At 72.2% G+C, this 44,240-nt stretch carries 32 protein-coding genes and 1 pseudogene; 17 read left to right on the top strand and 16 right to left on the bottom strand.

Annotation, left to right across the window (positions count from 1 at the left end; genetic code table 11):
* The 4 genes and pseudogenes from ACFZAX_RS16630 to ACFZAX_RS16645 form a co-directional block, all read right to left on the bottom strand.
* A pseudogene (locus ACFZAX_RS16630) lies at nt 1-190 on the bottom strand (hypothetical protein); the annotation flags it as partial.
* A 367-nt stretch (nt 191-557) separates the two neighbouring features.
* On the bottom strand, nt 558-1,664 hold the full coding sequence (gene prfB, locus ACFZAX_RS16635; protein WP_390962254.1) for a peptide chain release factor 2: 1,107 nt from the start codon (nt 1,662-1,664) through the stop codon (nt 558-560).
* A gap of 149 nt (nt 1,665-1,813) precedes the next feature.
* On the bottom strand, nt 1,814-3,055 hold the full coding sequence (locus ACFZAX_RS16640) for a protein kinase (RefSeq protein ID WP_390962256.1): 1,242 nt from the start codon (nt 3,053-3,055) through the stop codon (nt 1,814-1,816).
* 310 nt (nt 3,056-3,365) lie between these two features.
* On the bottom strand, nt 3,366-5,072 hold the full coding sequence (locus ACFZAX_RS16645) for a protein kinase (RefSeq protein WP_390962306.1): 1,707 nt from the start codon (nt 5,070-5,072) through the stop codon (nt 3,366-3,368).
* A 557-nt stretch (nt 5,073-5,629) separates the two neighbouring features.
* Here ACFZAX_RS16645 and ACFZAX_RS16650 point away from each other — a divergent pair.
* From ACFZAX_RS16650 to ACFZAX_RS16675, 6 genes are all read left to right on the top strand, one after another.
* The gene (locus ACFZAX_RS16650) at nt 5,630-8,974 is read left to right on the top strand and encodes an FHA domain-containing protein (RefSeq protein WP_390962257.1); all 3,345 of its coding nucleotides are present in this window, start codon (nt 5,630-5,632) and stop codon (nt 8,972-8,974) included.
* Nucleotides 8,975-9,227: 253 nt separating this feature from the next.
* A complete protein-coding gene (locus ACFZAX_RS16655) occupies nt 9,228-10,571 on the top strand; it encodes an ABC transporter substrate-binding protein (RefSeq protein ID WP_390962307.1) in 1,344 nt (447 codons plus the stop codon).
* 4 nt (nt 10,572-10,575) lie between these two features.
* Nucleotides 10,576-11,964, top strand: coding sequence for an ABC transporter permease subunit (locus ACFZAX_RS16660; protein ID WP_390962259.1), 1,389 nt, complete (start codon nt 10,576-10,578; stop codon nt 11,962-11,964).
* On the top strand, nt 11,961-12,848 hold the full coding sequence (locus ACFZAX_RS16665; protein ID WP_390962260.1) for an ABC transporter permease subunit: 888 nt from the start codon (nt 11,961-11,963) through the stop codon (nt 12,846-12,848). Before ACFZAX_RS16660 ends, ACFZAX_RS16665 begins: the two co-directional genes overlap by 4 nt.
* A gap of 109 nt (nt 12,849-12,957) precedes the next feature.
* A complete protein-coding gene (locus ACFZAX_RS16670; RefSeq protein WP_390962261.1) occupies nt 12,958-13,152 on the top strand; it encodes a hypothetical protein in 195 nt (64 codons plus the stop codon).
* Nucleotides 13,149-13,538 carry a type II toxin-antitoxin system death-on-curing family toxin gene (locus ACFZAX_RS16675; protein WP_390962262.1) on the top strand — a complete coding sequence of 130 codons (390 nt, stop codon included), beginning with the start codon at nt 13,149-13,151 and terminating at the stop codon, nt 13,536-13,538. Before ACFZAX_RS16670 ends, ACFZAX_RS16675 begins: the two co-directional genes overlap by 4 nt.
* Nucleotides 13,539-13,585: 47 nt before the next feature.
* Here the strand turns inward: ACFZAX_RS16675 and ACFZAX_RS16680 are convergent, their stop codons facing one another.
* Entirely contained in the window at nt 13,586-14,200 is a 615-nt protein-coding gene (locus ACFZAX_RS16680) for a TetR/AcrR family transcriptional regulator C-terminal ligand-binding domain-containing protein (RefSeq protein WP_390962264.1), read from the bottom strand.
* Between the two features lie 196 nt (nt 14,201-14,396).
* Between ACFZAX_RS16680 and ACFZAX_RS16685 the strand changes: the two genes are divergently transcribed.
* Together ACFZAX_RS16685 and ACFZAX_RS16690 are read left to right on the top strand one after the other, a co-directional pair.
* Complete coding sequence (locus tag ACFZAX_RS16685) at nt 14,397-15,344, top strand: ABC transporter permease (protein ID WP_390962265.1); 948 nt, start codon at nt 14,397-14,399, stop codon at nt 15,342-15,344.
* Nucleotides 15,337-16,113: an ATP-binding cassette domain-containing protein gene (locus ACFZAX_RS16690; RefSeq protein ID WP_390962266.1), complete on the top strand. Its 777-nt coding sequence runs from the start codon at nt 15,337-15,339 to the stop codon at nt 16,111-16,113. The genes ACFZAX_RS16685 and ACFZAX_RS16690 overlap by 8 nt, the downstream gene beginning before the upstream one ends.
* An 83-nt stretch (nt 16,114-16,196) precedes the next feature.
* On the opposite strand, the gene ACFZAX_RS16695 is transcribed toward ACFZAX_RS16690, so the two are convergent.
* Nucleotides 16,197-21,203, bottom strand: a complete 5,007-nt coding sequence (locus ACFZAX_RS16695) for an NAD-glutamate dehydrogenase domain-containing protein (RefSeq protein WP_390962268.1) — start codon at nt 21,201-21,203, stop codon at nt 16,197-16,199.
* 476 nt (nt 21,204-21,679) lie between these two features.
* Here ACFZAX_RS16695 and ACFZAX_RS16700 point away from each other — a divergent pair, with 476 nt between their 5' ends.
* A complete protein-coding gene (locus ACFZAX_RS16700) occupies nt 21,680-22,246 on the top strand; it encodes a DJ-1/PfpI/YhbO family deglycase/protease (RefSeq protein ID WP_390962269.1) in 567 nt (188 codons plus the stop codon).
* A 53-nt stretch (nt 22,247-22,299) separates the two neighbouring features.
* Here ACFZAX_RS16700 and ACFZAX_RS16705 read toward each other — a convergent pair whose 3' ends face one another.
* Both ACFZAX_RS16705 and ACFZAX_RS16710 read right to left on the bottom strand, forming a co-directional pair.
* Nucleotides 22,300-22,971, bottom strand: coding sequence for an HAD hydrolase-like protein (locus tag ACFZAX_RS16705; protein WP_390962270.1), 672 nt, complete (start codon nt 22,969-22,971; stop codon nt 22,300-22,302).
* 74 nt (nt 22,972-23,045) lie between these two features.
* Nucleotides 23,046-23,552, bottom strand: coding sequence for a DUF6912 family protein (locus ACFZAX_RS16710; protein WP_390962271.1), 507 nt, complete (start codon nt 23,550-23,552; stop codon nt 23,046-23,048).
* 277 nt (nt 23,553-23,829) lie between these two features.
* On the opposite strand from ACFZAX_RS16710, the gene ACFZAX_RS16715 reads away from it, so the two are divergent.
* The gene (locus ACFZAX_RS16715) at nt 23,830-24,321 is read left to right on the top strand and encodes an Rv3235 family protein (RefSeq protein WP_390962272.1); all 492 of its coding nucleotides are present in this window, start codon (nt 23,830-23,832) and stop codon (nt 24,319-24,321) included.
* A gap of 134 nt (nt 24,322-24,455) precedes the next feature.
* Here the strand turns inward: ACFZAX_RS16715 and secA are convergent, their stop codons facing one another.
* A complete protein-coding gene (gene secA, locus ACFZAX_RS16720; protein WP_390962273.1) occupies nt 24,456-27,272 on the bottom strand; it encodes a preprotein translocase subunit SecA in 2,817 nt (938 codons plus the stop codon).
* 239 nt (nt 27,273-27,511) lie between these two features.
* Here secA and ACFZAX_RS16725 point away from each other — a divergent pair, with 239 nt between their 5' ends.
* Together ACFZAX_RS16725 and ACFZAX_RS16730 are read left to right on the top strand one after the other, a co-directional pair.
* Entirely contained in the window at nt 27,512-28,207 is a 696-nt protein-coding gene (locus ACFZAX_RS16725) for a GNAT family N-acetyltransferase (RefSeq protein WP_390962275.1), read from the top strand.
* A gap of 94 nt (nt 28,208-28,301) precedes the next feature.
* Nucleotides 28,302-29,498: a DNA glycosylase AlkZ-like family protein gene (locus tag ACFZAX_RS16730; protein ID WP_390962276.1), complete on the top strand. Its 1,197-nt coding sequence runs from the start codon at nt 28,302-28,304 to the stop codon at nt 29,496-29,498.
* 55 nt (nt 29,499-29,553) lie between these two features.
* On the opposite strand, the gene ACFZAX_RS16735 is transcribed toward ACFZAX_RS16730, so the two are convergent.
* The 7 genes from ACFZAX_RS16735 to mtnA all read right to left on the bottom strand — a co-directional run bounded on the left by ACFZAX_RS16735 (nt 29,554) and on the right by mtnA (nt 38,104).
* Nucleotides 29,554-30,309, bottom strand: a complete 756-nt coding sequence (locus ACFZAX_RS16735; RefSeq protein ID WP_390962277.1) for a response regulator — start codon at nt 30,307-30,309, stop codon at nt 29,554-29,556.
* Nucleotides 30,310-30,492: 183 nt separating this feature from the next.
* Nucleotides 30,493-31,182, bottom strand: a complete 690-nt coding sequence (gene hpf, locus ACFZAX_RS16740; RefSeq protein WP_390962278.1) for a ribosome hibernation-promoting factor, HPF/YfiA family — start codon at nt 31,180-31,182, stop codon at nt 30,493-30,495.
* Nucleotides 31,183-31,511: 329 nt separating this feature from the next.
* Nucleotides 31,512-32,216, bottom strand: coding sequence for a ComF family protein (locus tag ACFZAX_RS16745; RefSeq protein WP_390962280.1), 705 nt, complete (start codon nt 32,214-32,216; stop codon nt 31,512-31,514).
* 137 nt (nt 32,217-32,353) lie between these two features.
* Nucleotides 32,354-34,222, bottom strand: coding sequence for an LpqB family beta-propeller domain-containing protein (locus tag ACFZAX_RS16750; RefSeq protein WP_390962281.1), 1,869 nt, complete (start codon nt 34,220-34,222; stop codon nt 32,354-32,356).
* Nucleotides 34,212-36,263, bottom strand: a complete 2,052-nt coding sequence (mtrB, locus tag ACFZAX_RS16755) for an MtrAB system histidine kinase MtrB (RefSeq protein ID WP_390962283.1) — start codon at nt 36,261-36,263, stop codon at nt 34,212-34,214. The genes ACFZAX_RS16750 and mtrB overlap by 11 nt, the downstream gene beginning before the upstream one ends.
* Before the next feature lies 1 nt (nt 36,264).
* Complete coding sequence (gene mtrA / locus ACFZAX_RS16760; protein ID WP_007448372.1) at nt 36,265-36,954, bottom strand: two-component system response regulator MtrA; 690 nt, start codon at nt 36,952-36,954, stop codon at nt 36,265-36,267.
* Between the two features lie 4 nt (nt 36,955-36,958).
* Nucleotides 36,959-38,104, bottom strand: coding sequence for an S-methyl-5-thioribose-1-phosphate isomerase (gene mtnA, locus ACFZAX_RS16765; RefSeq protein ID WP_390962285.1), 1,146 nt, complete (start codon nt 38,102-38,104; stop codon nt 36,959-36,961).
* A 137-nt stretch (nt 38,105-38,241) separates the two neighbouring features.
* On the opposite strand from mtnA, the gene ACFZAX_RS16770 reads away from it, so the two are divergent.
* Genes ACFZAX_RS16770 through ACFZAX_RS16790 form a run of 5 tightly spaced genes read left to right on the top strand, consistent with a single transcriptional unit; the run spans nt 38,242 to nt 44,037 of the window.
* Nucleotides 38,242-39,630 (top strand): hypothetical protein, encoded by a 1,389-nt coding sequence (locus tag ACFZAX_RS16770; protein WP_390962286.1) that lies wholly within the window; start codon nt 38,242-38,244, stop codon nt 39,628-39,630.
* A 4-nt stretch (nt 39,631-39,634) separates the two neighbouring features.
* On the top strand, nt 39,635-40,333 hold the full coding sequence (locus tag ACFZAX_RS16775) for a DUF4129 domain-containing protein (RefSeq protein WP_390962288.1): 699 nt from the start codon (nt 39,635-39,637) through the stop codon (nt 40,331-40,333).
* Nucleotides 40,330-41,715, top strand: a complete 1,386-nt coding sequence (locus tag ACFZAX_RS16780; RefSeq protein WP_390962289.1) for a DUF4350 domain-containing protein — start codon at nt 40,330-40,332, stop codon at nt 41,713-41,715. Before ACFZAX_RS16775 ends, ACFZAX_RS16780 begins: the two co-directional genes overlap by 4 nt.
* A complete protein-coding gene (locus ACFZAX_RS16785) occupies nt 41,712-42,713 on the top strand; it encodes an AAA family ATPase (protein WP_390962291.1) in 1,002 nt (333 codons plus the stop codon). The genes ACFZAX_RS16780 and ACFZAX_RS16785 overlap by 4 nt, the downstream gene beginning before the upstream one ends.
* Nucleotides 42,714-42,723: 10 nt before the next feature.
* Nucleotides 42,724-44,037 carry a DUF58 domain-containing protein gene (locus ACFZAX_RS16790; protein ID WP_390962309.1) on the top strand — a complete coding sequence of 438 codons (1,314 nt, stop codon included), beginning with the start codon at nt 42,724-42,726 and terminating at the stop codon, nt 44,035-44,037.
* The last annotated feature ends 203 nt before the right edge of the window (nt 44,038-44,240 follow it).

Below are 44,240 nucleotides of genomic sequence, written 5' to 3' on the forward strand. Positions count from 1 at the left end.
CCGAAGACTCGTTGCCCGTACCGCCGTCGTCGACGCCGCCCGGGCCCTCCTCCAGGCCCTCGACGCCGATGGAGGGCGCCTGGTCGGGCGCGAAGGCCTGCGCCGCACCCGCGGCGGTCAAGGAAGCGCCGGCGGCGATGATCGCGCCGGCCGCTATGCGCGCGATACGTACGCGCGTCTTCTTCGTCATCTGCTGCTACCCCCAGTAGCCGATCTCGTCAATGGAGCAGCACCGTGCGGGACCCGGCTCTGCGGGGTTCGCTCCGAACCGGGCCGCGTACTCCGCGGTCATCCGGTCCGCCCCCACTCCCACCTGTCCCAGTCAGCGCATGCTGCTCCAGCACCCTGACCAGAGTTAAGGATTACGTCAAGAGCGTTCCGGGCGATTGGTGACCCGGTGGGGCTTCTGACGGTTATTCACTCCCCCGACTGTGACGCAATCACTACGCCCGCGCCCCGCATCACACGCGCCCAAAGCCCCCGTCCCGCCTGGCCCGAGACACGGAAGGGCCCGGGCGGGAGATCCCTGCCCGGGCCCAACTGCCGTACGCGTGCGGTTACTTCTCGCCCTGCTTCCGCCAGCGGATGCCCGCCTCGATGAAGCCGTCGATCTCACCGTTGAAGACCGCTTCGGGGTTGCCCATCTCGAACTCCGTACGCAGGTCCTTGACCATCTGGTAAGGGTGCAGGACGTACGAACGCATCTGGTTGCCCCAGGAGTTGCCGCCGTCGCCCTTGAGCGCGTTCATCCGCGCCTGCTCCTCCTGGCGGCGCCGCTCCAGCAGCTTGGCCTGGAGGACGTTCATCGCGGAGGCCTTGTTCTGGATCTGCGAGCGCTCGTTCTGGCAGGAGACGACGATGCCGGTCGGCAGGTGGGTCAGTCGCACCGCGGAGTCGGTGGTGTTGACGCCCTGGCCGCCGGGGCCGGAGGAGCGGTACACGTCCACGCGCAGCTCGGACTCGTCGATCTCGATGTGGTCGGTCTGCTCGACCACGGGCAGCACCTCGACACCCGCGAAGGACGTCTGGCGGCGGCCCTGGTTGTCGAAGGGCGAGATCCGGACGAGCCGGTGGGTGCCCTGCTCGACGGAGAGCGTGCCGTAGGCGTACGGGACCTCGATCGCGAAGGTGGTCGACTTGATGCCGGCCTCCTCGGCGTACGCCGTCTCGTAGATCTCGGTCTTGTAGTTGTGCCGCTCGGCCCAGCGGAGGTACATGCGCTGGAGCTTCTCGGCGAAGTCGGCGGCGTCCACGCCACCGGCCTCGGCACGGATGGTGACCAGGGCCTCACGGGCGTCGTACTCGCCGGACAGGAGGGTGCGGACCTCCATCTCGTCGAGGGCCTTGCGGACCGATTCCAGCTCGGTCTCGGCCTCGGCGAGGGTCTCCGCGTCGCCCTCGTCCTGGGCGAGCTCGAAGAGCACCGCGAGGTCGTCGATGCGCCCGCGCAGCGTCTCGGTCTTGCGGACCTCGGCCTGGAGGTGGGAAAGCTTGCTGGTGATCTTCTGGGCCGCCTCCGGGTCGTCCCAGAGGGACGGCGCCGCCGCCTGCTCCTCGAGCACGGCGATGTCCGCCCTCAGGGAGTCCAGGTCCAGGACGGCCTCGATCGACCCCATGGTGGACGAGAGGGACTTCAGCTCTTCGGAAATATCGACGACTGCCACGGGTCCAGCGTAACGGCTGGACGGGTGAAGCTCGCCCTCCCCCGGCTCCCGGGGCCGTATCCCCTGCTCCGGTCCCTGCTCGGGCCGCCGCCCCGGTCCCTGCTCCGGCCGCGCGCTCCGGCCCGCCGCGGTGGGCCGGAGCACGGCTCTCAGGGCGTGTCGGGGGCGGAGCTGCCGCTGTCCTGCGGGGTGGCGCCGGCGTCGTCGCCACCGGTGGCCAGCCAGCCGCCCACCGCGACCGCCGCGACGAGCACCACGGTGGCCGCGCCCAGGGTGAGGCGGCGCTTGCGGACGGCTACGGACTTGTTCCGGGCCGACCCGGGGCGCGGGCCGGGGGCCCGGGGGGCGCGGGCGGTGCCGAGGGGGCCGCCGGCCAGCTCGTCCGGGGCGGGGACCCGCATGCTGGTGTGGGTGTCCCGGTTGGAGTCGGGCGACGCGCCGGGGACCAGCGGTACGGCGCCCCTGCGGCGGGGCTCGTCGTCGGCGGGGGTGTACTGCTGCTCGTCGTACGCCGGACGAAGTTCCGTTTCTTCTTCGCCGGGCTCGTCCACCTCCAGCGGTCCGATACCCGCCAGGAGAGGCAGCAGCTCCCGCAACCGGCCGCCCAGCTCGCCGGCGCGCAGCCGGGAGGCCGGGGCCTTCGCCAGGCACTGGACGAGCAGCTGCCAGAGCTCCTCAGGAATCCCGGGGAGCGGGACGACGGTCTCCGTGACGTGCCGGCGCAGCACCGCGCCCGGGTGGCCGCCGCCGAACGGCGTGAACCCTGCGAGCAGCTCGTAGAGGACGGTGGCGAGGGCGTAGATGTCGACGGCGGCGCGCGGCGGGAGTCCCTCGACGATCTCGGGCGCCAGGTAGTCCGGCGTGCCGATGATCCGGGTCGTGCGGGTGCGCAACGGGGTGTCGATGAGCTTGGCGACGCCGAAGTCGGTGAGGAGGGCGGGGTGCGAGCCGCCGGGGCCGAGCGGGCCCTCCATGTCGAGCAGGATGTTCTCCGGTTTGACGTCCCGGTGGACCACTCCGGCGGCGTGCGCGGCGGCGAGTCCGTCGGCGACGTCCGCGACGATCGCGACGGCGGCCTCGGGGGCGAGGCGGCGCTCGCGGTCCAGCCGGGTGCGCAGGTCGGTGCCGCGCACCAGGCGCATGACCAGGGCGAGGTCGTTGCCGTCGACGACGAGGTCGTGGACGGCCACCACGTGCGGATGGTCGAGCCCGAGCAGCGCGGTGCGTTCCTGCACGAAGCGGCCCACGAGCTCCTGGTCGGACGCGAGGTCCTCGCGGAGGAGCTTGATGGCGACGGGCCCCTCGGGCCCTTCGCCGAGCCACACCGTTCCGGCGCTGCCGCGCCCCAGGATCTGGTGGGCGGTGTACCGGCTGCCGATATTCCGTGCCAAGACTGCTCCCTCAGCGGCTGGCGGTGAACCCCGGTCGACAAAGTTACGCGGCGACCGGGGGGTTGCGTGCCCCGGACGGCGCCAACCTCCCCTCCAGGGGCGAAATGCGGCGGTTAGGACCCCGAAGGAGTCGACAAAGGTACAGAGTTGATGCGGTGCGGAGACGCGGCCGAGACGGCGCGGAGACCTGCGGGGACGTACGGAGACCTGGACCGGCGGGTCCGGGACGCCTCACGCGGCCTCGCGGACCCGCCGGCACGACGCGTACGACGCGTACGACGCGTACGGCTGCCGGTGGCGGAGTGCCGGTTCAGCCGCTGCCGCCCCCGAGGCCGGAGACCCAGTCGGTCACCGAGCCGATCGCGTCGCCGATCGCCTCCCAGTACCCCTTGCCCTGGTCGACCCAGTCCTGAAGCGGCGTCAACTCCCAGATGAGCCAGCCCGCGACGACGAGCAGGACCACGGTGAACAGGCAGCCCTTGAGGCAGCCGAGCCCGGGGATCTTCATCGGGTTGGCGCTGCGCTGCCGGGGCCGGCGCGGTTCGCGCGGGGCCGGTTCCTGCGGCTGCTGCGGCGGTGCGTACTGCCGGCGCTGGGGCTGCTGCTGCGGGGCCTGCTGCTGGGGCGCGTACCCCTGCTGCGGCTGCTGCTGCGGGTAGTCCTGTCGCTGGGGCTGCTGCTGGTAGCGCTGCGGCTGTTGCTGCTGCGGCGGGTACTGCTGGTGCTGGGGGCGCTGCTGGGGCTGCCGGTGCTGCGGGGGCTGCTGCGGCGGCTGCTGGCGCTGGGGACGGCGGCGCAGCGGGTCCTCGGCCGGGTCGAGGTACTGGACCTGGGTCTGCTCGTTGCGGTCGCGCGCGGCCTGGAGCTGGGACTGCCAGGGGTGCGCGGGGTCCGGCTGCGGCGGCCCGTCCGGGCGCTGCGGTACGGGCGGCAGCACGGCGGTGGGGTCGGCCGCGCCGCCCGGGCCGCCGGGGAACTGACCGTGCTGGAGGACGCTGGTGGCGGCGTTCGGGTCGTTCCCGCCCGCGCCGAAGGGGCCGCCGGAGGTGTTCGGCAGCACTTGGGTCGGGTCGGCCGCTCCGGGCGTCTCCGGTACGGCCGCGGGTGCCGGGTCGGGGGCGAGCAGCGCGCCGACACCGTCGGCGGCGGCGATCTGGGTGGAGTTGGCGTGCACGCCGATGCCCGCGGCGACGGTCCGGAGCGCGCGGGCCAGGTTCTCGGCGCTGGGCCGCCGGTCGGGGTCCTTGCTGAGGCAGCGTTCGATGACCGTCCACAGGGGTTCGGGGACGGTGGAGGGGCGGCGGGGCTCCTCGCTGAGGTGGCGGTGGAGCACTTCGAGCGCGGTGCCCCCGGCGAACGGCGGGCGGCCGGTGACCAGCTCGTACAGCAGGATTCCGGCGCCGTAGATGTCGACGGCGGAGGTCTGCGGGCGGCCCTCGGCGGACTCGGGGGCCACGTACGCGGGCGTGCCGACGAACTCGTGGGTGCGGGTCAGCCCCGGGGAGTCGGCGAGCCGGGCGATGCCGAAGTCGGTGAGCATCGGACGCATGGTGCCGTCGCGCTCGTCGAGCAGGACGTTGGCGGGCTTCAGGTCGCGGTGGACGACTCCGTCGGCGTGGCTGGCCGCGAGCGCGTCGGCGATCTGCGCGGTGAGCAGGGAGGCGGCGACCGGGGTCAGCGGGCCGTTCTCGCGGAGGTAGCGGTGCAGGTCGGGGCCGTCGACCAGGTCCATGACCAGGGCGAGGAGATCCCCTTCGACCACCAGGTCGCGGGTGCGCACGATGTTCTCGTGGGTGAGCCGGAGCAGCACGGAGCGCTCCCGCAGGAACCGCATCACCACATCGGCGTCGTTGGCGAGCTCCTCCTTGAGGACCTTGATCGCCACGGTCTCCCCGGGCTGCCCCGCGACGGCCGCCTCGGCCCCCGCGGTCTCCCGCTGGCGGGCTCGCCAGACGGTGCCCGTGGCGCCGCGTCCGAGGGGCTCTTCGAGCAGGTACTTGCTGCCTACGGGCCGCACGTCATGCGCTCCCTGCTGGTCGTGGTGATGGTGGAGGGTGAGGGCCCGCGCTACCGGGACCGCCGGGTCGCCCCGGATGTTGCGGCCCACTGTAATGGTGCCGAACCGGCCGCCGACGGGTCGCGAACGGGCTGTGTTCGCGCCGTGACCTGTCGCTTTCCGGCCATTTCCCGGGGGCTCCGGAGCTGCCGGAACCGTCACACCTCCTGTACCGGGGAGGACGCCGACGGGGGAGGGCCGGTTGCCCTCCGCGTGCGCGTACCCCTGCCCGCTCCCCCGCTCCGGTAAGCCCCACTCCCTCCCTCCGGTAGGCGGAGTGTCAGAACCCGGGCCAAGCAGGCGCTTTTACGCCCACACCCGACCAATCAAGATCACTTATGCATGACCCGTGGGCGTGTTGCCGGTGGCAGGTGCGAGGATGCCTTCAGCACGGAACTGCGGGAGCGGGAGCCCTGCGGTACGTGACGACCCGTACCGGACGACGCGTCCGCGCCGGGTGGGGGGCATCACAGGGAGGTCCCCTGCCGGGCAACCCGCAGAAGGGACCGCTGACGGCGATGCAGATCCGGCTGACCGTCCTCGCGCCGCGCGCCGGCCACGCACCGGCGCGCGCGTGCGACGTCCTGCTCACGGCCCCGGCGGGCACGGCGCTCGCCGCCGTCGCCCCGGCCCTCGCCTCGGCGGTCCAGGGCCCCGAGGGGTCCCTGGGCGGCGGCGCGGTGATTCTCTTCGCCGGGCGGGAGCGGCTGGACTCCCAGCGCCTCTCCCTCGGCGAGCCGCCGCTGGTCGACGGCGCGGTGCTCTCCCTCCACTCCCCCGGCGAGGACGAACCGTCCACCGACGACTCCGTCCCGGCCCGGCTGCACGTGGTCGCCGGCCCCGACGCGGGCGGTGTCCACCTGCTGCACGGCGGGCAGATCCGCATCGGCCGCTCCGCCGACGCGGACGTGCCGCTCGACGACCCCGACGTCTCCCGGCTGCACTGCTCGGTCACCGTCTCCGGCGACGGCCGGGTGACCGTGGCCGACCTCGGCTCCACCAACGGCACCTCGCTGGACGGCGCCGAGATCGGCACCCGGCCGGTCCCGCTGTCGGCGGGCTCCCTGCTGCGGCTCGGCGAGTCCACCCTCCGCCTCGCCACCGGCCCCCGCCCCCCGGCGCTGGCCACCGCCCCCGACGGCGAGGGCCATCTGCGGGTGGCCCGGCCGGAGCCCGGCGCGGCCGGGAACGACGGCCCGGACCCGGCCCACGGGCACGGTGCGTACGCCGAGGAGACCCGGCCCTCCGGCCACGACTCGCCGTACCGCCGGGAGAGCTCCGGCCCGCCCTCCCGCCCCGGCACGGAGCAGCCCCGCCGCGGCGGCATAGGAGCCTGGGCCCGCAGGCTGGCCGGCGGGCGCGCCGACCACGAGGCCGCGGACGCGGCGGCCGTTCCCGCCCCCCGGTCCGCCACCGGGCCCGGTGGGTTCCTCGCCCCCTCCGCCCCGGCCGGCACCTGGCCGGACCCGGCGGCGGTGCTGCTGACCGCGCTCGACCCGGGCCCCCGGCTCTGGGAGCGCGGCCCCGGCCACCCGGAGGCGCTGGCCGTCCGGCTCGGCACGACCGACCGGGCCGAGCTGCCCTCGGTGCCGGTGACGGTCGGGCTGCGCGAGGCCGGTTCGCTCGGGCTCGCCGGGCCGTGGGAGCGCCTCACCGGGCTGGCCCGCTCGGTGGTCGCCCAGCTCGCCGCCCTGCACTCCCCGACCGACCTGGAGATCGTGCTCATCAGCACGGACCGCAACCGCACGGCGGACGAGCGGCGCAGCGCCTGGTCCTGGCTGGGCTGGCTGCCGCATCTGCGGCCGATGCGCGGCCAGGACTGCCGGCTGCTCCTCGCGTACGACCGCGAGCAGGCGGCGGCCCGTACGGACGAGCTGGTCCGCAGGCTGGACGAGGGCCCGCTGGGTCCCGGCTGGCCGCACGCCGGGCGCGACGCGGTGGCCGAGGCCGCCGGGGTCTGGACCGGCCCGTACACCGTGGTGATCGTCGACGGCGACCCCGGGACGGCCGCGCTGCGGGAGAACACCGCGCGGCTGGCGGGCGCCGGTTCGGCGGCCGGAATCCACCTGATCTGCCTGGCGGAGACCCCGCCCGCCTCGCCGACCTCCCCGGTCGCAGCGACGTACGAGGCCGCCTGCCACGCCTCCCTCGCCTTCCGCGAGTGCGGGGCGGTCGCCCTGCTGAGCGGGGACGTCGCGACGGCGCTCCGGCTGCTGCGCACGGCGGGCGGCCAGGTCGCGGGGCACGGCACGGTGGCGACCGTGGACGCGGTGTCGCCGGCCTGGGCGGAACGCTTCGGCCGGGCGCTGGCCCCGCTGCGGGACGAGGGCCCGGGGGCGGCGGCGGACCTCGCGAAGACCGCCGCGCTGCCGCCCACCTCCCGGCTCCTCGACGAGCTGGGCCTGGCCCGGGCCACCCCGGCGTCGCTGATGGCCCGCTGGGCGTCGACGGCCGAACGCCAGCCCGGCGCTTCGGCCCGGCCGACCCCCACCCCGTCGTCGGGGCGGCTCCGCGACCCTGAGGACACCTCTGGCACCGGCCGCACCCCGAGCACCGGCCCGCTGCGCACCGCCCCCCTGGTCGGCGGTCAGCGCACCGGATCACCCGACTCCGGCCGCACCCCGTACCCGGGCGCCGGGGACTCCCGTACCGACTCCGGGCGCACGCCGTACCCCGGTGCCACCGCGCGCGGTACGGGCGGCACGCCGTACCCCGCTTCCGGGGCGCGTACCGGTTCCGAGCGCACCCCGTATCCGACGCCGGCGTCCGCCGCACCGGGCGGGGGCGGCGAGGGGGCCGGCGGGATGGCCGGGCGGCCGGTGGTGGTGCTGGGGGCCGGGCCCCGGGGGCCGGTCAGCGTGGATCTCGCCGACGAGGGGCCGCACCTGCTGGTCGAGGGCCCGGCGGGCAGCGGGCGTACCGAGCTGCTGCGGGCGGTCGCCGCCTCGCTCGCCTCGGCAGCCCGTCCCGACCGGCTCGGCATCCTGCTGGTGGACGGGGCCGGGGCGGGCGGGGAGAACGGCGAGCCCGGCGAGGGGCTGCGGCCCTGCACCGAGCTGCCGCACGTCTTCTCGTACCTGTCGGCCTCCGACCCGGTCCGGATGCGGGAGTTCGCGCGGGCGCTCGGCGGCGAACTGAAGCGCCGTGCGGAGTTGCTCGGCGGGCTGGACTTCGCCGAGTGGCACACCCGGCACGAGGTCGCGCAGCGGCTCGTCGGCCAGCGCCCGCCGAGCCCCTCGGAGCAGCGGGGAGACCTCGACGCCGCTTCCTCGTCCACCACCGGCACGCTGCGGCTGCGGGCGGCCTCGCGGGCGGTGGACCCGGGTCCGTCGCCGCTGCCCCGGCTCGTGGTGCTCGCCGACGACTTCGACGCGCTGGTCGCCCCGGCGCTCGGCAGTCCGGGGCGGCCGGCCGCCGGGTCGGTGGTGCGGGCGCTGGAGGCGGTGGCCCGGGACGGCGGGCGGCTCGGGGTGCACCTGGTGGCGTCCTCCGGGCGCCCGGACCGCACCGAGGACACCGAGCTGGCGCGGGGTGCCCGGCTGCGGATCGTGCTGGACCCGCCGGTGCTGCCGCCCTCGCCGGACGAGCCGGCACCGGGGCGGGGCCGGCTGGGGCATCCGGACGGGCGGGTCACTCCGTTCCAGGGCGGCCGGGTGACGGGGCGCATCCCGCGCACGGCGACCCTGCGTCCGACGGTGGTGCCGCTGGAGTGGGAGCGGATGGGTGATCCGCCGACCCGTAGGCCGGTCCGCGAGCTGGGCAACGGGCCGACCGATCTGGCGCTCCTCGCCAGTGCGCTGGAGCGCGCGGCACGCTCGGTGAACGCCGAACGGCTGCCTCCGCTGCCGCCGGTCTCCTCGTGATGCCCGGCGGTGTCCCGGCGGACGGACCTGTCCTCCTGACCTCTGTCCGCCGGGTGCTCGATTTCTCCTGAATCGACGTCACGAGCGGGTCACGATCACCCGCCCGGCCCCCACGGCGGTATTGCGGGTCCTTCGCGCCCCGGCGTAGGACTGTGCCCACGAACGACGCGGTACTCGCACAGCGGCGTGCGGACGCACGTCGACGGGAAACGGGGCAGACATGCACAGAACCCGACAACTGAGCCGGGCGGCAATGGCGTTCGCCGCGATAGGCGCGCTCGCGCTGACCGGCTGCTCGGGCGGTTCGGACGACGGCAAGGACGGCAAGGACACCGGGGGCGCCACGGCGGGCGCGAGCGAATCGCCGGCTTCGACCGTCTCGTTACCGCGTCTGGACGGTGAGCAGATCTCCGTGGCCGCCGTGTGGACGGGCGCGGAGCAGCAGAACTTCATCAAGGTCCTGGACGAGTTCGAGAAGCGGACGGGAGCGAAGGTCAGCTTCGTCCCCGCGCAGGACCCGATCGTCAACTTCCTCGGTACGAAGATCGCGGGCGGCCAGCCGCCGGACGTGGCGATGATCCCGCAGGTCGGCGCGATCCAGCAGGCCGTGGCGAAGAAGTGGGCCAAGCCCGTCGGCAACGAGGCGCGGGCCCAGCTCGGCCAGAACTACGCGCAGGTCTGGCAGGACCTCGGCGCGGTGGACGGCACCCAGTACGGCGTCTACTACAAGGCCGCCAACAAGTCGCTGGTCTGGTACAACGCCAAGGCGTTCGAGAACGCGGGCGCGGCCGAGCCGAAGACCTGGAAGGACTTCCTCACCACCGCCGAGACGGTGTCGGCCTCCGGGATCACCCCGGTGTCGGTCGGCGGGGCGGACGGCTGGACCCTCACCGACTGGTTCGAGAACGTCTACCTCTCCCAGGCGGGCCCGGAGAAGTACGACCAGCTGGCGAAGCACGGGATCAAGTGGACGGACCCGTCCGTGAAGGACGCGCTCACCACCCTCGCCCAGCTCTTCGGCAAGCCGGAGCTGATCGCCGGCGGCGCGTCCGGGGCGCTCCAGACGGAGTTCCCGGCGTCGGTGACGCAGACCTTCACCGGCGGCGACCAGCCCAAGGCCGCGATGGTCTTCGAGGGCGACTTCGTCTCCGTCAACATCGCGGAGACCGACGCGAAGATCGGTACGGACGCCAAGGTGTTCCCGTTCCCGGCGGTCGGCGCGGACTCCCCGGTGGTGACCGGCGGGGACGCGGCGGTGGCGCTGAAGGACTCCAAGGGAGCCCAGGCGCTGCTGACCTTCCTGGCGTCCACGGACGCGGCGAAGATCTCGGCCGGGGCGGGCGGGTTCCTCTCGCCGAACAAGTCCCTGGACCCGGCGGTGTACCCGAACGACGTGCAGCGCACCATGGCGCAGGCGCTGATCGCGGCCGGTGACGACGTCCGGTTCGACATGTCGGACCAGGCGCCGCAGTCCTTCGGCGGCACGCCCGGCAAGGGTGAGTGGAAGATCCTCCAGGACTTCCTGAAGAGCCCGAAGGACGTCGCGGGGACCCAGCGGGCGCTGGAGTCCGCCGCCGCCGAGGCGTACAAGAGCTGACGCGGTGACGACAGCGACGACGGGGGGCGCCGGCGCGGTGCCCCCCGTCCACCCGGTCCCCCCCGTCCGTACCCGTACCGGCCGCCCCTCCCGGCGGTCCGGCCGAGGTGTCACCGGCACCCGCAGAGCCGTCGCGGTGGCGTTCCTGCTGCCCGCGCTGGTGCTGCTCGGCGCGCTGGTGGTCTATCCGATCGCCTACTCGGTCTACCGCTCGTTCCTCGACCAGGCGGGCACCGGCTTCGCCGGGCTCGACAACTACCGGAAGCTGTTCACGGACGACTCGATCCGTACGGCGGTCAAGAACAACCTGATCTGGGTGGTCCTCGCGCCCACCGTCTCCACCGCGCTCGGCCTGATCTTCGCGGTGCTGACCGAACGCATCCGCTGGGGCACGGCGTTCAAGCTGGTCGTCTTCATGCCGATGGCGATCTCCATGCTGGCCGCCGGGATCATCTTCCGGCTGGTCTACGACGAAGCCCCGGAGCGCGGGGTCGCCAACGCGGTCTGGGTGGGCGTCCACGACACCTTCGCGGAGTCCGCCGGGTTCCCGAAGGCGCATCCGCTGCCGGTGCACCCGCTGAAGGCGGGCGGCGGCGGCTCGTTCGTCACGAAGACGACGGTACGGGCGGGCGTCCCGGTGCTGCTGCCGCTGGTCGGGGTCGTACCGGAGAAGATGCCGCACGACGCGGTGCCGGCGCGTACCCCCGCTCCGGACGGCGACCGGATCACCGGCACCGCCTGGCTGGACTTCACCAGGGGCGGCGGCGGGAAGCCCAACACGGTCGACGCGAAGGAGCTGGGCCTCAAGGGCATCGAGGTGGAGGCGGTGAAGAACGGCAAGGTCGTCGCCACCGCCACGGCCGGAGCGGACGGGTCCTTCTCGCTGCCCGCCGCCGCCGGGGGCGCGGTGCTCCGGCTGCCCGCCGACAACTTCCGCGAGCCGTACAACGGGGTCTCCTGGCTCGGCCCGAGCCTGGTCACCCCCGGCATCATCGGCAGTTACGTCTGGATGTGGGCGGGCTTCGCGATGGTGCTGATCGCGGCGGGCCTCGCCGGACTCCCCCGCGAGCTCCTGGAGGCGGCGCGGGTCGACGGGGCGAACGAGTGGCAGGTGTTCCGCCGGATCACCGTGCCGATGCTGGCACCGGTCCTCGCGGTGGTGCTGGTCACGCTCATGATCAACGTACTGAAGGTCTTCGACCTGATCTTCATCATCGCGCCGGGCTCCTCCCAGGACGACGCCAACGTCCTCGCCCTCCAGCTGTACCGCTCCTCCTTCGGTACGGACGCGGACCTGGGGGTCGGCAGCGCCATCGCCGTCCTCCTGCTGCTGCTGGTGATCCCGGTGATGGCCTTCAACATCCGTCGGATACGGAAGGAGGGGCGCCGATGACGGCCGCGTCCACCACCACGGCCGGGGCGGGCCGTCCCCCGCTCGCGGCACGGATCCTGGCACGGGCCGGCGGCGGGGTGATGCGGGTCTTCCTCGTCCTGGTCGCCCTGTTCTGGCTGATGCCGACGATCGGGCTGCTGCTCTCCTCGCTGCGGGACGGCAAGGACATCGCGGCGAGCGGGTGGTGGCAGGTCTTCACCGCCCCCTCCCAGCTGACCCTCGACAACTACCAGCACCTGCTCTCCGACTCGGCGATCACCGGCTCGCTGCTCTCCACCGTGATGATCACCGTGCCGTCCACGGTCCTGGTGGTGGTGATCGGCTCGTTCGCCGGCTACGCCTTCGCCTGGATGGACTTCCCCGGCCGCGACTGGTGGTTCCTGCTGGTCGTGGGGCTGCTGGTGGTGCCGGTACAGGTCGCCCTGATCCCGGTCTCCAAGCTCTTCGGCACCCTCGGGATCTTCGAGACCACCCTCGGCGTGGTCCTCTTCCACACGGCCTTCGGCCTGCCGTTCGCGATCTTCCTGCTGCGGAACTTCTTCGCGGAGATCCCCCGCGAGCTCCTGGAGGCCGCCCGGCTCGACGGGGCGGGCGAGATCCGGCTCTTCACCCGGGTCGTGATGCCGCTCGGCGGCCCCGCCATCGCCTCGCTCGGGATCTTCCAGTTCCTCTGGGTCTGGAACGACATGCTGGTCGCCCTGATCTTCGCGGACTCGGACTCCCCGCCGATCACCGTGGCGCTCCAGCAGCAGGTACGCCAGTTCGGCAACAACATCGACGTGCTGGCACCGGGGGCGTTCGTCTCGATGGTGATCCCGCTGGCGGTGTTCTTCGCCTTCCAGCGGCAGTTCGTGTCGGGGGTGATGGCGGGGGCGGTGAAGTAGCCGGCTCTCCGGCGCGGCGCCCCGTCCCGCTCGGTGCGGCCGGGCGGGACGCCGGGCCCGGAGGGTGAAACGCCTCGCCGATTAGATACCAAGCCGGTATCATCGGTGGATGGCCATGACACTCCGACTCCCCGACGACCTCGACGCCAAGCTCACCGACCGAGCCCGCCGCGAGGGTCGCAGCAAGCAGGAACTCGCCATTGAGGCCATCCGCGAAGCCCAGAACCGGGCGGAGCTGAAGGTGGACGACGTCCTGGCGGAGCTGATGGAGAGCGACGCGGAGATCCTGGACTACCTGAAGTGACCGAAGTGCGTCACGTCCAGTTGGACGAGATCCTCGCCATCGCCCGCGCGGTCAACGGCACCGAGCACAGCGTCCGCGATCTGGGACTTCTGGTCTCGGCGATCGAGCGGCCCCGGACCGACGTGTTCGGGGCCGAGCTGTATCCCACGTTGCACGAAAAGGCGGCGGCACTGCTGCACTCCGTGGCCCGCAACCACGCGCTGATCGACGGCAACAAGCGCACCGCGTGGCTGGCCATGCGTGTCTTCCTCCGGCTCAACGGCCTCGGCGCGGATACGGCCCCGCCACACGTCTCCATCGCCGGCCCGTTCGTCGAGGAGGTCGCGCAGGACCACCTCGACGTACCGGTCGTCGCCAAACGTCTGTCGGAGTGGTTCCCCCTCTGACATGACAGGACGAGGACCTACGCCTCCGCGCGCCCAGGCCCTCGCACCTACGCCTCCGGGTACTTGAGCGCGGCGACCGTGGAGGCGGCGAGGTCGTCCAGGTACCCCTTGGGCAGGCCGCCGCGGACCACCACGAGGCGCCAGTACAGCGGGCCCACGATCAGGTCCAGCGCGCGGTCGGGGTCGCTGCCCTCCGGCAGCTCGCCCCGGGCCACCGCCGCCCGGACGACGACGGCCGCGACGCCCTGCTGCGGGTCGAGGAGGGCCGCCTTGATCGTCTCGGCGATCTCCGGGTTCCGGGCCGCCTCGACGAGCAGGTCCGGGATCACCTGGGAGGCGACGGGGTGGCGGAGCGCGTACGAGGCGAGCTGGAGGACCGCGCGCACGTCCCCGTACAGCGAGCCGGTGTCGGGGGTCGGCATGCCCTGCTGGGCGACGGCGGCCACCAGGTCGAGCACCAGGTGCAGTTTGGACTTCCAGCGCCGGTAGACGGCGGTCTTGCCGACGCCCGCGCGGCGCGCGATGCCTTCCATCGACATCCGGGCGAATCCCACCGCGGCCAGCTCCTCGAAGACGGCCCCGCGGATCGCGTCGGTCACGTCCTCGCGCAGCACGGCGGCGCCTGCCGGAGTGCGGCGCCGGGGTCCGGGTTCGGTGCTCATGCTGTGAATGATATCCGTAACGACGAAACGGTTGCGTCCCGACGTCGATACGATTTACGCTCAGCGTGACGACGGAACGGTCCCGTCCCGTCGTTCGCTCGCGGTTCCCCCGCAGTTCAACGCCTGTTCCCCCGCTTCGCAGCCGGTTCCGCTCCAGCCCCGGACCGGCTGTCCCCAGCCTCCGTCGAAAGCGATCGTGGTGAGCCAGACAGCAGCTCCGCCGACCCCAGGGCCGGCCGAAACCGATCCCGCCGCACTCGCCCCGGTCTACGCCCCCGGCGAGCTCGCGGCGCTCGCCGCCCGCCACGGCCTCACCGTCAGCGGCGCCCGCCCCTCCCTCGCGTCGTACGTCGCCCAGCTCTGGGGACGCAGGCACTTCATCGTGGCCTTCGCCACCGCCAAGCTGACCGCGCAGTACAGCCAGGCGAAGCTCGGCCAGATCTGGCAGATCATGACGCCGCTGCTCAACGCGGCGGTGTACTACTTCATCTTCGGCATCCTGATGGGCACCAAGCGCGGGGTCCCCGACTTCGTGCCGTTCCTCGTCACGGGTGTCTTCATCTGGACGTTCACCTCCAGCTCGATCACCGCGGGCACCCGCGCGATCAGCGGCAACATCGGGCTGGTGCGCGCCCTGCACTTCCCGCGGGCCTCGCTGCCGGTCGCGCTCGCCCTCCAGCAGCTCCAGCAGCTGCTGTTCTCGCTCGGCGCGCTGGTCGTGATCCTGTTCGTCTTCGGGGAGTTCCCCAGCCCCAGCTGGGTGCTCGCGGTCCCCGCGCTCTTCCTCCAGGCACTCTTCAACACCGGCGTCTCGATGTTCGTGGCGCGGCTCACCGCGAAGACCCCGGACATCGCCCAGCTGATGCCGTTCCTGCTGCGCACCTGGATGTACGCGTCCGGCGTGATGTGGAGCCTGGACTCGCTCCTCACCGCGGACCGGGTCCCGCACTGGGTCATCGTCGCGCTCGACTGCAACCCGGCGGCCGTCTACATCGACCTGATGAGGTTCGCTCTGATCGAGAGCTTCACCGCCGACCAACTGCCCCCGCACGTATGGGCGGTGGCCGCGGCGTGGGCACTGGTCTGTGGCGTCGGCGGCTTCGTGTTCTTCTGGAAGGCCGAAGAGAGGTACGGACGTGGCTGACACGACCGAGGAGCGGGAGCCCACCGTCGTCGTCGACGACGTGCACATCACCTACAAGGTCAACGGCACCAAGGGCGGCCGGGGCAGCGCGACCTCCGCGCTCAGCCGGATCGTCACCCGGCGCCAGAGCCCGGGCGTGCGCGAGGTGCACGCCGTGAAGGGCGTCAGCTTCGCCGCGTACAAGGGGGAGGCGATCGGCCTCATCGGCTCGAACGGATCCGGCAAGTCCACTCTGCTCAAGGCGATCGCCGGGCTGCTCCCGGCGACGAAGGGCAAGGTCCACACGCAGGGCCAGCCCTCGCTGCTCGGTGTGAACGCGGCGCTGATGAGCGACCTCACCGGCGAGCGGAACGTCGTGCTGGGCGGCCTCGCGATGGGCATGTCCCGTCAGGAGATCCGCGAGCGGTACGACGACATCGTCTCCTTCTCGGGCATCAACGAGAAGGGCGACTTCATCACGCTGCCGATGCGGACGTACTCCTCCGGCATGGGCGCCCGGCTGCGGTTCTCCATCGCGGCGGCCAAGAGCCACGACGTGCTCCTGATCGACGAGGCGCTCTCCACCGGCGACGCCAAGTTCCAGAACCGGAGCAAGGACCGGATCAAGGAGCTCCGCAAGGAGGCCGGCACGGTCTTCCTGGTCAGCCACAGCAACCGGTCGATCCTGGAGACCTGCGACCGGGCGATCTGGCTGGAGGCGGGCGTCCTGCGGATGGACGGCCCGGCGGAGGACGTCGTCGCCGCGTACGAGCAGTTCACGAAGAAGTAGTACGCCCCGCGCGCGGGACGCGAGAGGGGGCTCCGGGCTTCACGGCCCGGAGCCCCCTCTCGCGTGTCACCGCGTCAACGCGGTCAGGCGTGCGTGCGCAGCAGCGTCCGCATGGTCCGCATCGCGACCGACAGGTTCGCCAGGTCGAAGGCGTCGGAGCTCTGGATCTCCTCCAGGGTGGAGCGGGACCGGGAGAGGATCGCCGCGTTCTTCTCCTCCCACGCCTTGAACCGGTCCTCCGGCGACGCGCCCTCGGCCCCCACGGCCAGGACGTCGGCGGTGAGCGCCGCGTGGGCCGCGTACAGGTCCTCGCGGATGGAGGCGCGGGCCATGGACTGCCAGCGGTCGGCGCGCGGCAGCTCGATGATCCGGTCCATCAGCGCGGTGATCCGCAGCCGGTCCGCGAGGTCGTAGTAGACCTCGGCCACGGCCAGCGGGTCCTTGCCCGTACGGTCCGCGATGGCCACGATGTCGAGCGCCGGGAACGCCGAGGAGAATCCGGCGACGCGCTGCGCCAGCTCCTCGGGCACGTCCGCCGAGGTCAGCTCGTCCAGGATCTGCTGGTACCACTCCTGGTCGGTGCCCCGCAGCAGCTTGGGCATCGCGGCCCAGACCTCGGCGACCCGCTCCTCGAAGAAGGCGACGGTGGCCTCGATGTCCACCGGCTGCGGGCGGTTGCCGAGCAGCCAGCGGGTGCCGCGCTCCACCAGGCGGCGGGAGTGCAGCCGGATGCGGGTCTGCACCCCGGCGCCGACCTGGTTGTCGAGCGCCTCCACGGCGTCCCAGACCGCGTTCAGGCCGAAGATCTCGCGGGCCGCTGCCTGCGCCCGCACGATCTCCTCCACCGAGGCGCCGGTCTCCTCGCGGAACCGGTGCAGGAAGGTCGAGCCCCCGGTGTTCACGGTGTCGTTGACCAGCACCGTGGTGATGATCTCGCGACGCAGCGCGTGGCCGTCGATGGCCTCGGGGAAGCGTTCGCGCAGCTGCTTCGGGAAGTAGGCGTGCGCGAGGCGCTGGAGGTGCGGGTCGTCGGGGAGGCTGGTGCGGATCAGCTCGTCGGCGGCGGTGATCTTGGTGTAGGCGAGCAGCACGGCGAGTTCCGGCTGGCTCAGGCCCTTGCCCGCGGTGAGGAGTTCGCGGATCTGCCGGTCGGCGGGGAGGAACTCCAGCGCGCGGTCCAGCTCGCCCGCCGCCTCCAGTCGGCGCATCGAGCGCTGGTGGGCGTGGAGCAGGTCGGTGGCCTGGGCGGAGGCGTTGGTGAGCGCGACGTTCTGCGCGTAGTTGTTGCGCAGCACGAGCGCGCCGACCTCGTCGGTCATCTCGGCGAGCAGCTTGTTGCGCTGCTTGACGGTCATGTCCCCGTCCCGGACCAGCCCGTTGAGCAGGATCTTGATGTTCACCTCGTGGTCGGAGGTGTCCACGCCGGCGCTGTTGTCGATCGCGTCGGTGTTGATCGAGCCGCCGGCCCGGGCGAACTCGATGCGGCCGAGCTGGGTGGCGCCGAGGTTGCCGCCCTCGCCGACGACCTTGGCCCGCAGGTCCTGGCCGTTGACCCGGATCGCGTCGTTGGCCTTGTCGCCGACGTCGGCGTCGGTCTCGGCGGAGGACTTGACGTAGGTGCCGATGCCGCCGTTCCACAGCAGGTCGACCGGGGCCCGCAGGATGGCCTTCATCAGGTCGGCGGGGGTCATCTTGGTGACGCCCGCCTCGATGCCGAGGGCCTCGCGGACGTGCGCGTTGACCGGGATCGACTTCGCGGTGCGGGGGTGGACGCCGCCGCCGGGCGAGAGCAGCTTGGTGTCGTAGTCGGCCCAGGAGCTGCGGGGCAGCTCGAAGATCCGGCGCCGCTCGGCGTAGGAGACGGCGGCGTCGGGGGCCGGGTCGAGGAAGATGTGCCGGTGGTCGAAGGCGGCGACCAGCCGGATGTGCTCGGAGAGCAGCATGCCGTTGCCGAACACGTCGCCGGACATGTCGCCGACGCCGACGACGGTGAAGTCCTCGGTCTGCGTGTCGTGGCCCCGGGCGCGGAAGTGCCGCTTGACGGACTCCCAGGCGCCGCGCGCGGTGATGCCCATGCCCTTGTGGTCGTACCCGGCGGAGCCGCCGGAGGCGAACGCGTCGCCGAGCCAGAAGTTGTACGCGACGGCGACCTCGTTGGCGATGTCCGAGAAGCTCGCGGTGCCCTTGTCGGCGGCGACGACGAGGTAGGTGTCGTCCTCGTCGTGGCGGACCACGCCGACGGGCGGCACGGTCTCACCGGCCACCAGGTTGTCGGTGATGTCGAGCAGCGCCGAGACGAAGACGCGGTAGGCGGCGATGCCCTCGGCGAGCCAGGCGTCACGGTCGAGTGCCGGGTCGGGGAGCTGCTTGGCGACGAAGCCGCCCTTGGCGCCCACCGGCACGATCACGGTGTTCTTCACCATCTGCGCCTTGACCAGGCCGAGGACCTCGGTACGGAAGTCCTCGCGCCGGTCCGACCAGCGCAGCCCGCCGCGGGCGACCTTCCCGAAGCGCAGGTGGACGCCTTCGACGCGGGGCGAGTACACCCAGATCTCGAAGGCGGGGCGCGGCGCGGGCAGGTCGGGGATGGCCTGCGGGTCGAACTTCATCGAGACGTAGCCGTGCGGCTCGCCGTCGTCGGCGCGCTGGAAGAAGTTGGTCCGCAGGGTCGCCTTGATGACGGTGAGGAAGGAGCGCAGGATGCGGTCCTCGTCGAGCGAGGCCACCTGGTCGAGCGCGCCGTCGAGCTCTTCGAGCAGTCCGTCGGTCAGTTCCCGCCCGGCCTTCTGGCGGGCGGGCGACATCCGGGCCTCGAAGAGGGAGACCAGCAGCCGGGTGGTGTGGACGTTGTCGCGGAGGGTGTCCTCCATGTAGTCCTGGCTGAAGGTGGAGCCCGCCTGGCGCAGGTACTTCGCGTAGGCGCGGAGCACCATCGCCTGCCGCCAGTCGAGTCCGGCGCGCAGCACGAGGGAGTTGAAGCCGTCGTTCTCGGCGGCACCGGTCCAGACCGCGGCGAAGGCGTTCTGGAAGCGGTCGCGGGCGTCGTCGGCGAGGTGGTCGCCGCCGCCCGCGGGCAGCCGCAGCCCGAAGTCGTAGATCCAGCCGGTGGTCCGGTCCGCGCAGCGCAGCTCGTACGGGCGCTCGTCGACGACCTCCACGCCCAGGCGCTGGAGCACCGGCAGCACGGCCGAGAGCGAGACGGGCTCGCCGGTCCGGTAGATCTTGAAGCGGCGCTCGCCGGGCAGTGCGCCGACCGGCTCGTAGAGGCTGAGTGCGAAGTCCTTCTCGCCCGCCTTGAGCCGTTCGAGGTGGACCAGGTCGGCCACGGCGGCGCGCGGCGAGTGGTCCGCCTTGTAGCCCTCGGGGAAGGAGCGGGCGTAGCGGCGCAGCAGTTCGGCGGCGCGCTCCTCGCCGCATTCGGCGTTCAGGGCCTCCTGGAAGCCGTCCGCCCAGGAGCGGGCGGCCTCGACGAGCCGGGCCTCGATGTGCTCGGTGTCGGCGTCCGTGAGGTGCGGCAGTTCGGTGCCGGGGGCGACCCGGACGACGAAGTGCAGCCGGGACAGGATCGACTCGGTGTTCCAGGCGGTGAAGTCGACGCTGGTCCCGCCGAGTTCCTCCTTGAGGATGTCGATCAGCCGCAGCCGCACGCCGGTGGTGTAGCGGTCGCGCGGCAGGTAGACGAGGGCGGAGTAGTAGCGGCCGTACTCGTCCTGGCGCAGGTAGAGGCGGAGCCGGCGGCGTTCCTGGAGGTAGAGCACCGAGGTGACGATCGAGCGGAGCTGATCGGTCGGCGTCTGGAACATGTCGTCGCGCGGGTAGGTCTCCAGGATCTGGAGCAGGTCGCGGCCGTCGTGGCTGTTGTCCGAGAAGCCGGCGCCCTCCAGCACCTCGGCGACCTTGCGGCGGACGACCGGGACCCGGCGCACCGACTCGGTGTAGGCGGCGGACGAGAACAGGCCGAGGAAGCGGCGCTCGCCGACGACGTTGCCGTCGGCGTCGAACTTCTTCACACCGACGTAGTCGAGGTAGCTCGGGCGGTGGACGGTGGAGCGGCTGTTCGCCTTGGTCAGGATGAGCAGCTTGTGCTCGCGGGCCTTGGCACGGGCGTCGGCGGGGAGCCGGTCGAAGGACGGGCTGACGGGGTGCGCCTCGTCCGCGTGGTGCTTCGGGTCGGAGCGCAGGATGCCGAGGCCGGTGCCGGGCACGGCGGCGAGCGAGTCGCCGTTCTTCAGCTCGTACTCGCGGTAGCCGAGGAAGGTGAAGTGGTCGGCGGCGAGCCAGCGCAGCAGCTCGCCGGCCTCCTCGATCTCCTCGGTGGGGAGGTCGTCGGTCGGCTCGCTCGTGAGGCCGTCCGCGATGCGCAGCGCGGCGGCGCGCATCTTGTCCCAGTCCTCGACGGTCTCCCGCACGTCGGACAGGACGCGGAGCAGGTCGGCGGTGATCTCCTTGAGGTCCTCGCGGTCCGTCTCGCGGTCGATCTCGACGTGGATCCAGGACTCCACGAGCACGTCGTGCGGGAGCGCGGCCCCGGCGGTGCCGGCGTCCTTGCGGCCCTTGCTCTGGGGGACCCGGGGGACGCCGGGGCCGTCGGTGAGGACCTCCAGCAGCTTGCCGGTGACGTCGCGGCGCACCAGGACCTGGGGGTGGATGACCAGGTGGATGCTGCGGTTCTGGCGGGACAGCTCGTTGGTGACGGAGTCGACGAGGAACGGCATGTCGTCGGTGACGACCTCGACGACGGAGTGGCTGGAGGTCCAGCCGTTCTCCTCCACGGTCGGGGTGTGCACCCGGACGCTGGCCGTGCCCTGGGGGCGGTTCTCGGCCAGCCGGTAGTGCGAGGAGGCAGCACCGAAGACGTCCACCGGGTCCCGGCCGTTCAGGTCCTCCGGGGCGGTGTGCAAGTAGTAGCGCTGGAGGTAGGAGAGGAGCATGTCCCGGCCGGACCGCTCGTCCCCGTCCGTGCCGGCCGCGGCGACGCGCACCCGGGAGGTACCCCCCGGGCCGCCGGCACCACCGCCCGGGCTGTTGTCAGCTACCTCGGCGGCCCGTGCGAGCAGCTCGGCCTTGGCTTCGTCCAGCTTGGTCTGCATGTCCTCTGGCTCCTGTCGCGCGCCATTGCGTGACGTAGGTGAGAAAAGCGACACAACGCCACGACGCGGGGTATCCGGTCGTGGTCGACGCTATGCCGCGATGAGAGATACCCGGGACCAAATCGGCGATATTCAGCCGTGGGTCGGGGTGATGGCGATCACGGATCGCCCGGGTGCGGGTGCACTCCGGGACCGGGGCGGGGGCGTCCATGCCCCCGCGGCGTATCGCGCTGATCACGGACCCTAGGCTATCTCGCCCGGACGGGTGGCCGTCATGAACCGTATGTGTACAAACGAAGGCCTCCGTTTTGGACACTTCGTCCTGCTCGCTGCCCCTCGCTCCGGCGAGGGCGCCCCCACCCGGTGAAGGCGCGCCCTCTTGGCGAACCCGTCCGCCCGGGGCAGGCTGGTCCCCGCCGTACGAGGCCGGACCGCATGCCCGCACCCGGCCGACCCACCCACCCTGGGGGCCCGCCATGGCACCGAAGATCCTGCTCGTCACCGGCGACGCGGCCGAGTCGCTGGAAGTCCTCTACCCGTACCAGCGGCTGCGCGAGGAGGGGTACGAGGTCGACATCGCCGCTCCCGAGCGCAAGACCCTGCGCTTCGTGGTCCACGATTTCGAGCCCGGTTTCGACACGTACACCGAGAAGCCCGGCTACACCTGGCCCGCCGACCTGGCGTTCGCCGACGTCGTGCCCGGCGACTACGCCGCTCTGGTGATCCCCGGCGGCCGGGCGCCGGAGTACCTCCGGAACAACGCCGACCTGCAAAGGATCGTCGTCGCCTTCTTCGAGGACGCCCGGCCGGTCGCGCAGATCTGCCACGGCCCGCTGATCACCGCCACGACGGGGAGTCTCGACGGGCGCGAGGTGACCGCCTATCCGGCGCTGGAGCCGGACATGCGGACGGCCGGGGCCGCCTTCCAGGACGCGGAGGCCGTGGTCGACGGCACCCTGGTCTCCTCGCGCGCCTGGCCCGACCACTCGGCGTGGATGCGCGAGTTCCTCAAGGTGCTGCGCGCGAAGGCCCCGGTGGCCTGAGGCGGGGAGGGAGCCCCGGCCCGGGAAGCCGTCCCGGCCGGGGCGGGTCCGGCTCAGACCTCCATGGACTCCGCGAGCGCCACCGCTTCGGCGAGGCTGTCCACCACCGGCACCCCTGCCTCCTCCAGGCTGGCCCGGTCGTGCGAGCCCCCGGTGTACAACACCGCCCGCGCGCCGACGTGCGCGGCGGCCACGGCGTCGTCCACCGCGTCCCCGATGATCACCGCGTGCTCCGGGGCGACCGTGCCGAGCGCGGCGAAGTGACGCTCCATGTGGAGCGTCTTGCTCCCGCCGGAGGGCCCGGTGCGTCCGTCGACCCGCACGAAGTGCTGCTCGATGCCGTACCCGCGCACGGTGGGTATCAGCTGCTCGTGGCCGTGCATGCTCAGCAGGGACTGGCTGCGGCCGTCCCGCCGCCAGCCCGCGAGCAGCTCGGCGGCGCCGTCGGTGAGGCGGCAGGCGGCACGGAGCTCGGCGTAGGAGTCGTGGAAGAGGACGTCCATCCGCTCCCACTCGGCGTCGTCCGGTATCCGGCCCAGCAGCCGCTCGTAGAAGAGCGGTACGGGCACGCAGTACGTCGCGCGGTACCGCTCCAGCGTGATCGGCGCGAGTCCCACCTCGGCGAAGGCCGTGTTGGTCGCCCCGAGCACCGCGTGGATGTCGTCCAGCAGGGTGCCGTTCCAGTCCCAGACCAGGTGGGTGCGCTTCTCGTCGTGCTTCGCCATGGGAAAGACCGTACTCGGCGGGTCCGACAACCGGCGAGGGTCACCCGGCGACCGGAAGAGCCGCCGGGCGCCCCTCAGCCGAGCAGCTGCGGGATCTCCTGCACGCCGAACCAGAGCAGCTCGTGGTCCTCCGCGCCGTCCACGGTGAACTGGGCGTCGTCGTCGCCGTGATCGGCGGCGCCCAGGGCCGCGGCGGCGGCCGTCACGTCCTTCTCGGCGTCGTCGGCATCCACGTGCACGGCCGCCGCCTTGGCGAGCGGTACCGACGAGCCGATCCGGACCTCGCCGACCGAGGCGGCGTCCGGCCCCTGGCCGGGGTCGCCGAGGGCGTCACCGTCCGGTACGTCGAAGGCGACGACGACCCGGCGGCGCGGCTCCTCGGGCAGGGCGGCGATCAGCCGGAGCGAGGCGGCCGCGGCCCGGTTGAGCGCCGCGTACTCCAGCTCCTCGATGTCGTCGGAAACGTACCATTCGCGCAGCCCGGGGGTGACGGCGTAGGCGGTCAGCGGTCCGGGGCCCAGCTCGCCCGCCCCGTGCGCCGCGGCGAGCCCGGAGAGGGTCAGGGGGACGTACACGCGCATGGCTTGGCCGCTTTCGTAGTCGACAGACGCCCTCAGGATACGTCGCCGGCCACCCTGCGGGGCGGGGCGGGCACCCGCTGACGTACGGCCCCGGGGGGCGCGGCCGTCGGCCCGGTACTCGGGCGGGGGCCCGCCGCCTCACCCGGATAGGTGATCCGCGCCGTCCGCCCCGCAGGGCGCGGCCGCCCTTGCGACCCCCTCGCGACTCCCCGTAGAAGGGTCGCTACGCAACGCCGCCGCCCGGTACGTCCGGGCGGCCTCACACGGGGGCGACACCATGAGCACGGACCGGAGCAGGACGTCGGGCGCGGATCGGCGCACCCGTACGGAACAGCGCGGGAGTACCCGCCCGGGAGTCGGCAGGCCCGCGGGCCGCCGCGATCCGCGCCGCCCGGGGACCGTCCCGGCGCAGCGGAGCCCGCTCGCCGCGCGAGGCCCGGTACGCCCGCACCAGTGGTTCGCCGAACGGCTGCTCGCCGTGCTCAGCGGGCGTCGGCCGGTGCACTGGATGCTCGGCCACACCGTGGGTGAGGCGTACGACCAGCTCGCCGAACTCGCCCCGGGCGCCCCGCTGCGCCCCGCCTGGGGCAGCAGCCCCGTACTGCGCGGGTGCTACGGCGCGCAGCCGGCTACCGGCGTCGTCGAGGCGTTCGCGTCCATCTCGGGCGGCGGCCGGGTGCACGCCATGGCGTTCCGGCTGGAGCAGGGCGCCGACCTGCGCTGGCGCTGCGCCGCGGTGGAGCTGGGCGGCGAACGCCTGCCGGTCTGAACCCGGCGCCCGGTCGCGCCCGGTCGCGCTCCGGTACGGAAACCGGCGGGGCCGGGACCTCCGTGGAGGTCCCGGCCCCGCCGGTTTGTACCGCCGCCCGGTCCTCGACCGCCGCGGACCGCTTCTCGCGGGTCCTACTTCTTGCGGCGACGCCCGCCGCCGCCCGCGCTCTTCTGCGCCTTGCGGCGCTCGGCGCGGGTCAGGCCGTCGCCCTCGGGGGCGCTGTCCGCGAACTCGCCCTCCACGACGCCGCCTTCGCCGTCCACCGTCGGGGCGGAGAAGTGCAGGCGGTCGGGGCGCTGCGGGGCTTCGAGGCCCTTGGCGCGGATCTCCGGCCGGGAGGCCGCCGCGACACCGGCGCCCTCCTTGGCGAGCGAGGGCTGCTGGGCGTCGTCCTTGACCGGGACTTCCTCGACCTGCTGCTCGACCTGGACCTCAAGGTTGAAGAGGTAGCCGACCGACTCCTCCTTGATGCCTTCCATCATGGCGTTGAACATGTCGAACCCTTCGCGCTGGTACTCGACCAGCGGGTCCTTCTGCGCCATGGCACGGAGGCCGATGCCCTCCTGGAGGTAGTCCATCTCGTAGAGGTGCTCGCGCCACTTGCGGTCGAGGACCGAGAGGACCACGCGGCGCTCCAGCTCACGCATGATCTCGGAGCCGAGCGACTTCTCGCGCTCCTCGTACTGCGCGTGGATGTCGTCCTTGACGGACTCGGCGATGAAGTCCGCCGTGACACCGGCGAGGTCGCCCGCGGCTTCCTCCAGCTCCTCCACGGTGACCTTCACCGGGTAGAGCTGCTTGAAGGCGCCCCACAGCCGGTCGAGGTCCCACTCCTCCGCGAAGCCCTCGGCGGTCTCCTGGCGGATGTAGTCGTCGATCGTGTCGTCCATGAAGTGACGGATCTGGTCCTGGAGGTCCTCGCCCTCCAGGACGCGACGACGCTCCCCGTAGATGACCTCACGCTGGCGGTTGAGCACCTCGTCGTACTTCAGGACGTTCTTACGCGTCTCGAAGTTCTGCTGCTCGACCTGGGACTGGGCGGAGGCGATGGCGCGGGTGACCATCTTGTTCTCGATCGGAACGTCGTCGGGGACGTTCGCCATCGACATCACGCGCTCGACCATCTGCGCCTTGAACAGGCGCATCAGGTCGTCGCCCAGCGAGAGGTAGAAACGGGACTCGCCCGGGTCGCCCTGGCGGCCGGAACGACCGCGCAGCTGGTTGTCGATACGGCGCGACTCGTGGCGCTCGGTGCCCAGGACGTACAGCCCGCCGAGGTCCTTGACCTCCTCGAACTCCGCCTTCACGGCCAGCTCGGCCTTCTCCAGCGCGGCGGGCAGGGCGGCCGCCCACTCCTCGACGTGCTCGACCGGGTCCAGGCCGCGCTGGCGCAGCTCCGCCTCGGCGAGGTCGTCGGGGTTGCCGCCGAGCTTGATGTCGGTGCCTCGGCCGGCCATGTTCGTCGCGACGGTGACGGCGCCCTTGCGGCCGGCCTGGGCGACGATGGTCGCCTCACGGTCGTGCTGCTTGGCGTTGAGCACCTCGTGCTGGACACCGCGCTTGGAGAGCTGCTGCGAGAGGTACTCGGACTTCTCGACCGAGGTGGTGCCGACCAGGATCGGCTGCCCCTTCTCGTGCTTCTCCGCGATGTCGTCGACGACGGCGGCGAACTTGGCGACCTCGGTGCGGTAGATGAGGTCGGACTGGTCGAGGCGCACCATCGGCCGGTTCGTCGGGATCGGCACGACGCCCAGCTTGTAGATCTGGTGGAACTCGGCGGCCTCGGTCATCGCCGTACCGGTCATGCCGGAGAGCTTGCCGTAGAGGCGGAAGAAATTCTGCAGGGTGATCGTGGCGAGCGTCTGGTTCTCGTCCTTGATGTCCACCCCTTCCTTCGCCTCGATCGCCTGGTGCATGCCCTCGTTGTAGCGGCGGCCGGCGAGGATACGGCCGGTGTGCTCGTCGACGATCATGACTTCGCCGTCGATGACGACGTAGTCCTTGTCCTTCTTGAAGAGTTCCTTCGCCTTGATGGCGTTGTTGAGATACCCGACGAGAGGGGTGTTGACCGACTCGTAGAGGTTGTCGATCCCGAGCCAGTCCTCGACCTTGGCGACGCCGGACTCGTGGATGGCCACGGTCCGCTTCTTCTCGTCGACCTCGTAGTCGCCGGTCTCCTCGATGCCCTTGAGCTGGTTGCCCGCCTCGCCCTTGGTCAGCCGGGTGACCAGCTTGGCGAAGTCGCCGTACCACTTGGTGGCCTGGTCGGCCGGGCCGGAGATGATCAGCGGGGTGCGCGCCTCGTCGACGAGGATCGAGTCGACCTCGTCGACCACCGCGAAGTTGTGGCCCCGCTGCACGAGTTCCTCCTGCGACCACGCCATGTTGTCGCGGAGGTAGTCGAAGCCGAACTCGTTGTTCGTGCCGTACGTGATGTCGCAGGCGTACTGCTCACGACGCTGCGCCGGGGTCATGTTCGCGACGATGCAGCCGACGGTGAGACCGAGGAACTTGTGGACGCGGCCCATCAGCTCGGAGTCGCGCTCGGCCAGGTAGTCGTTGACCGTGATCAGGTGGACGCCCTTGCCGGAGATCGCGTTGAGGTACGCGGGCAGGGTGCCGACGAGGGTCTTGCCCTCACCGGTCTTCATCTCGGCGACGTATCCGAGGTGCAGGGCGGCGCCGCCCATCATCTGCACGTCGTAGTGGCGCTGCCCGAGGACGCGCTTGGCGGCCTCACGGACGGTGGCGAACGCCTCGGGGAGCAGGTCGTCCAGGCTCTCGCCGTCCGCGTACCGTGTCCTGTACTCGTCGGTGAGCGCCCGCAGCTCGGCGTCGGAGAGGTTGACGAAGTCCTCTTCGATGGAGCTGACCTGGTCCGCGATGCGGTGCAGTTTGCGCAGGATCTTGCCTTCGCCTGCACGCATGAGCTTGTTGAAGACGGACACTGAGGCTGGTCTCCTTGCCGGTCGGGCCTGGCACTGGGTCGTTTGACGGACTCTGGCACGGGCACGGCAGGTGGGCCCCACCGCAACGGCCATCGTAAGCGAGGACACCGCCGCGCCGGGAGGGCTGCCCCTGGGTGGACCTCACCGCGCCTTCCAGGACAACGGCCGAAGAGCCTGGAAGGTGCCGGGAAGCCCGGAAAGTGCTCCCGGCGCGACTCCGGGGTCACCAGAATGCGCCCATGGAGCCGATCACCCTCACCTCCCGACGTCTGCTGCTCCGTCCCTTCACCGCCGGGGACACGGACGCGGTGCATCTCGCCTGCCAGGACCCGGAGATCCTCCGCTGGACGGAGATCCCGTCGCCGTACCTGCGCTCCGACGCGGAACTCTTCACGAGCACCCTCGCCCCGGCGGGCTGGCGGGACGACTCCGGTTACCACTTCGCGCTGGTCGAGCGGTACGGCACGCTGGCGGGCGCCCTGGGCCTCGTCCGGCGGCCCGGTCCCGGCACGTACGAGGTCGGCTACTGGCTCGCCCGGCAGCACCGCGGACAGGGGTACGGGACGGAGGCGGTGGTCCGCTCGGCGCTCTGGGCGTTCTCCGTGCTGGGGGCGGTCCGGCTGGAGTGGTGGGCCGAGGCGGGCAACGTGGCCTCCCGGGGGGTCGCTCTGCGCGCCGGTTTCCGGCTGGACGACGGGCAGCGGCCCGAGGCGGCCGGCGGTGGGACCGGGGAGGCGGCCGACGGGACCGCCGTTGCCGGGGGCGAGCGCCGGAGCTTCTGGAGCGCCTCGCTCTTCCCGGCCGACCTGGGGCTCCCGGCGTCCGGCCCGGGGCGGATTCCCGCCCGCCTCGGCCTCCGGCTCACCGGCTCCGGGCTGCCGGAGGCAGGCGCGCGTCCGCCGGGCTCCGCCGCGTATCTGCCCCCGCCGGGCTGAGGCGGGGCCCGACCCGCCTGCCCGGCACTCCCCGGTCGGAGGGCTCTCGTCCGTACCCCCGACGTCTGTCGGTGGCGCCCTCTAAGGTTCCTCCATGACGTCCGAGCCGCCCGTGCAGCCCCCCGTGGTCGAACTCTCCGCCGATCAGGCCCGCCGGATCGCGCTGCGCGCCCAGGGGTTCCTGGGGGCGCCGGACCGCCGCGCCGGGGTGCCCGGGGTGCTGCGCCACCTCGGGGCCGTCCAGCTCGACACCATCTCGGTGCTGGCCCGGTCCCACGAACTGGTTCCGTACGCCCGGCTCGGCGGCATCGGCCGCAAGGCGGTGGAGGAGGCGTACTGGTCGGGGGGCCGCGCCTTCGAGTACTGGTCGCACGCCGCGTGCGTGCTGCCCGTCGAGGAGTGGCCGCACTTCGCGTTCCGCCGCCGCGCCTACCGCGGGCGCCCGCAGTGGCACCACGAGTTGCCCGTCGGCACGTACGACACCGTGATCGCCCAGCTGCGCGCCGAGGGGCCGCTCACCGCGACCCAGCTCGGCGGTGCGAAGAACGGCGGCGAGTGGTGGGACTGGTCCGCCACGAAGGTCGCGGTCGAGCGCGCCCTGATGTACGGCGAGGTCGTCTGCACCGAGCGCCGGGGCTGGAAGCGGGTCTACGACCTCGCCGAGCGGGCGATCCCCGACCGCTTCCTCCACGACGACCTGAGCGACGAGGAGTGCCGGCGCCGGCTCGTCGCGCTCGCCGGCCGCTCGCTGGGTGTCGGCACCCGCTCCGACCTCGCGGACTACCACCGGCTGAAGGCCGAGGACTTCGACGCCGTGGTGGCCGGCTCCGGGCTCGTACCGGTGTCGGTGGAGGGCTGGGGGAAGCCCGCCTGGGCCGATCCGGAGGCGCTGGCCACCGAACCGCGCGGGCGCCACCGCACGACGCTGCTGTCGCCGTTCGACTCCCTGATCTGGGAACGCGCGCGCACCGAACGGATCTTCGGGTTCACCCACCGTCTGGAGGCGTACACCCCGAAGCCCAAGCGGGTGCACGGCTATTTCGCCATGCCCCTGCTGGCCGGCGGGCGGCTCCAGGGCCGCGTCGACCCGGCGCGCGAGGGCACCGTGCTGGTCGCCCGCCAGGTGTCCCTGGCGAGCCCCAAGGCGGTGGCGCCGATGGCCGAGGCGCTCGTGGAGGCGGCCTCCTGGGTCGGCTGCACCGACGTACGGCTGGAGCGGGTGGACACCCCGGGGCTGCGGGAGCCGCTGGCCGCGGCGCTCGGGGCGGCGTTCTCGGCCGCGCTCCGGTGACCGGTCCGTGGCACGAAGGGGCCCCGCGGGGATGACGGAACAGCCCTGAGGGGGCTCACCTGATCTCCAGGATCTTCTCCCGCATGGCATAGACCACGGCTTCCATCCGGGAGTGGAGCTGGAGTTTCTCCAGGATATTGCGGACGTGGTTCTTCACGGTGTTCTCGGAAATGAACAACTGCTTGGCGATGTCACGGTTGTTCTTGCCGGTGGCCACGAGTTTCAGGACTTCGAGTTCGCGGTCGGTGAGCCGGGGCGCGGGGAGGAGCCGCCGGTCGTCGGTGCGCTGGATCATCGATTTGAACTCGGTGAGGAGTTTCGACGCCATCGACGGACTGATCTGGGACTGTCCGTCGGCGACGGCCCGGATGGCCGTGGACACCTCGTCGGTGGAGATCTCCTTGAGCAGATATCCGGTGGCACCGGCTTTGATCGCGTCGTAGAGGTCCGCCTCCTCGTCGCTGATCGTCAGCATGATGATCTTCGCACTGGGGGCCACCTCCTTGATGGCGGTGCACGCCTCGATGCCACCGCGTTTGGGCATCCGTACGTCCATCAGCACGATGTCGGGCAGCAGGTCCGCCGCCTTGTCGACGGCCTCCGCGCCGTCCCCCGCCTCGCCGACGACCTGGATGTCCTCCTCCTGCTGGAGAACGATCTCCAGCCCTCTGCGGAAGAGCGCGTGGTCGTCCACCACCAGGACCCGGATGGGCTCTTTGCGGGGCGAGGCGTCCTCGTCCGCGCCGGCTCGGGTACGGGCAGCTTCTCCGGAAACATTCGTGTCGCGCACGGGCCCGAAGGTGTCCGCCATCGTTCCTCCCCCTGAAGGCCACGGCCTGAAATCACACACGGTCGCCAACGGCACTGCAGCGCATACCGGTTGGCTCGGGAGACCATGCTTTCATGCCCGGCCACCGGAACGGAGATCCCGTGGTCGCACGCCGGTGCCCCCGGGGGCGCGCACGCTCTCCGGGGGCACCGCGAAAACGGTTCGTCAGCCGCCGAGCGCGCCGCCCGCGCCACCGGCTTCGTCGGCGGCGAGGGGGTCGGTCCTCAGGTGGATGACACCGTAGTCGTAGGCGTGCCGCCGGTAGACGACGCTGGGTTCCTTGGTCTCCGCGTCGACGAACAAGTAGAAGTCGTGGCCGACCAGTTCCATCTCGTAGAGCGCCTGGTCGAGCAGCATCGGAGCCGCCACGTGCGTCTTCTCGCGCATCACCAGCGGGCCTTCGCCCTGTACCTCCAGCGAACCGAACTTCGTGGTGGGTACCTCCTGGACCGCCTGGTCGTTGACCAGTTCGCCGTCCTCGTCGAACGCTGCCGTGCCCGGCACCACGTCTCCGACCTCGGCGGCCGACAGACGGCCGTTGCCGCGGCGGCTGTAGCGCTTGTCGTGCTGCTTGCGCAGCCTCGCTTCCAGCTTGCCCGTGGCCAGGTCCAGCGCCGCGTACGCGTCGCCCGCAGCCGCTTCCGCCCGGATCACCGGGCCGCGCGAGCGGAGCGTGATCTCCACCCGGTCGGAACGGTCGGCCTGACGGGGGTTCGGCTCCTTGGACACCTCGACGTCGAGGCTGATCACCTTGCCGTCGAACTTCTGGATCTTGTCCAGCTTCAGCTTCTCGGCCACGTGCTTGCGGAACCGCTCGGGCACCTCGGTCTTGCGGCCCTTGACGACGATGTCCACGCAGAACTCCGTTCCCGGATCGCTCCGCAACGGTGGCGGAGCGCCTCCCTTTTGCACCAGGCTCCGCTGGTATTCCGGAGCCTCGGACTCGGTGACCTTCCACCTCCTCCTGCCCACCGGCGGGTTCACCATCCCACCGATCTTCCGACAGCTGAACTCCGGTTGTCGGCCTGCCCGAAACCTGGTGGTGCATTCATCGAGGCCTGGGGTTCACCATTCCTCACCACCGAACATAGCGTGCCGACCGCCTTGTCGGCACCCGCTACTCACGCGTACCTCCGTTCAGGTCCCTTTGCCCTTCCATGACCTGCGGAGATGAAACATTTCTGTCAGTTCCGGTTTATTCCGAAGGCAGACGGAGAAGCTGCGACCACAGCTGCTCCGGGCGGTGCGCCCGCGCCCGCCCGACGCAGTGCCGGGCCGACCGCGCGGGCCGCTTCGGCCAGCGTCGCCCCGGTCGTCAGCAGGTCGTCCACCAGCACCACCCGGCCGGCCGCGAGAAGCCGTTCCGAGCCGGGCACGGCCTCCAGCGCGCCCGCGAGGTTGGCCCGCCGCTCGGCCGCCCGGAGCCCCGCCTGGTCGGCGACCCGGCGCCGCTGCCGCAGTACGGGGAGGACCCGCGCCGGGGTGCCCGAGTGCCGCAGCGCGGCGGTCGCCGCGCGGGCGAGGCGGCGTACCGGATCGTGTCCGCGCGCGGCGGTGGCACGGCGGGCGGACGGTACCGGGACGAGCAGCACGGGCCCGTCCTGCCCGGCCCGTACGGCGGCCGCGAGGGCGTCGCCGAGCGGCCTCGCGAGCGCCAGGGCGCCGCGCTCCTTGTGGGCCAGCAGAAGGGCGCGCACGGCGTTCTCGTACGGAGCGACGGCGTGCACGACCGGAAGCCCGGGCGGCTCGGGCGAGGGCCGCACCCGGCACGGCTCCCGGCCGCTCAGCGCATCGCCGCAGACGGCGCACAGCTCCGTACGCGGCCTGCCGCAGCCCCCGCAGGCCACCGGCAGGACCAGTCCGGCGAACTCCCGCCACCATTCCCGCACGGCACCACCCTGCCCGCCGCTCCAAGGCCCCGCCACCCCTGTGGACAACGCGGCTGTGGACGGCGCGACGGTGGACGACGCGGCTGTGGACGACGCCGCCGGAACCGGCCGGGGCCACGGCCCGGGCGGACCCGGCCTCAGCCCGGGTAGACCAGCGAGGTGCCCTTCTTCAGCACGGTCTGCCAGTTGTCGCCGGGCGACAGCTTCACGATGCCGTCGCTCATGGTGTCCGCCATCAGCGGCAGGAGTTCGTCGTCGGCCGCGGCGATCGACTCGACCTGGTTGACGCCGGGCAGCACCTCGGAGGACGAGGTGGATCCGTCCGCCTGCACGTAACGCACCTGCTGGACCCCGCCCTCCTCCTTGCCGACCACGACCAGCCGGCCCCGTCCGGACCAGGAGACGGCGGTGACGTCGGTGAGCTGCGGCGCGGCCTGCCGCAGGTCCTGCACGGACACCTGCTGCGTGGCACCGGAGCCGACCCTCTCGACCCGGCCGATCTTCAGCGTCCGGTGGCCCTTCTCCCCCACGAGCAGGGCGATCCGCACCCCGTCGGCGGACATCCGGAGCGCTTCGATCCGCTCCCCGCCGAGGCCCGGTACGGCGACGTCCTGCGGGGTGCCCTCACCGTCGGCCAGTCTGAGCAGCCGGGGTTCGTCCGGGTCGCGGTCGGCGACCCAGAGATCGCCCCGGCCGTCCCAGCTCGGTGCCGACAGACGGTTGTCGGCGGACGCCGCGTGGCTGACGACCGGGGCCTCGGCGGGCAGTTCGCCCTCCTCGACGATGGACGCCACGTACAGCTGCGAGCGGTCCGTCGTCACCGCGGCGGCCTTCTGCTCGTCGCGGGAGACGCCGACCGCGCTCATCGGCCGGGTGCCCTCGCCGAGCGGGCCGGTCACGGGGAGGGGGTCGCCGCTGCCCTTGGTCGAACCGGGAATCCGCTGCACCTTCCCCTCGTCGACGAAGTACTGGCCGACGGGGGTTCCGGAGCCCCGGTCCGGGGTGAATCCGGTCGTCTCCTCGGCGCCCAGCGAGCAGAGCACCTTCCGCCCGTTCTCCAGCTCGACCTGCTCGACCCGGGCGGACGTCAGGTCCCGCAGGGTGAAGAGCACCTGGGCCGCCATCCTCCGGCAGGCGCTCCGGGTGGCGTGGGCGGCCTCCTTGTTGAGCGGCACCTTGAGGACGTTCTGGTCGTCGGGTGCCAGCGAGGTGACGCCCTTCTGCAGCGTCGTACCGGTGGGGAAGCTGGAATCGACGACGGGCCGCAACCAGTCGGTCGGCCCGTCGAGGAGGGTCCGGACGGTCTGCGTGGTGGCGTCCATCCGTGTCACCGGATCGGTCCGGTTGCGTACGTAGACGGGGTCGGCGACCAGCGCGGCGGGACCGTCCGCCGGGCCGGCCGCGAAGTAGTAGGTGTTGACGGAGCGGTAGAGCCGCTTGAAGTCGGACTGGCCGAGTACGAGCCCGTCCGGCACCGAGCTGATCCGCCACTCCTGCTTGCCGTCGGCGCTCTTCTCCCGCACCAGGTGCAGGCTCTGCACGTAGTCGGCCGGCGCGATCGGCTGGTACGAGCTCTGCGCGTCCACCTCCGCCACCTTCTGGCCGCTGAGGGTGTACGTGGTGTCCGTCGCGTCGTGCTCCGCGCCCTGCGGGGCGGGGGCGTTGCGGTTCGGGGCCTTGGCGAGCACGGTGGTGCCGGCGGCGGGGCGCCAGGTGCGCGCCGCGTCCTGCGTCAGATAGGTGCGGGTCGTCCGGAACGAGGGATCGTCACTCGTCATCGACTCCAGGAACCCGTCGACCACCTCGCCCGGCTCCGCCCCGTCGCGCGGCGGTACGGCGTAGACCTGCACCTGGGCGTCACCGGCCTGGGAGGCGTCGACGGGCTTGACGTCCCCGACGACGGGCATCGACCCGCAGCCGACCAGCAGCAGGATGCCGAGGCCGAGCACCGCGGTCGCCCGGCCGGCTCTGCGGCGGCGGCCGTCCCTACGACGGTCAGAACCCACGTCGGGTGTCCTCCTGGTCCGGGAGCCTGTCCGGGGTCTGCTCCCGGGCCTGCTCGGGGATCTGTGGTGCGGGGGCGGCGGGAGCGGAACCCGGGCGGGGGACCACTCGCGCGCCGCTGCCGGGCAGTGCCGCGGGGTGGACCGAGGCGGGCGCCTGCCGCGAGGCACCCGGCCGGCCCGACACGGGCAGCGCGCCGCGGTCGGAGGAGCTGGGCTGGTGGGGCACGGCCATCACGCGGTGCCGGCCCTCGGTGTCGGCGGCGGTACGGGTGTCTCCCGCGCCGGAGCGTTCGCGGTCCGCGACGTTGCGCCGCGAGTCCTCGGGTTCCAGGGGTATCGGGGATCCGCGCAGCGGCTCGTCCGCCGTACGGGGGAGGGTGAGCCGGAACTGCGAGCCGCCCCCGGGCTCGCCCCATGCCTGGAGCCAGCCGCCGTGCAGCCGGGCGTCCTCCACGGCGATGGAGAGCCCGAGCCCGGTGCCCCCTGTCGTACGGGCGCGGGCCGGGTCGGCCCGCCAGAACCGGTTGAAGACGCGCGTCGCCTCGCCGGGCTTCAGTCCGACACCGTAGTCGCGCACCGCGACGGCGACGGCGCCCTGGGCCGCGCCCATCCGCACCACGACGTCCCGGCCCTCACCGTGCTCGACGGCGTTGACGACGAGGTTGCGCAGGACGCGCTCGACCCGTCGGGGGTCCGCCTCCGCGACGACCGGCAGTTCGTCGCCGACCACCCGGATGCGGGTGCCCTTCCGCTCGGCCAGGGGTTCGGCGCCGCCGATCACCCGGCGGACGACGGACCGCAGGTCGATCGGCTCGGCGTCCAGCGCTGCCGCCCCCGCGTCGAACCGGCTGATCTCCAGCAGGTCGGAGAGGAGGGACTCGAACCGGTCGAGCTGGTCACCGAGGAGTTCGGCGGCGCGGCCGGTTATCGGGTCGAAGTCCACCCGCGCCTCGTGGATGACGTCGGCCGCCATCCGCACGGTGGTGAGGGGGGTGCGCAGCTCGTGCGAGACGTCGGAGACGAAGCGGCGCTGCATCCGGGACAACTCCTCCAGCTGCTGGATCTTCAGCTGGAGATTCTGGGCCATCTTGTTGAAGGCCTCGCCGAGCCGCGCGATGTCGTCCTCGCCGGTGACCTTCATCCGCTCCTGGAGCCGCCCCGCCGAGAGCCGCTCGGCGATCCCGGCCGCCATCCGTACCGGGGTGACGACCTGGCGCACCACGAACCAGGCGATGGCGCAGAGGAGGACCACGACGAACAGCCCGGCGGTGGCGAGCGTCGTCTTGACCAGCGCCAGGGACTTCTCCTCCTGCGTGAGCGGGAAGAGGTAGTACAGCTCGTAGGGGTTGTGGTCGATGTCGTAGAGCCGCTTGCCCACGACGAGCCCGGGCTGCGACGTGCCGTACGAGTACCGGATCAGTGAATACGTCTGGAACGCGCCCGGTCCCTTGTCGACCGACTCGCGCAGGCGGTCCGGGACGCTCGACGCCTCCACGCTCCCCGAACCGCGCGGAGCCCGGCTGGCGGTGCCCCGGCTCACGGAGTCCGGGCTGAGCGCCACCACGTTGAAGGCGTTGGCGCCGCCGCTGGCCAGCTGGTCGACGAGGTCGGTCCGCCAGGAGGTGTTGGCCGACATGCCGTCGGAGCCTTCCTCGCGGCCCGGTGTGAGGGGCTCGTTCGCCTTCGCCTGGGCTGCGGCGAACCCGCCGGCAGCCTGGGTCTGGGCGGCTTTGCCCTTGGCGTCGAGCAGACCGTTGCGTACCTGTCCGATGACGACGAAGCCGAGCAGCAGCACGACTCCGAGCGACATCAGCAGGGTGCCCGCGACGACCCGCAGCTGGAGATTGCGGCGCCACACCCGCACGGCGGGCAGCAGCGGACGCCGCACCCAGCGCAGCAGGAGGCGCGGGAAAGGGCCTCCGGGCGTCCGGTCGGTGAACAACCGGCCGCTCCGGAGAAGACCGGAACGCCCCGGTCCGGCAGCCCGCTCCTCGGGGGCTCCGGGCTCCCCGGGGCCAGGAGCAGCGCTGCCTCGGGTCATGTCAGCTGGGTCCGGCCTTGTAGCCGACGCCACGCACGGTGACGACGATCTCGGGCCGCTCCGGGTCCTTCTCGACCTTGGAACGGAGCCGCTGGACGTGCACGTTCACCAGACGGGTGTCCGCCGCGTGCCGGTAACCCCACACCTGCTCCAGCAGGACCTCGCGGGTGAAGACCTGCCACGGCTTGCGGGCGAGCGCGACCAGCAGATCGAACTCCAGGGGGGTCAGCGCGATGGACTGGCCCTCCCGCTTCACCGAGTGCCCGGCCACGTCGATGACCAGGTCACCGATGGTCAACTGCTCGGGCGCCGGCTCCTCCGACCTCCGCAGGCGTGCCCTGATCCTGGCCACCAACTCCTTGGGCTTGAACGGCTTCACGATGTAGTCGTCGGCCCCGGACTCCAGGCCCACCACCACGTCGACGGTGTCACTCTTCGCGGTGAGCATCACGATCGGCACGCCGGACTCGGCCCTGATGAGCCTGCAGACCTCGATGCCGTCCCGTCCGGGCAGCATGAGGTCGAGCAGCACCAGGTCCGGCTTCGCCTCCCGGAAGGCAGCAAGTGCCTTGTCGCCGTCCGCTACGAACGACGGTTCAAAACCTTCTCCACGCAACACGATGCCGAGCATCTCGGCCAGTGCGGTGTCGTCGTCGACGACAAGGACGCGTCCCTTCATAATCGACATCATCCCATTAGCTAATCGTTATCTGCGATGACCTGGCACACAGCTCGGCCAGTCCGGCCCTCGTGACCGGCGAAATGACGCCCTCCTCCGTGACGATCGCCGTGATCAGTTCAGGCGGTGTGACGTCGAACGCCGGGTTGTACACCGGGGTTCCCAGCGGTGCCACGACCAGTCCGCCACCCTCTCCCTCTCGCGACGCGGACCGTGGCAATGTGAGCTCCGTCACCTCGCGGCCGGAGCGCCGTTCGACGACGATCGAAGCGCCGTCCGGGGTGGACCGATCCACCGTCGTGGTCGGTGCCACCACGACGAACGGCACGTGGTGGTACTTCGCGAGCACCGCGAGCGGGTAGCTCCCCACCTTGTTCGCCACGGAGCCGTCCTCGGCGATGCGGTCCGCGCCGATCAGTACCGCGTCCACCTGCCCCGCGGCGAACAGCGACCCTGCCGCGTTGTCCGTGAGCAGCTGGTACGCCATTCCGTGCCGGGCGGCCTCGTAGGCGGTGAGCCGGGAGCCCTGGAGCAGTGGACGCGTCTCGTCCACCCACAGCCGGCGCAGCCTGCCCTGCCGGTGCGCCGCGAGCGCGACGGCGAATGCCGTCCCCTCGCCGCCGGAGACCAGCGCTCCGGTGTTGCAGTGGGTCAGCAGGCGGTGACCGCCGGCCGGCAGCAGCTCGTCCAGGAGGGACAGGCCGTACCGGGCCATGCGGCCGGAAGCCTCGGCGTCCTGGCGGTGCAGGGCCCGCGCCTCGGCGAGCGCCGCGGCGGCGGCCCGTTCGGGCGCCGCCCCGTCCGCGAGGGCCGCCGCGTGGGCGCGGACCGCGCGCCGGACCCCGTACGCGAGGTTCACCGCGGTGGGCCGCGCCGTGGCCAGCAGCTCCGCGGCCTCGTCCACGTCGTATCCGCGGACCGCCGCGAGGGCGACGCCGTACGCCCCGGCGATGCCCAGCAGCGGTGCCCCGCGCACCGCCAGCGTCTGGATCGCCCGCACCAGCGCGGGTGCGTCGGTGCAGACCAGCTCGACCTCCTCGCCGGGAAGCCGGGTCTGGTCGAGCAACACCAGGACCGGGCCTTCGGGCGGGTCGTCCCAGCGGAGTACGGGAAGCGCGGAGGGCTCGATGCCCACCGGCGATTGCGGGTCCAGATCAGCCATCCGCCCAGTCTGCCCGCTGGGAGGCCCACATATGAAGGTGCCAACCAGAAGCACCTCGAACGCACTTCTGCCCCGCGTGGCACGATGGCTGCCAACCTGCCGCCCCGATGTGCGGTCAGGACGGTGAAGGAGCCAGAATGAACGACTCTCCGGGCTGGGCCCCGCCCGGATCCGCGCCCTCCGACGAGCAGGGCGCCGGCGTACCCCGCCCCTCCGGACCCGTCGACTCCGAACCACCCACCGGCTCCCGGTCCACGAGCGGGAATTCCACGGGCGGGAACTTTACGGACGGGAACTCCACGGACGGGAACTCCACGGACGGGCACGGCACGGACGGCAGCCCGGCCGACGGGAACGGCGCGGCAGGCCAGTGGTCCGCTGCCCAGCCGCCGCCCGGCCAGTGGTCCGCCCCGGCCTCGCCCGCACCCGGGCCGGGGGCTCCCCCGCCGGCACCGGGCTGGGGCGGCGACCAGAACCCCGGCGGCTCCCGGGGCTGGGGGCACCCGACTCCCCAGCCGCGTCCGGGCTGGGGCGGAGCTCAGGGCTGGGGCCTGGCTCCGATGGCACCCAAGCCGGGTGTCGTCCCGCTCCGTCCGCTGAGCGTCGGTGAGATGCTCGACGGGTCGGTCTCGGCCATGCGCGCCCACTGGCGTACGGCTCTGGGAGTCAGCCTGGTGGTCGCCGTCTTCGTGCAGATCGTCTCCGTCCTGGTCGAACGCTTCCTCCTCCCCGAGCCGGTCACGATCGACCCGGACGCTTCCGATACCGAAGCCCTCCGTCAGTCCTTCGACGCGATGCGGTCCCTGCTCGTCACGAGCGCACCGAGCGCGGTCCTCAGCATGGCCGCCTTCCTCTTCACCGCCTCGGTGCTCGGTGTCGTGGTCAGCCGCTCGGTGCTGGGCCGCACCGCCACCTCGGCAGAGGTCCGGGCGGAGGTCCGCCCCCGGCTCCTGGGCGTGGTGGGGCTGGCGCTGCTGCTCGCGGTGTCCATCGTGGCGATCATGGCGGTGGGCGCGGCCCCGGGACTGCTCGTCGGTTCCACGGAGGGCGCCGCTCTCCTCGGGCTCGGGTGCCTCGCCGCCTTCGGAGTGTCCCTCTGGCTGATGATCGTCTCCTGCCTCGCGGCCCCGGCCCTGGTGCTGGAGCGGCAGTCGGTGTCTCAGGCCCTCCGTCGGTCCGCGAAGCTGGTCCGGGGAGCCTGGTGGCGGATCTTCGGCATCCTGGCCCTCACTTCCCTCTGTGTCGCCGTCGTGTCCACGGTCATCGCCATTCCCTTCCTGCTGATCGGGATCACCGTCGACGGAGGCGCGTCCAGTTCCCTCTTCAGTAACGAACCGACCCCGACCGGCTGGCCCTTCCTCCTCGTGTCGAGCATCGGCAACGTGCTCGTCTCGATGCTGGCGTACCCCTTCGTCTCCGGCGTGATCTCGCTGGTCTACGTCGACCAGCGCATCCGCCGCGAGGCTCTCGACCTGGAACTCGGCCGTGCCGCCGGGATCCCCGGCTACACGACCACCGGAGGCTGATGGCATGACGGGTGCGGGGGGCACCACCACGTCGGAGCCACATGTGTGGGCCGGCCCGAGGTTCGGAGGGATACCCGTGGACACGCCTCGGGTTCCCGCACGGGAGGCGGCGGAGAACGAGCTGTCCAAGGGCATGTACCACGAGAGCGACCCCGGACTGCTGAGACGAGCCCTCGACTCCTTCTGGGACTGGGTCGGCGGGCTCTTCGACTCGGCCGCCGGCATCGCGCCCGGGGGTCCACTGGGCGTCCTCGTCCTGGTCGTCCTGGCCATCGGCCTGGCCACCGCCCTCTGGTGGCGGCTGGGCACACCGAAACGGGCGGCCGGCCCGGCCAAGTCCCTCTTCCGGGAGAGCGGACCGCGCGGCGCCGCCGAGCATCGCGCCGCTGCCGAGAGGCACGCGGCCGCTCTCCGCTGGACCGAGGCGGTCCAGGAACGCACCCGCGCGATCGTCCGCTCCCTGGAGGAACGCGCACTGCTCGATCCCCGCCCCGGCCGCACGGCCGACGAAGCGGCGGAAGAGGCCGGACGCCGGCTGCCGGACCACGCGTCCAGGCTGCGCGCCGCGGCCCGCACCTTCGACGCGCTCACGTACGGCGGCCGTACCGCGGACGAGACCGCGTATCTGACCGTCCGCACCCTCGACAGCGACCTCGATGCGACGCGACCCGCCACCGCCGTCATGACGGGAGCCGCCGGATGACCGGGTCCACGCAGACCCCCGGCCCCGACCCCGCCGGTACCGGTGCCGCCCCGGGCTCCACGGGCACGGGCGCCGCTCCTGCGGGTACGCGGCCGGCCCCGGGGCCCACCTCCCTGGCCGCGCCCCCCGCACAGTTGTGGAAGCGTGCCCGCGGCTTCCTGTCGGCCCTGCTCGTCCTGGTCATCGGCGGCATCACCATCGCGGCTCTGCAGCCCGGCGGCCACCACGGGACGCTCGACCCCCGCTCGGCCGACCCTGAGGGCAGCAGAGCCCTGGCGGAACTCCTTGAGCACCGCGGTGTCACCGTCGACGTGGTCACCACACTCGCCGGTGCCGTCTCCGCGGCCGGACCCGGCAGCACGCTCCTGGTCGCCACCCCGGACCTGCTCACCGAGTTCCAACAAGAACGGCTGTCCGACGCCACCGCCGGCCGTACCGTCCTGATCGCCCCGGGAGAGCCGTCCGTCCCCGTACTCGCCCCCGGCGTGGACGTCGGACCCACCGTCGGGGTGACCACCCGCGCCGCCGCCTGTTCGTACCCTGCCGCCCGCCGCGCGGGCACGGCCGACCTCGGCGGAGTCACCTACACGACGGACCGCCCCGAAGCCCTCGGCTGCTACCCGGCCCATGGCCTCACCCCGCTCCTCGTCGTCCCGAGGCAGAACGGTGAGACCGTCCTGCTCGGTGCCCCCGACCTCCTGGCCAACCGGCGCCTCGCCCACGGGGGCAACGCCTCGCTGGCCCTGCAACTCCTCGGCTCCCGTGCCCATCTCGTCTGGTACCTCCCCTCTCTCTCTGACCCTTCCGCCACCGAGGGCGGCCAGGGCACGAACAATGACCGTCATGCCGACCGGGACCACCGGGCCGGTCACGGCTCCGGGCAGGACCACCGCACCGGCAGTGGCTCCGGCCAAGACCACGAGACCGAGGCTGACTCCGCCGGGGACGACCAGCCCGACTTCTTCGACCTGATCCCCTCCGGCTGGTTGTGGGGCACACTCCAACTCGCCGTCGCTGCCGCGCTCGCGGCTCTCTGGCGCGGACGCAGGTTCGGCCCGCTGGTGACCGAGAACCTGCCGGTGGCCGTCCACGCCTCCGAAGCGACGGAGGGTCACGCCCGCCTCTACCGGAAGGCCGGCGCACGCGACCGTGCCGCCGCCCTGCTCCGCGAAGCCGCTCGTACCCGCCTCGCCCCACTCGTGGGCGTCTCTCCCCGCGACGCGCGATCCCCGGACGTGCTCGTCCCCGCACTCTCCGCCCGGCTCCCCGCCGACGGCGACCTCGATGCCCTGCTCTTCGGCCCGGCTCCGGCCGACGACACCGCACTGATACGCCTGGCCGACCAACTCGACGCCCTCGAAAGAGAGGTACGCACGTCATGAGCGCCCCGACCCCGGCGATTCCAGGGACCTCCGCGGGTCCCAGGAACTCCGACGAAGCCCGCGCATCACTCGAAGCCCTGCGCTCCGAGATCGCCAAGGCAGTCGTCGGTCAGGACCCGGCCGTCACCGGACTCGTCGTCGCCCTGCTCTGCCGGGGGCACGTCCTGCTGGAGGGCGTCCCCGGCGTGGCCAAGACCTTGCTCGTCCGCGCCCTGGCCGCCTCCCTCGAACTCGACACCAAGCGTGTCCAGTTCACCCCCGACCTGATGCCCAGTGACGTCACCGGGTCCCTCGTCTACGACGCACGCACCGCCGAGTTCTCCTTCCAGGCAGGCCCGGTCTTCACCAACCTGCTGATCGCCGACGAGATCAACCGCACGCCCCCCAAGACCCAGTCCTCGCTCCTTGAGGCCATGGAGGAGCGACAGGTCAGCGTCGACGGAACCCCTCGTCCCCTCCCCGACCCCTTTCTCGTCGTCGCCACCCAGAACCCGGTGGAGTACGAGGGCACATACCCCCTCCCCGAGGCCCAACTGGACCGCTTCCTTCTGAAGCTGACGGTGCCTCTCCCCTCCCGGGAGGAAGAGATCAACGTCCTCACCCGTCACGTCGAGGGCTTCAATCCGCGTGACCTGAAGGCGGCGGGCATATCTCCCGTCGCAGGTCCGGCCGACCTGGAGGCCGCACGAGCCGCTGTCGCCACGACCTCGGTCTCCCCCGAGGTCGCCGGTTATGTCGTCGATCTCTGCCGTGCCACACGCGAATCCCCCTCGCTCGCCCTCGGCGTCTCCCCCCGCGGCGCCACCGCGCTGCTCTCCGCCGCCCGTGCGTGGGCCTGGCTCACCGGCAGGGACTACGTCATCCCCGACGATGTGAAGGCCCTCGCTCTGCCCGCACTCCGTCATCGCATCCATCTGCGGCCCGAGGCCGAGATGGAGGGCGTCACCCCGGACGCCGTCATCACGGCGGTCCTCGCCCTCGTGCCCGTCCCCCGATGAGGCGGTGACCATGGCCCTCACCGGAAGAGCCGCTCTTCTTGCCGCTGCGGGGTCACTCCCTGTAGGCATCCTGGCCCCCAGCTGGGCCGGGATGCTTGCGGTGAATGCCCCCCTCTCGCTAGCCATTCTGTGCGACTACGCCCTGGCAGCACCAGTGCGAAGCCTGCGTTTCACCCGATCCGGTGATACATCTGTTCGACTTGGTGACGACGCCTCGGTGCAACTCACCGTGACCAACAGCTCCCGTCGGCGCCTGCGTGCCGAGCTTCGCGACGCCTGGTCTCCGAGCAGTGGAGCCACGGCCGCGGAGGCCGGTGCGTCACGCCATACGTTCTCCCTCGCCGCCGGCGAGGCGCGACGACTCACCACGCTGCTCCGGCCGACCCGGCGGGGGGATCGTGTCCCCGATCGGGTGACAGTCCGCTCCGTGGGCCCGCTGGGTCTGGCGGCGCGTCAGGGCTACCACCGGGTCCCGTGGAACGTCCGGGTGCTCCCGCCGTTCACCAGCCGCAAGCACCTGCCCTCCCGTCTCGCGCGCCTCCGCGAGCTCGACGGGCGCACGAGCGCGCTGAGCCGTGGCGAGGGAACCGAGTTCGACAGCCTGCGCCCGTACGTGCCGGGTGACGACACCCGGTCCATCGACTGGCGGGCCACGGCGCGGCAGTCGGCGGTGGCCGTCCGCACCTGGCGCCCCGAACGGGACCGGCACATCCTGATCGTCCTCGACACCGGCCGTACATCGGCCGGCCGGGTCGGGGACATGCCGCGGCTCGATGCCGCGATGGACGCCGCCCTCCTCCTCACCGCTCTGGCCGGACGGGCAGGAGACCAGGTGAACCTGCTTGCCCACGACCGGCGGGTCAGGGCCCAGGTCCGTGGCCGCACGGCCACCGGAAGCCTGTTGGCGAGAGTGGTGGACGCCCTGGCGACGCTGGAGCCCGAGCTGGTCGAGACGGACACCCGCGGCATGAGCACCGCCGCTCTGGCCGCAGCTCCGCAGCGCTCGTTGATCGTGTTGCTGACCACTCTGGACGGCGCCCCCGCCGAGGAGGGCCTGCTGACGGTCCTCCCGCAGCTCACCAGGCGCCACACCGTGATCGTGGCGGCCGTGGCCGATCCCCGCGTGGAGGAGATGTCCCGCAGAAGGGGCTCGGCGGAGGCGATCTACGAGGCCGCCGCCGCTACCCGCGCCCAGGCCCAGCGCCTGCACGTCGCGGAACGAATCCGTCACCACGGAGGCGTCGTGGTCGACGCGCTCCCGGAAAGCCTGGCACCGGCGCTGGCCGACGCCTACCTGTCGCTCAAGGCGGCCGGCCGGCTCTGAACGCGCGCCGCCCTGTTCTCGGTCGTCCGACCCCGGTAGGCGCCCGGGGACGGAAAGTAGAGAACAGGGCGAAAACCCATGAGCGGGAGCCGTAATTCGCGACATGGCCCCGGAACGCAGAAAACCCCCGTGCCACAAGGCACGGGGGTCTCCCGGAAAAATTGTTCGGCGGCGTCCTACTCTCCCACAGGGTCCCCCCTGCA

The organism is Streptomyces sp. NPDC008125 (assembly GCF_042957125.1).
Lineage (GTDB): Bacteria > Actinomycetota > Actinomycetes > Streptomycetales > Streptomycetaceae > Streptomyces.

Bases quoted from the DNA above. Each gene is read 5' to 3' on its own strand.
- ACFZAX_RS16650 (WP_390962257.1), top strand. From the start codon at position 5,630: ATGCAGATCCGGCTGACCGTCCTCGCGCCGCGCGCCGGCCACGCACCG.
- ACFZAX_RS16655 (WP_390962307.1), top strand. From the start codon at position 9,228: ATGGCGTTCGCCGCGATAGGCGCGCTCGCGCTGACCGGCTGCTCGGGC.
- ACFZAX_RS16665 (WP_390962260.1), top strand. From the start codon at position 11,961: ATGACGGCCGCGTCCACCACCACGGCCGGGGCGGGCCGTCCCCCGCTC.
- ACFZAX_RS16670 (WP_390962261.1), top strand. From the start codon at position 12,958: ATGGCCATGACACTCCGACTCCCCGACGACCTCGACGCCAAGCTCACC.
- ACFZAX_RS16680 (WP_390962264.1), bottom strand. From the start codon at position 14,200: ATGAGCACCGAACCCGGACCCCGGCGCCGCACTCCGGCAGGCGCCGCC.
- ACFZAX_RS16695 (WP_390962268.1), bottom strand. From the start codon at position 21,203: ATGCAGACCAAGCTGGACGAAGCCAAGGCCGAGCTGCTCGCACGGGCC.
- ACFZAX_RS16700 (WP_390962269.1), top strand. From the start codon at position 21,680: ATGGCACCGAAGATCCTGCTCGTCACCGGCGACGCGGCCGAGTCGCTG.
- ACFZAX_RS16705 (WP_390962270.1), bottom strand. From the start codon at position 22,971: ATGGCGAAGCACGACGAGAAGCGCACCCACCTGGTCTGGGACTGGAAC.
- ACFZAX_RS16710 (WP_390962271.1), bottom strand. From the start codon at position 23,552: ATGCGCGTGTACGTCCCCCTGACCCTCTCCGGGCTCGCCGCGGCGCAC.
- ACFZAX_RS16715 (WP_390962272.1), top strand. From the start codon at position 23,830: ATGAGCACGGACCGGAGCAGGACGTCGGGCGCGGATCGGCGCACCCGT.
- ACFZAX_RS16725 (WP_390962275.1), top strand. From the start codon at position 27,512: ATGGAGCCGATCACCCTCACCTCCCGACGTCTGCTGCTCCGTCCCTTC.
- ACFZAX_RS16730 (WP_390962276.1), top strand. From the start codon at position 28,302: ATGACGTCCGAGCCGCCCGTGCAGCCCCCCGTGGTCGAACTCTCCGCC.
- ACFZAX_RS16735 (WP_390962277.1), bottom strand. From the start codon at position 30,309: ATGGCGGACACCTTCGGGCCCGTGCGCGACACGAATGTTTCCGGAGAA.
- mtrB (WP_390962283.1), bottom strand. From the start codon at position 36,263: ATGACCCGAGGCAGCGCTGCTCCTGGCCCCGGGGAGCCCGGAGCCCCC.
- mtrA (WP_007448372.1), bottom strand. From the start codon at position 36,954: ATGATGTCGATTATGAAGGGACGCGTCCTTGTCGTCGACGACGACACC.
- mtnA (WP_390962285.1), bottom strand. From the start codon at position 38,104: ATGGCTGATCTGGACCCGCAATCGCCGGTGGGCATCGAGCCCTCCGCG.
- ACFZAX_RS16770 (WP_390962286.1), top strand. From the start codon at position 38,242: ATGAACGACTCTCCGGGCTGGGCCCCGCCCGGATCCGCGCCCTCCGAC.
- ACFZAX_RS16775 (WP_390962288.1), top strand. From the start codon at position 39,635: ATGACGGGTGCGGGGGGCACCACCACGTCGGAGCCACATGTGTGGGCC.
- ACFZAX_RS16780 (WP_390962289.1), top strand. From the start codon at position 40,330: ATGACCGGGTCCACGCAGACCCCCGGCCCCGACCCCGCCGGTACCGGT.
- ACFZAX_RS16785 (WP_390962291.1), top strand. From the start codon at position 41,712: ATGAGCGCCCCGACCCCGGCGATTCCAGGGACCTCCGCGGGTCCCAGG.
- ACFZAX_RS16790 (WP_390962309.1), top strand. From the start codon at position 42,724: ATGGCCCTCACCGGAAGAGCCGCTCTTCTTGCCGCTGCGGGGTCACTC.